Genomic DNA, 57,671 nt, shown 5'->3' with positions numbered 1-57,671 from the left:
ACGAGACGGTAATACTTTAGGTTCCTTTTCTGTTCCATCATAGTTTGGATCGTAATCAATCGTATCTTTATTGATATCTCGCAACATCTCCATAGCAATTTTAGACATGCGAGATTCTGTATAACGCATTGCAGCTGCGCCGTCTCCATCAACGGAACCAAAGTTACCGTGACCATCAACTAATACGTAACGATAACTAAAATCTTGAGCCATACGCACCATTGCATCATAGATGGAAGAGTCACCGTGTGGGTGGTATTTCCCCATGACGTCACCAACGATACGAGCGCTCTTTTTATACGGTTTATCTGAATGATTCCCCAGTTCATGCATGCCATATAAAATACGGCGTTGAACTGGTTTTAAACCATCTCGTACGTCTGGTAACGCGCGAGAAACAATTACGCTCATTGCATAACTTAAAAAAGATGATTGAACTTCTTCACTAATCTTTACTTGTTTGATTTCAGAATGTATATTCTCAGCCAAAGATAATAACCTCCCTTCATAAAAATTAAATGTCTAAGTTTTCAACATAGACGGCATTTTCTTCAATAAATTGTCTACGAGGCTCAACCTCATCGCCCATTAACTGTCTAAAAATTTGGTCTGCTTTAATAGCATCATCCAATTGAATTTGAAGCAACGTACGTCTTTCAGGATCCATCGTAGTTTCCCATAACTGATCTGCATTCATTTCTCCTAAACCTTTATATCGTTGAATTGTAGGTTTTGGATTGTCTGGAAGGCGATTTAATATTTCTTGAAGTTCTTCATCTGAATAACAATATTCAACATGTTTTCCTTGTTTCACTTGATATAGAGGTGGTTGAGCAGCATATACATATCCTGCTTCAATAAGCGGACGCATGAAGCGGAAGAAGAACGTTAGCAATAAAATACGAATATGCGCTCCATCGACATCGGCATCGGTCATGATAATGATTTTATGATATCGTGCTTTTTCTAAATCAAACTCATCACCAATACCCGTACCAAATGCAGTAATCATCGCACGAATTTCTGCATTGGATAAAATGCGGTTTAAATTGGCTTTTTCAACGTTTAAAATTTTTCCGCGCAAAGGAAGAATCGCTTGGAAATATCGATCTCGGCCAGATTTCGCAGATCCGCCTGCTGAATCCCCCTCGACGATGAAAATTTCTGATTCTGCTGGGTTTGTTGAAGTACAGTCTGCAAGTTTACCCGGTAAGTTTGAAATTTCCAACGCTGATTTTCTTCTCGTGAATTCACGTGCCTTTTTGGCTGCAATTCGAGCTCGAGCAGCCATAATTCCCTTTTCAACAATTTTTCTAGCTACCGATGGATTTTCTAATAAGTAACGTTCAAAAGTTTCCGAGAAGATTTGATTTGTAATTGTGCTTACTTCAGAATTTCCTAATTTTGTTTTTGTCTGACCCTCAAATTGAGGATTAGGGTGTTTAACAGATATAATCGCAGTTAATCCTTCTCGGACATCTTCTCCTGTTAAGTTTGCATCATTATCTTTTAACAAGCCGTTTTTTCGTGCATATTCATTTATGACACGAGTCAAGGCTGTTTTAAATCCTGATTCGTGGGTACCACCTTCATATGTGTTGATATTATTAGCAAATGAATATATATCAGTTGAATATCCCGAATTATATTGCAGTGCAATTTCTAATGAAATTCCATCTTTTTCACCCGCAATATCAATCGTTTCATGAATCGGTTCCTTGGATTCATTTAAATGTTCAACATATTCTCTAATTCCGCCTTCATAATGATAAAAATCAGAACGGACCTCATCTCCACGCTCATCCGTTAAAGTAAGGATGATGCCTCGATTTAGATACGCCAATTCACGAATGCGGGTTGCTAGCGTTTCATAATCATACACAGTAGTTTCTCGGAAAATTTCTGGATCCGCTTTAAAGCGAGTAGTTGTTCCAGTTTCGTCAGTATCCCCAATAATTTTTAACGGCTCTACAGTTTTTCCACGGGAAAACTTAATGTAATAAATATGACCATCACGTTTCACATAAACTTCTGTTTCTAAAGACAACGCGTTTACAACAGAAGCTCCAACACCATGTAAACCACCTGAAACTTTATATCCTCCGCTACCAAACTTTCCGCCGGCATGGAGCACAGTCATAATGACTTCAACTGCAGGTATACCCATTTTTTCATGTGTGCTTACTGGTATTCCGCGACCATTATCTTCTACTCGAATCCAATTATCTTTTTCAATCGTTACATGAATTTTATTACAATAGCCAGCTAACGCTTCATCAATACTATTGTCTACAATTTCCCATACTAAATGGTGCAAACCTTTTGAAGTTGTTGTTCCAATATACATTCCTGGACGTTTGCGGACAGCTTCTAATCCTTCTAAAACTTGTATTTGGTCAGCATCATAGTTTCCCTGAACTTTACTTTCCTCTAAAGCCACCACGTTCACCTACTCTTTCATACCCTTGTATGCATTATTTGAAATTCTTATTTTAAAATGCGAAAAAATAAACGCTAATCAAATCTCCACTTTCCCTTGTTTCACGTGAAACAATTTCGCATGTTGTATCGTCTCGTGGTGAATTCCATCAACACTCGTAGTTGTTACAAATGTCTGTACCTCTTCTTGAATCGTATTCAGCAAATGCGATTGACGGAAATCATCCAATTCAGACAACACATCATCTAATAGAAGAATAGGGGCTTCTCCCGTTTCTTGTTTTATTAATTCAATTTCTGCTAACTTCAATGAAAGGGCTGTTGTCCTTTGTTGTCCTTGCGAACCATATGTTTGAACATCGTAATCGTTTACGAAAAATTGCAAGTCATCACGATGAGGTCCAATTAAAGTAAGGCCCCTTTCCATTTCTTTCTCTTTCACTTGAGTAAATTTTTCTGCTAAGTATGTAGCCATTTCATTAGCAGTCCAATCTTTTTCAATCCCTTTTGTTGTGAGATATTTAATCTTTAACTTTTCAATTCCTTGGGATATGCCGGAATGGATTTTTTCTGCCCATTCTTGTAATAAATCAACAAATTCAAATCGTTTACGAATAATTTGTACTGCGGATTGAATATATTGTTCAGTGTAAATGTCAAACAGTACTTCATCGATTTTCGGTTTCCCCTGATAATTTTTCAACAACTGATTTCGTTGTTTTAAAAGCTTTTGAAAATTCAATAATTCATGTAAATAAACGGGAGAGATTTGCCCAATTTCCATATCAATAAAACGTCTGCGCACTTGAGGATTTCCTTTCACTATGTTTAAGTCCTCTGGCGCAAACATCACAACGTTAATTTGCCCTATATAATTACTCAGTTTCAATTGTTCAATATGGTTAACTTTCCCTTTTTTACCTTTCTTAGTAACTAACAATTCTAAGGGGATTTTACCGTATCGGTTTTTGATTTCACCTTTTATTTTACCATAGTCTGTTTCCCAACGTATTAATTCTTTATCATTACTCGTTCTATGGGACTTAGCCATCGCTAAAACATAAATAGATTCTAATATATTTGTTTTTCCTTGAGCATTTTCTCCAATCAAGACATTAATTTGTGGAGAAAATTCTAAGTTGAGAGATTCATAATTACGGTAATTGGTAAGTTGTAAACGCTCAATAATCATTCCTTTTCTCCGTTCTTGTTTACAATTACATATCTTCCAATACCAGGTATATTAACAACGTCACCATTCCTTAATTTTTTGCCTCGGCGTTTCTCTATTTCGCCGTTCACATAAACATCCGTTTCTTCTAGAAACCATTTTGCCATACCACCAGAACTAATAGCATTCGTAACTTTCAGTACTTGTCCTAGGGTGATGAATTCAGTATCAATTACTATTTCATTCAAACAAATTCAGCCTCCGTTTAGCGAACATCTATCATTTAATCTTACCTTAATTATCGCTAATAAGCTAGAAAAGCAATAGAAGCCTAACATAATTTTTGACGAAAAACATATAATTCAAACCCTTTTTAGCATTTTCTAGCGTCTTTATAATTTGATTAAAAAACGAATGTTATTAAAAATTCAACACGAAATTATTCACATTTTTTATCATAAAAAAAAATAAAAAACATATCATTTTCTCAAGAATCTATAAACCTAGTGCCCCCTTTTCTAAATTAGTTAGTCCAGTTTTTATAATGGAATCCATCTTTTTAAGCAAAAAAGTGTAGACAAGCCTACATTTCGACTTAATCTACACTTTTTCAATCTATTTAGTATGTTCTTACAGGTAAAATCAATTGAAGGATGGAATCATCATGCACTGATCGTAAGATAAATGGACGCATTGCACCAGTAAATTGAATAATTACATCTTGTCCATGGATTGCTTTTAACGCTTCCATCATGTATTTTGCACTGAAGGAAATAACCAATTCCTCTCCTTCAATCGATTCAACTGGAATTTGTTCCTCTACTTTTCCGATTTCTGGGGAATTGGACGATATTTTCACAGCGTCATCTTCTAATGTTTCAAATCGTACAACATTATTTCGGTCTTCTCTAGCAACTAATGATGCACGATCAATTGCTTGTAAAAATGTTTTTCCATCCAGCTTAATGTTTGTTTTAAACTCATTAGGAATTAAGCGAGATGTATCCGGATAGTTCCCTTCTAGCAAACGTGAGAAAAATAAAACATGATCTGTTTTGAATAAAATTTGTTGATTGGACATCGTTATTTCAACAGGATTGCTTGTTTCACCCAAAATTTTATTTAGTTCGTTCAGGCTTTTTCCAGGAATAACAATGGATTCAATGCCATTTGGTAGATTTTCTAATTTTACTTTTCTTCTTGCTAATCGGTGGCTATCAGTTGCAACGCAAATTAGTTCATCATTTTCTATATTCCAGTTAACCCCTGTTAGTACAGGTCTGCTTTCACTAGCAGCAACAGCAAACACCGTTTCGCGAATAACCGATTTTAATAAATCAGCAGGGATTTCAAATCGATTTTCAGTAGAGATTTCTGGCAATAACGGATATTCAGATGCGTCTGAACCGATTAAATGGAATTCTGTTTTACCAGAACGAATATGAGTTTGTAATTCATTTTTCACTTCAATTTCAACATCATTTGTAGGCAGTTTTCTTACAATTTCATTAAACATTCGAGCTTGTAAAACGATGGACCCTGTTTCAACAATATTAATAATTTGATTGCCATCTTCTTCAGCAGGAATGAACGTTTGAATTGTTATATCCGCATCAGATCCTGTAAGTAATACTCCATTATCTGTTACGTCAATTTTGATCCCTGTTAAGATTGGGATTGTTGTTTTCGAACTAATCGCTTTTGTTACATCATTTAGTCCATCCAACAACCGATCTCTCATTATTTCAAATTTCATCGTCATACCTCACTTATTAAATTATTATTTTTTTTAATAATTAATAGAAATAGTATTAGAGGTTGTGGATTTGTGGATAAGTATAGTTTTATCTATAAAAAACAACATATCCACATGTTGATACTTTGTGTATATCCCTGTTAAAGAAAAAGTAAGTTATCCACAATCTTATTTTCCAAGCAAGCTTCGAATTTGTTTCATTTCTTCCTGTAATTGTTGGTCTTCCTTCAACATTTTTTCAATCTTTTCATGGGCATGAATTACCGTTGTATGGTCTCTCCCACCAAATTCTTCCCCGATTTTTGGCAAAGAAAAATCCGTAAGTTCTCTCGATAAATACATCGCTACTTGCCGAGGAAAGGCTATAGATTTTGTTCGCTTTTTTGAACTGAAGTCTTCCAATCGAATGTTGTAATGTTCTCCTACTACTTTTTGAATATCTTGGATTGTCACGGATTTCGGTTTCGAATTAGGCATAATATCTTTTAAAGCTTCTTGTGCTAGTTCTACAGTAATGTCTTGATTCACTAATGATGAATACGCGACAACGCGAATTAGCGCTCCCTCTAATTCACGAATGTTTGTGTCAATTTGATTAGCAATATAGTGCATTACTTCATTAGGTATATCTAGTCCATCAGCTTTTGCTTTTTTACGTAAAATAGCGATTCGCGTTTCTAAATCAGGTGGGGTAATATCTGTAATTAACCCCCATTCAAATCGAGATCGTAATCGATCTTCTAATGTTGGAATTTCTTTTGGCGGACGGTCACTTGAAATAACAATTTGCTTTGATTCAGTGTGTAAAGTATTAAAAGTGTGGAAAAATTCTTCTTGCGTTGATTCTTTTCCAGCTAAAAATTGAATATCATCAATTAACAAAACGTCCACGTTACGATATTTATTTCTGAATTCTTCCGCCTTATTATCTCGGATAGAATTAATAAATTCATTCGTGAATTTTTCAGAAGACAAGTAAACTACTTTTGCATTTGGATTATGTTCAAGTACGTAGTGTCCAATTGCATGCATTAAATGGGTTTTCCCTAATCCTACTCCCCCATAAATAAAGAAAGGGTTATAAGCTTTTGCCGGTGCTTCCGCAACTGCGAGGGAAGCAGCATGAGCAAAACGGTTTCCCGAGCCAATAACAAACGTATCAAAAGTGTATTTTGGATTAAGCATGCTATGAGGGCCTTCAGAAGGCTCAGCTGTTTTTGTTTGAATAACCGGCGCCGGAATATCAAAATCTTCGTTGTCCTGGTCCTTTTGTACAACAAATTTAATATACAAATCTTCTCCAGTTAATTCAGATAAGATTCCTGCAATTAGATGTACATAGTGGTTTTCCAGCCATTCTCGCGCAAACGAGTTTGGCGCAGCAATGGTTACGTTTGTTCCTTTGTATGAGAGCAATTTTGTAGACTTTAACCACGTCTCAAAGCTTGGTTTTGAAATTTGTTGTTCTACTCGGGCCAGGACTTTGTTCCATAACTCATCTAAATGTTCCAAGCCTGTGACTCCTTTACTTCATATTTTAATTTGAATAATTCCATTCAAAAACAATTCTCCAATTTTATTAAAACACAAAATCACAACCTGTGGATAACTTTTTTCCATAGGTTGTGGTTTATTTTATCCACAAGTTATTAACAACTGTGGATAAAATATTTCCCGAAATTGTTTTCCACAAATTAAAGCACAATTATCCTATCAAAAAAACATCGTTGTTTCAATAGCTTGATAAACTTATCCACAATGTTCATTTTCATTCACAATATGTTTTTCCACAGGGGTTGGGTTTGTGAAAAAGATGTCGATAACAGTTGTGGATAAAAAAATTACAAAAAATATTATCCACAATATTTGTGAATATCTACAATTTCACTGTGGATATTTTTTAAAAAATTTTGAATAATAAGAGCAGCATTCCTAAACTTGTAATCGAATAGTCATTTGACAATAAGAAGGGTCTTTTTATATAATATTCAGGTCTATATGTATGATTAGATACTGAATAATCACTTTGGAGGTGTAAATATAGATGAAACGCACATATCAACCATCAAAAAGAAAACACAGCAAAGTACACGGATTCCGCAAACGTATGAGCACAAAAAATGGACGTAAAGTATTAGCTGCACGTCGTCGTAAAGGAAGAAAAGTGTTATCAGCATAAGTCCACTGAATTTTCAGTGGTCTTTTTTTTCTCGTTGCAATTTAAGGAAAAAGCGGGTGATTGATCGAGTGAGGAAGCGCCAAAGAATTAAAAAAAATAAAGAATTTCAACAGGTGTTTAATGAAGGAAAATCTTACGCTAATCGCCAGTTTGTCGTTTATTGTTTGCCTAAAGAGGGACAAAAGGAATTTCGAATTGGGCTATCCATAGGGAAAAAAATAGGAAATGCTGTGATTAGGAACCAAGTGAAACGTTATATCCGACAAGTATTTTTTGAAATAAAAGAAGAGCTTAGACAAGATATGGATTATGTTATTATCGCCAGAGTATCGGCGGCCAACTTAAATTATCATGAAACGAAAAAAAGTTTAGAGCATGTGCTGAAAATTGCAAAAGTTATTAAACGAAAAAAGAACTCTTGATTGTTTGAATGTAAGCGTCATCAATTTTAAAAAATAAAAGTAAATTGAAATTAAACTCGAGGTAGAGTATCTATATCAAAACATGGTAAAATAGCTAAAAAATGAATTCGAAGAACTGTAGAACTTTAGGAGGAGCAGAGTTGAAAAAAAAATTTTGGATTATACTGACCTTAGCTTCAGCAGTTATTCTTCTTAGCGGATGTACTGAATATAATCAACCGATTTCTGCTGAAAGTGAAGGGTTTTGGAATCAATTTATTGTTTGGCCAATCGTTTCCATTACAAAATTCTTTGCTGATTTATTAGGATCGTATGGATTAGGCATAATCGCGGTAACAATTATCATAAGATTGGCAATACTTCCACTAACAATTAAACAAGTACAAAGCTCAAAGAAAATGCAAGAAATACAGCCAAAAATAAAGGAACTTCAACAAAAATATAGTTCTAAAGATGCAGTAACACAGCAAAAATATCAACAAGAATTAATGGCTTTAATGCAATCTACTGGTGTTAACCCGATGATGGGATGTTTACCTGCTTTAATTCAAATGCCAATTATCATTGGACTATATCATGCGATTAGTCGCATGAATGTTACGCCAGAATTTGAGCTTGGAACATTTCTAATCTTCCCATTGGCGGAACCTAGTATAATTCTTGCAATTGCAGCTGGTTTAATTCAATATATTGTATTAATGACAGGCCCAGCGATGGACAACCCTCAAATGAAAATGATGATGTATATTATGCCTCTTATGATCATAGGATTTGGGATGGTTTTACCGGCAGCCTTATCATTATATTGGGTAGTCGGAAATATTATTTCGGTAATCCAAAATCTATTTATATATAAGAAACCTTGGCAAAAGAATGAAACTGAAAAACCTGCGACAACTGGAGGAGCGAAAAAGTGAAGCAAATTACGCAAACAGGCGCAACGAAGGAAGAAGCAATTGCTTTAGCGTTACAAAAGCTTGGCGTATCACGCAAACAAGTGGAAATTGAAGTTCTGCAAGAAGCAAAAAAAGGTTTTTTAGGATTTGGTGCTCGCCCTGCGGAAGTTCGAGTAACGATTATTGAAGAAGTAACAGAAGAAAAGGAAAAAGGGCAAGAAAAGTTAGCAGAAGATGGGACACCTGAAGAGGTAAAGGCAAGTATAGAACCACAATCAGAACAATCAAACGATGAAGAAGTTCAAGAAGAAGAACAACCAGATCCAATTGAAAGTGCTGTACAATACTTAACAAACATTGCAAAAGCGATGGATATTCATGACTTAAAAATTGAAACGGAAAAAGAAGGAAAAACGATTCTTTTCAAATTAGAGAGCGAAAAAGCAGCATTGATTATTGGAAAACGTGGTGCAAATTTAAATGCGTTGCAACAATTAACTCAACTAGTTGTAAATAAAACTGCAAAATCGTATGTCACAGTTAGGCTGGATGTTGAAAATTATCGTGAGCGTCGCCAACTAGCGTTGGAACAATTGGCAGAGAGAATGGCAGATAAAGCGATACGGACAGGAAAAAAAGTTGCATTGGAACCAATGCCATCATATGAAAGAAAAATTATTCATAATGCATTAGCAAATCGATTGGATGTTGAAACATATTCAGAAGGTGTAGAACCTAATCGTCATTTAGTAATTGAACCGGTTAAGTAAAATGAAAAACGATCTATCGAAAAGATAGATCGTTTTTTTTAGTGCGCCTGGCATGGGTGTAATCTATAGGGTGTAAGTCCCGAACTGTGAAGGCAGAAGTAACAGTTAGCTTAACGCAAGGGTGTCCGTGGTGACGCGGAATCTGAAGGAAGCTGGAGGCAAAACACCGGTCTGAGGAACACGAACTTCATATAAGGCTAGGTATCATTGGATGAGTTTGCTAAACAAAACAAAGTCCTTTCTGCCAAAGGTGGTACAGAGTAAATGAAGCAGATAGATGGAAGGAAAGATTACATTCTTACCCGGGGAGGTCTGGCGGATATGTGAAGTACGCTTCATAACCTACTTAGTGATAAGTAGCTGAACCGTCAGAAGTCAGCAGAGGTCATAGTATTAGTTGGTTTAGAACTACTAAGAAGGACCGAACAATTAAGAGAGAATAGCCCTTGGCATTCAGTGAGTCATGATGAACACAGAAAACGTAGTATCTCACTTGAGGAAGGAAGCGGTGAATCCCGTGGGAGACCTCTTGGAGGGTGGAGTGACCACTGGCATAAAGAGAACAGCTATTCACGGAAGTTATAAAGACTTGCGTCAATCATCTTAATTGAACCGCCGTATACGGAACCGTACGTACGGTGGTGTGAGAGGACGGGAGTTAATCGCTCCCTCCTACTCGATTTAGCATTCTGAGATGAATTCAGAAATATCCACATGTGGAAAAGTTCCTATACTTTCGATTTGTAATAATTTGTGTTAATCTATTTTGTTAGTGAGAATGTTCGGTAAGTTATCCACATGTGGATAATAAAAGGAGTGAAATGAATGGAAACAGATACAATTGCTGCGATATCCACACCGATGGGAGAAGGAGCAATCGCCATCGTTCGTTTAAGTGGAGATCATGCAATACAAGTAGCGGATAAAATATTTAAATCACCAAATAATAAAAAATTACAAGACCAACCAACTCATACAATTCATTACGGCCATTTAATTGATCCTAAAACCGAAAAGATAGTGGAAGAGGTAATGGTGTCGGTGATGAAGGCACCAAAAACATTTACTCGTGAGGATGTAGTGGAAATCAACTGTCACGGGGGACTAGTATCTGTAAATCGAGTATTAAATCTTGTTTTAAGAAATGGTGCACGGCTTGCAGAACCAGGTGAATTTACAAAACGTGCTTTCTTAAATGGGCGAATTGATTTATCTCAAGCGGAAGCGGTAATGGATTTAATTCGGGCGAAAACGGATCGAGCTATGAATGTTGCCCTAAATCAAATGGACGGGAAATTGTCTAAGTTAATTAAAGACTTGCGTCAAGCTTTAATTGAAACTTTAGCTCATGTGGAAGTAAATATTGATTATCCAGAATATGATGACGTTGAAGAAATGACGGTTCCAGTCTTATTAGAAAAATGTACTTGGGTTCGTGAGGAAATAAAAAAATTGCTTCAAACATCGAGCCAAGGGAAAATTTTGCGTGAAGGTTTATCAACGGTGATATTAGGAAGACCAAATGTCGGGAAATCATCGTTATTAAATAGTTTAGTGCAAGAAAATAAAGCAATTGTTACAGACATAGCAGGTACAACACGTGATATTATAGAAGAGTATGTCAACATTCGGGGTGTTCCTTTACGTTTAGTGGACACAGCAGGTATTCGGGAAACGGAAGATATCGTTGAACGGATAGGGGTAGAAAGATCTCGCCAAGTATTAAAAGAGGCTGATTTAATATTGCTCGTGTTAAATGCAGCAGAACCATTATCAGAAGAAGATGTAAGATTATTTGAAACGATACAAAACATGAATTTTATTGTAGTTGTCAATAAAACGGATTTACCGCAACAAATCGATTTAGAAAAAGTGAAGTCTCTAGCAAATGGTAGACGGATTGTGACCACTTCTTTATTAAAAGAAGAAGGTGTTGATGCATTAGAAGAGGCAATTGCAGATTTATTCTTTGAGGGCCAAATTGAATCAGATGATTTAACATATGTTTCGAATGCCCGCCATATTTCCGTATTGCAACAAGCTTTAGAAGCGATTGAAGAAGCGATTGAATCTGCAAAAGCTGGAGTGCCAGTAGATATTGTTCAGATCGATGTAACTAGAACATGGGAATTACTAGGCGAAATCATAGGTGATACGGTACATGAGAGTCTCATTGATCAGTTATTCTCACAATTCTGTTTAGGAAAATAAATGAAACTTACTATAGAAGGGAAGATTTTTTCGGCATGACAAATTATGAAGCAGGAATGTATGATGTCATTGTAGTCGGTGCAGGTCATGCTGGCGTTGAAGCAGCACATGCCGCTGCAAAAATGGGGGCAAAAACCCTCATGTTGACAATTAGTTTGGAAAATATTGCATTTATGCCATGTAATCCATCCATTGGAGGTCCTGCAAAGGGGATTGTTGTTCGTGAAATTGATGCACTTGGGGGATTAATGGCAAAAGTTATTGATAAAACCCACATTCAAATGAGGATGTTAAATACAGGGAAAGGCCCAGCTGTTCGTGCATTACGTGCACAAGCTGATAAAGTGTTATATCAACGGGAAATGAAACGAATTTTGGAGCAACAAGAAAATCTCCATATTCAGCAAGCGTTGGTAGAAGAATTAATAATTGAAGATGGAGAAGTAAAAGGTGTCATCACAAAAACCGGTGGAGTTTTCCGCGGAAAAGCAGTAATTTTAACAACTGGAACGTATTTGCGCGGTGAAATTATCATTGGTGATATCAAATATTCGAGCGGCCCTAACAACTCACAGCCGTCCATTACATTAGCGGACCAACTAAAAGATTTAGGTTTTGAAATTGTTCGTTTTAAAACTGGAACACCTCCTCGTTTGAATGGAAAAACTGTTGATTACAGCAAAATGGAAATTCAACCAGGGGATGATGTACCTCGAGCATTCAGTTATGAAACGACAGAATTTATTATGGATCAAATTCCTTGCTGGTTAACTTATACTTCCTTAGAAACCCATGAAATTATCAATGGAAATTTAGATAAGGCTCCAATGTTTACAGGATTAATTACAGGTCCTGGCCCAAGATATTGTCCTTCCATTGAGACAAAGGTTGTTCGTTTCAATGATAAACCTCGCCATCAAATATTTATTGAACCAGAAGGACGAGAAACGGATGAGGTGTACGTGCAAGGGTTATCAACGAGCATGCCAGAAGATATTCAGCTAAAAATGATTGCTTCAATCCCTGGCTTAGAAAATGCTCAAATGATGCGACCTGGTTATGCAATTGAGTATGATGCCATTGTTCCGACTCAATTATGGCCAACCCTTGAAACAAAACGTATTAGAAATCTATACACTGCTGGACAAATCAATGGCACAAGCGGGTATGAAGAAGCGGCAGCACAAGGAATCATGGCAGGAATCAATGCGGCTGCTAAAATTTTTGGAAAAGAAGAACTCATATTAAAACGTTCTGAAGCATATATTGGCGTCTTAATTGATGATTTAGTAACGAAGGGAACTAATGAACCTTATCGTCTACTTACATCCCGTGCCGAATATCGCCTACTACTTCGCCATGATAACGCAGATTTACGTTTGACAGATATCGGATATAAAGTAGGTTTAATTTCAGAAGAACGTTATAATAAATTCTTGAAAAAGAAAGAACAAGTTGAAAATGAAATAGCGAGACTTCGCGAAGTAATCATTAAACCAAACGAAAAAACGCAAGAAGTAGTTCGTTCAGTTGGTGGAGCAGAACTTAAAGATGGGATACGTGCAATCGACTTACTGAAACGACCTGAAATGCGTTATGACTTAGTTGCATCCTTAACACCACCAGAAGAAAACTTAAGTGAAGAAGTAAAAGAACAAGTGGAAATTCAAGTTAAATATGAAGGTTACATTCAAAAAGCATTGCAACAAGTAGAGCGACTTCATAAGTTAGAAAGCAAAAAGATACCAGAAAATATCGATTATGATGATGTACCAAACCTAGCTTCCGAAGCACGTGAAAAGTTAAAAGAAGTACGTCCATTAACAATTGCTCAAGCTTCGCGAATTTCCGGGGTAAACCCTGCGGATATATCAATCTTGCTTGTATACATTGAACAAGGAAAAATTGCGAAAATCAGTAGCAATTCTTAAAAAAAGGAGCGTTCGAGCAACATTGATCTCGAACGCTTATTTCTTATATCAAACTATATATAAACTCTATGTAAAGGAGTAGAAAATGAACGAACAACTTTTTATTCAAAGCTTAAAAGATAAAGGGATTGAACTGAACGAGACGCAAATAGAACAATTTCGGAATTATTTTGAAATTCTTGTTGAATGGAATGAAAAAATGAATTTAACAGCCATTACCGATTTAGAAGGCGTATATTTAAAACATTTTTACGATTCAATCTGTGCAGCCTTTTACTTTGATTTTTCAAAAGTTGAAACTCTTTGTGATGTTGGCGCAGGTGCAGGGTTTCCAAGCATTCCGTTAAAAATTTGTTTTCCACACTTAAAAATTACAATTGTTGATTCGTTAAATAAACGTATTACATTTTTAAATCATTTAAGTGAACAATTAAATTTGACCCACTGCCATTTTGTTCACTCAAGAGCAGAAGACTTTGGTCAAAATTCAGCATATCGTGAACAATTTGATGTCGTTATGGCAAGGGCTGTTGCACGATTAAATGTGTTAGCGGAACTATGCATTCCTTTAGTTAAAATAGAGGGTAATTTTATTGCATTAAAAGCCGCAGCTGCCCATGAAGAATATAAAGAAGCAAAAAAGGCCATTCAGGTTTTAGGTGGAGCTTTAAAAGAACAATTTGATTACCATTTGCCTATAGAAAATAGTGAACGAACAATTTTTGTCATTGAAAAAACAAAAAAGACGTCCAAAAAATATCCTAGAAAACCTGGGGTACCAAATAAAACACCAATTAAATAATCAATATGCGCTCAATCAAATTTGAGCGCATTATTCTTTACTATTTGCAAAACAATTCCGTTGTTACAACTTTTTCATGTATAATAAAAAATTGTAACAATCCATTTATTAAGATTATCAGTATACGATTCATTCAAAATGAAATCACTTCTATCTAAAAACAGTCAGGAGTTCCACGTGAAACTCAAATAGAAATATGCTTTAGATAATAGAATTATATTATAATTATGACAATTTCATAGATTTTACTTCTATAAGACTCTGTACATTTCATATAGAATATTAAATAATAAAATATAGTGCAGATAGTTTCCAAAAGGTGGTGCCATTGAATGAAAAGTCCTTTTTCACGATTTTTTGGGGGCGGGGAAAAACTTGTTTCTGAAAAAAAAAGTGAAATAGAAACGGAAGAAAAAGAGAGAAAACACTCAGAAGAAGTGATAAAAATTCCAATTGATCAAATCGTACCGAACCGATATCAGCCACGCACAATTTTCGATGAAGAAAAAATTGAAGAATTATCTAGAACGATTCATACTCATGGTGTCATACAACCGATTGTTGTTCGTCGTTTAGAAGATAACCGTTATGAAATTATTGCAGGGGAAAGACGTTATCGGGCGATTAAAAAATTAAATTGGACGGAAGTACCTGCAATTGTACGGAATTTAAATGATAAAGAGACAGCTTCAATTGCGTTAATAGAGAACTTGCAGCGTGAAGAGTTGACAGCCATCGAAGAAGCATTAGCTTACCAACAACTAATTGAGCTGCATCATTTAACACAAGAAGCACTCGCTCAGCGCCTTGGAAAAGGTCAGTCCACCGTTGCTAATAAATTAAGATTGTTAAAACTTCCAAAATATGTGCAAGATGCAATTTTAAAACGTGAAATTACTGAGCGTCATGCACGAGCGTTAATCAGTGTAAAAGACGAAGAATTACAAATAAAATTAGTCGAATTGATAAAAGAAAATGACTGGAACGTCCGTCAGCTTGAAGAATATATTCAACAACTAACAAAACCTGTTGAAACGGAAGAAGAGAAAAAAACAAAACCAAAACGCAAGGCTATTAGTAAAGATATTCGCATCGCTTTAAATACAATTAAGCAATCCTTATCGATGGTATCAAAAAGCGGAATTAATATAAAAACGGAAGAAGAAGATACGGAAGATTACTATCAAATCACAGTAAAAATACCAAAGAAAAAGTCTTAAATTGTTTCACGTGAAACTAGTGGTCGTCTCTGCCACGTACAGAGACGACCGCTTTTTCTATATTATTTTTTCAAGAAATTTGGTTTATGGAATACAACTATATTATAAATTTGATAGAATGAAAGAAGTAAATATAAATTCTATTTGACTAAAAAATTACGCTTTTAACTATTCGAAAAGATGAAAGCAGGTGCACAAAATTGGGAAGAATTTTAGCAATCGCCAACCAAAAGGGCGGTGTCGGAAAAACTACTACATCTGTAAATTTGAGCGCTTGCCTTGCTTATTTAGGAAAAAAAGTATTGCTAATTGACATCGATCCCCAAGGAAATGCCACTAGTGGAGTTGGCATAAATAAAGGAGAAACATCTAGCTGTATTTACGACGTGATTATTGATGATGAAGATGTAAAAAACGTTATTCAACAAACAAAAGTAGAAAATTTGTATGTCATACCAGCTACTATTTCATTAGCAGGTGCTGAAATTGAATTAGTTTCTACAATCTCACGGGAAGTGCGTTTAAAGCATGCATTGGAAGAGGTTAAAGATGATTATGACTTCATCATTATTGACTGCCCACCATCATTAGGACTGTTAACAATCAATGCTTTAACTGCATCGGATGCAGTCATTATTCCTGTTCAATGTGAATATTACGCGTTAGAGGGGCTTAGTCAGCTATTATCAACAGTGAGATTGGTACAAAAACATTTAAATCCAACTTTATCAATTGATGGTGTACTTTTAACGATGTTAGATGCTCGTACAAATCTGGGGATTCAAGTGATTGAGGAAGTAAAAAAATATTTTCAAGATAAAGTCTACAAAACAATTATTCCTCGAAATGTACGTTTAAGTGAAGCACCCAGCTTTGGAGAACCAATTATCATCTATGATCCGAAATCACGAGGCGCTGAAGTGTATTTAGAGTTAGCAAGGGAAGTGGTAAAAAATGGCTAGAGGTTTAGGGAAAGGGATTGGTGCTCTATTTCCTACAGAAACATTAGAGTCCATTCAAGAAACTATTCAGAATGAAGAACATGTAGAAAAAATTCCGTTGCAAAAACTTGTCGCAAATCCTTTTCAACCACGGAAGAAGTTTGATGATGAAACAATTGAGGAATTAGCTCAATCCATTCGAGAACATGGTATTATTCAACCAATCGTTGTCAGAAAGAAAGGAAAAAAATACGAAATAGTCGTGGGAGAACGTCGTTATCGCGCGGCTAAATTGGCGAAGTTAGAGGAAATTCCGGCAATAATTAAAGAAATGACAGAAGAACAAATGATGGAACTTGCTATCCTAGAAAATTTACAAAGAGAAGATTTAACTCCAATTGAAGAAGCTGAAGCATATCAAAATTTAATTGAAAAATTAAATTTCACTCAAGATGATTTAGCAAAACGATTGGGGAAAAGCCGTCCGCATATCACGAATATGATTCGATTACTTCAATTACCAGAAGAAGTTCGGCAAATGGTAAATGATGGAGCCCTTTCAATGGGTCATGGAAGAGCATTACTTGGATTAAAAAATAAAAGAAAAATAATAGAAGTAGCAAAAAAAGTAGTGAATCAATCATTAAATGTACGTCAATTAGAAGCATTAATTAAACAACTAAACGAAAATGTTTCACGTGAAACGAAAAAGTCAACAAATAAGGATATTTTTGTTCAAGCAACTGAATCACAATTAAGGGAATTCTTTGGTACAAATGTTCAAATAAAGAAAACAAAAAATAAAGGGAAAATTGAAATTGAATTTTATTCTGAAGATGATTTGGAGCGTATATTAGAAATATTAAATTTAGAACATGATGAGGTATAAAAAGGGCGCCAATTAAGGCGCTCTATTTTTGAAAACAAAGAAAGAGGATAACAACTTATGGTATTATTCGGAACAATTATCAATGCATTATTGATTATCATCGGTTCAATCATTGGACGCTTCTTGAAGAATTTACCAGAAAAAATGAAAAATACCGTACTTTCAATTATTGGACTTGCAGTTGCATTGTTAGGTATTCAAATGGGATTAAAAACGAATAATTTTGTTATTTTGATTGTTAGCTTAGTAGTTGGGGCGATTATAGGTGAGTGGATTGATTTAGATTCATTATTTAATCGTTTTGGAAAATGGGTCGAATCAAAAATAAAAAGCAAAGATTCAAATAGTAATATTGCTGAAGGTTTTATTACAGCGTCCCTTATTTTTGTTATTGGTTCAATGGGAATTATCGGTGCGTTAGACAGCGGGTTAAGAAATGATCATGCTGTTCTTATTACAAAAGGAATTATAGACGGCTTTACCTCCATTATTTTGACATCTACGTTAGGTATAGGTGTATTATTATCAGCATTTCCCGTATTGATTTATCAAGGTATGATTGCTATATTTTCAGGACTGATTAGCAAATATATACCTGAAGAAGCAATGAATCTCTTTATCCAAGAAATGACAGCAACTGGCGGCGTTATGATATTAGCAATTGGTTTAAATATTGCAGGATTAACTAAAATTCGTGTAGCCAATTTGCTGCCAGGAATTGTTGTTGTGCTTGGAATAATTGTAATCATGTTTCCTTTTCAATAAATGACGTTGATATGCAAGCAAAAGTGCACGGGCAATTTTATTGCTCATCGAATAAGTTACATGAAGTCGAGTGTTTTGCAAAACAAGCATTTCCATAAATCCTCCTACATTGACAACTCCTTTGATGGAAATATCGCCGATGGGTGGCAGCTCTTTATTCACTGCTTTTCCAGGCAGTAAAGGTCCGTTTTGAACAATAATTTGACCAATACTTTTTTCTCTTCCAAGACATGCATCAATAGCTACAACGAAAGGGAAATTGGACATTTGTTGTAATTCTTCAACAGTAAGTGCTAAATTGATAGCATGAAGAGGATCTTCTAGCGTTCCAATGATTCGAAAAGGAAACTGATAGTTGGATAATAAACTTCCGGTTAAAGGACCTAAAGCATCTCCCGTAGAACGGTCTGTACCGATGCAACAAAAAACAAGATTGTTATGTTCAAAGGGAATATATTGTAAAAATAATTCGCTTAAACGCCATATTGCACCTGTTTCTTCATGATGAACGGACATTTTAAATGGTTCTTGAGAAATATTTTGCATGTGATTCCCACTTTCTTTTATGATTTTAGAATAGAATGTCTATAATTATTTTTTAGAATTATATCCATTTCTTTACTTTTCTATACTAGAGGTGGAAAAATGGCGATTCATGTTGTGGAAAAAGAAACGAAAGAGATTATCAATATATCGGAGAAGATATGGGAGTATTTTTCAAGTGAGGATCTTTGGAATTTTATTGTTGGAGCTTCCATTAAAATCATTGCAATTTTCTTACTTTCTTATCTTATTGTATTTATTGGGAAGCGAATTATTGCTCGTATCTTTAAACTAAGAATGCAATCTCCGTTAAAATATTCAGAAAGAAGGCAACAAACACTATTAAAATTGTCGCAAAGTGTATTATCATACGTCGTATACTTTTCGGCGATTATTGGAGCACTTTCTTCCTTAAATATTAATGTTGCAGGGTTACTTGCTGGAGCAGGTATTGCAGGCCTTGCAATTGGATTTGGTGCACAAAATTTAGTGAAAGACGTCATTACGGGTTTTTTCATCATTTTCGAAGATCAGTTTGGTGTTGGAGATTATGTTCGAATTAATACATCAAGTGCAGCAGAAGGTACAGTAACTGAAATAGGATTAAGAACGACCAAAATTGTTGGGACAACTGGAGAAGTATATATTGTTCCGAATGGGCAAATTACCGAAGTAGTAAACTTTTCACTAAATAACTCAAAAGCAGTCATAGATATGCAAGTTGGAATTGAAGCGGATATTGAAAAAATTGAAAATGTAATGACGGAATATTTAAAAACATTGCCGAAACAATATGAGGAGCTTGTCGATGTACCTAAGTTTGTCGGAGTTCAAAATGTTACTGGTACTGAAATAACAATTCGAATTGTTGCAGAAACAAAACCTCAACAGCATTATGGAATTGCAAGAATCATTCGAAGGGATGTCAAAAAGATTTTAGAGAAAAATGGTATACCAATGGCTTATCCAAAAATGATGATATATGATTCTAGTAAAGCAATGTCTAGGGGAGATGAGAATTGATGGAGACAAAAACATTTAAATTGAATGACATTGTGGAAATGAAAAAGCAACATCCATGTGGTACGAATGCTTGGAAAATTATTCGAATGGGCGCTGATATTCGAATTAAGTGTCAAGGATGTGGACATAGTGTCATGCTACCTCGCAGGGAATTTACGAAAAAAATGAAAAAAGTTATACAAGAAGCGGAAGAATAAAGGTTATGTAATCCCCACACAGTACTTTGCAATGTGGGGATTTTTTGTTGTTCATATAAAAATAAATGGAAAATAGACTTTTTATGTGGAAATCCATATAATTAACACTAGTGCAAAAACTAATTGTTATGTTTCACATAAGAAAGGTAGTGAGTCAATGTCACTAACAGCTGGAATCGTAGGTCTTCCAAACGTAGGAAAGTCGACACTATTTAATGCAATCACAAAAGCAGGTGCCCTTGCTGCTAACTATCCATTTGCAACGATTGATCCAAACGTAGGCGTTGTAGACGTTCCAGATCCTCGATTAGAAAAATTAACAGAGCTTGTAAAACCTCAAAAGAAAGTTCCAACATCATTTGAATTCACGGATATCGCTGGAATCGTAAAAGGCGCATCAAAAGGAGAAGGTTTAGGGAATAAGTTCCTCTCTCATATTCGAGAAGTCGATGCGATTTGCCAAGTGGTTCGTTGCTTTGATGATGAAAACATCACACACGTTGCAGGTAAAGTTGATCCAATAGCAGATATTGAGGTCATCAATTTAGAGTTGATTTTAGCTGATTTAGAATCAGTAGATAAACGTCTTCAAAGAGTAAGCAAAATAGCAAAGCAAAAAGATAAAGATGCAATGATTGAAGAGCCAATTTTAATCAAAATTAAAGAAGCTCTTGAAAATGAGAAACCTGCTCGTTCTGTTGAATTAACGGAAGATGAGAAAAAAGTAATCAAAGGATTAAATTTATTAACATTAAAGCCGATGCTTTATGTTGCAAACGTTTCGGAAGATGAAGTGGCAAATGCAGATGAAAATGAGTATGTAAAACAAGTTCGTGCATATGCAGAAAAAGAAGGCTCAAAGGTTATTACAGTATGTGCGAAAATTGAAGAAGAAATTGCGCAGCTTGATGAAGAGGAAAAGAAAATGTTCCTTGAAGAATTGGGCATTAAAGAGTCCGGATTGGACCAACTAATTCGTGCTGCATATGATTTGCTTGGCCTTGCTACTTACTTTACAGCAGGAGAAAAAGAAGTGCGTGCTTGGACATTCAAAAAAGGGATGAAAGCTCCAGAATGTGCAGGTATTATTCACTCTGACTTTGAAAGAGGCTTCATTCGAGCTGAAACAGTTTCCTTTGAAGATTTATTAGCGGCTGGCTCTATGCAACAAGCAAAAGAACAAGGGAAAGTTCGTTTAGAAGGTAAAGACTATGTCGTACAAGACGGCGACATTATGTTATTCCGATTCAACGTATAATCAGGCATAATAAAAAGAGTGGAATTTACGCCAAGATGTTTTATATATCTTTACGTAAATTCCACTTTTTCTTTTTATTGATATACATACAATTTTGGTAATTGGGGGTCATCTTTTACAAGCGTATGATTAGGAAATTTGCGGAGTTCTTTATACATATAAAAATCCCCGACAGCCCCTGCAATTAAAAAAGCACCTAATAAAACTATTAATTGATTATCGAAAATAAATCCAATTATTGTTGGCAGGACTCCTGTTGTCCAAAAGGGGAGCATTAGCGCTTTTTTCATTGCATGATTTGGTAATGGTTTTGACGTTGTTGCATAAGCAACTCCTAGCTTCACATTTATACCGTAATTCAGCTGACTCCACTTCACTTTTCCAAAAATCATAAACCCAATTAAATGAAACAATTCATGCAAAATAATCAGTGCACAATAGCCTACAATAAATAATAGAAAATTCCATAGCGTAATGGCCATTTCAAATTGAAACTGTCGATGGATGATCGTATTGAATGCTAAAAAAAGAATGCACAAAAGAAGGGTCATCCAAAAATTCAACTTTGCAATTTTTTTCATATCTAATTCAATAATCAGTGGATCTTTCTCTTCCAACAAAATTATTCAACCCCTTTTTCCCATTATATCGAAATAACAGATTTTAGAAAATCTTATACTCCCCATTGAATGCTAGTTGCGATTGATAAAAGTATATGTTACAATTCAAAGATGTGAGTAATAGAAATTTACTCCTTGCTCCCTTGAAATAAAGGAGAGCCAAAGTCCATAAGGAGGTGCAAAAAGCGATGAGAAAATATGAATTAATGTATATTATTCGTCCAAACATTGAAGAAGAAGAGAAAAAAGCTTTAGTTCAACGCTTTGATGACATTCTTTCTTCAAATGGTGCGGAAATCATCGAGTCAAAAGAATGGGGCAAACGCCGTCTTGCTTATGAAATCAAAGACTATCGCGAAGGTATTTACCACATCGTGAAAGTTAATGCTCCAGCTAAAGCAATCGATGAATACAATCGTTTAGCAAACATTAACGAAGACATTATTCGTCATATCGCTGTTCGTGAAGAAGAATAATCTTATTGAACATTAATGCTGAAGAGGAGGTTGTCAAATTGATCAATCGTGTCGTATTAGTAGGTAGGCTAACAAAAGACCCTGAACTACGATACACGCCAAATGGAGTACCGGTAACTCGATTTACAGTTGCTGTAAATCGAACGTTTACGAACCAACAAGGTGAAAGAGAAGCGGATTTCATTAGCTGTGTAGCATGGAGAAAACAAGCTGAAAACCTCGCAAATTACATGAGAAAAGGAAGTCTCGTCGGTATTGATGGACGCATCCAAACTAGTAGTTTCGAGGGTCAAGATGGCAAACGTGTTTACATGACAGAAGTCGTAGCAGATTCCGTGCAATTTTTAGAACCAAGAAGTGCACAGGGTCAACAGCCATATGGGGGACAACCTTCGTACGGTGCAAGTCAACCTCCATACGGTGGCACGCAAGATCCATTTGGTGTACCATTCCCAAGTCAACCTCCTCAAAATCAGCCGAATTATACACGTGTAGATGAAGACCCATTTGCATCAAGCAAAGGTCCAATTGAAGTTTCGGAAGACGATTTACCGTTCTAAGGTATTCGGATAACGGAGAAATAATAAAAAAAGGAGGGAAAATCGATGGCACAACGTCGCGGAGGTCGCAAACGTCGCAAAGTTTGCTACTTTACTTCAAATAACATTACACACATCGACTACAAAGATGTAGATTTACTAAAAAAATTCATTTCTGAACGCGGAAAAATTCTTCCACGTCGCGTAACTGGAACAAGTGCAAAATATCAACGCAAATTAACTACAGCAATCAAACGCGCTCGTATTATGGCACTTCTTCCATTCGTAGCGGAAGATAAATAATGAATGTTATAAAAAGCAGCAAAGGCAAAATTTAGCCTTTGTTGCTTTTTTTACATTTAGCAATAATTTAAAATGTACTCTGGAAAGAGAGAATAAGCGATATTCTTCCCTAATTTGAAATAGTAAACAAAATGTACAGCAAAACATCATTGCATGGGAAATAAGCCATCAAATTATATAAAGAGTCTCAACAAGATTAAGGCGTTAAAAAAGCTTGATAACGATGAAGCTGAACAAAGTAATTCTACTTGTTACCAACGATGAATTTATGCACGATAAAAACCATTCAGGAAGACTTTACTACTAGTTTTGCGGTGAATTTATTTATTTTTTAACTTTTAATAAAAGTAAAAATTCATCACATCAAACATAATTATCTAATCTTTTAGGTTAGATGATTATGTTTTTTCTTTAGACATTCTTTTATCGTTTTGCTTTATCGTATTTTTGTCCTACTTTATAAAAAATGGTACAATATACGAATGTAAAGAATTATTGAATTGTAATAAAGGAAGGTTTCTCATGCCGAACAATCAAACACAAAGGCTTACACATGGCGCAATGATGATTGCAATATTTGCTATTCTCATTGCAATTGCATATTATGTACCAATAATCAGCTTAGTGGCGACATTATTTGCCCCACTACCTATTGCTTGGTTTAGCGCAAAGTATGACCGATCATCTTCCATTATTTTAGGAGTTATTGGGTGTATTATTACCTTTTTCTTTGGAGGATTGTTAATTTTACCATTTTCCATGATTTTTGCGGTATGCGGTGTCGTGATGGGAGATGCACTGCGCACGAATAAAAGTAAAGCTTACTTATTCATGGCAACTGGTATTTCAGTGTTAATTACTTTTGCAATTCAATATTTAATTTCTATTAAACTGTTTGAAACAGATTTTATTAAGGAATCTTTCCAACTGATGCGGGAAAGTTATATGGCTTCTTTTGAATTCGCTGAAAGTTTAACTGGCGAACAGCCAATGACTGAAGAAGCGTTCAATCTAATGTTTCAACATATAGAGATAGCCATTCCTGCATCCGTTACATTAGCTGCATTCTTCCTATCGTTTCTTTTAATTACAGTAAATCTGCCAATCCTAAAACGATTAGGTATTACTGTTCCAAAATTTCAAGCTTTTAAAGATTTACGCTTACCTCGTACCATTTTATGGATTTATTTAATCGTCTTAACGATTCAATTGTTTGTACGCCCTGAATTAGGAACATCACTATATGTAATCACATTTAATTTTTCATTAGTCTTATGGGTGTTGTTAACAATTCAAGGAATTTCTTTCCTGCACTTTGTGTTGGATGCTTATCGAGCGCCTAAATTTTTAAAGGGATTAGCGACAATTTTTGCAATTCCTTTGTATAACTTTGTGATGCTCTTAGGAATTTTAGATTTAGGTTTCGATATTCGCTCATTTGTGACAGGAAAGATTCGAAAGTAAGGGGCTGATCTCATGGATACTTACAGGAAGCGGAGGATACTTTACCCGCTTTTACATTTGGCGGTTTTCGGATTAGTGGGGATTGTTGGATTGTTTTTATTGAATATATGGGTTGGAGCAGCTTTCGCGTTACTTGTTACATTAATTATATTTTATGATTGGAAAACAGAAAGAATTGCTTATTTTGCAATAGAAAAATATATAGAATCTTTGGCGTTTCGAATGAAAAAAGTTGGGCAGGAAGTTCTTTTAGAAATGCCGATTGGTATTGTATTAATCAATGATAAATTTGAAATTGAATGGGCTAATCCCTACATGACGAGGCTTTTGGATATCCCAACTTTAACAGGTCAGGATTTGTTCCTTTTATCGGATGAATTACAAAAAATAAGAAAATCTGATGAAAAAAATGATAGCATCGTAACCATTCGAGATAGGAAATTTAAAGTCATTTATAAACAAGAAGAAAAACTATTATATTTTCTCGATGTAACTGAACAAGTAAAAATTGAAAAGCAATATTATGATGATCGAACAGTCATTGCTATTCTTTTCATCGATAATTATGATGATATTACGCAAGGGATGGATGACCAAACAAAAAGCATGACGAATTCAACCGTTACATCCATCATCAATGATTGGGCAGAGGAATATGACATTTATATTAAAAGAATTGATACGGATCGATTTTTAGCGATATTAAATGAATCAACTTTAAATGAATTGGAAAAGAAGAAATTCTCTATTCTAGACGATATTCGAGAAAAGACGGCCAAGAAAAATTTATCACTTACATTGAGTATCGGAATAGGTACTGGTTCGCCATCCTTAATTGAACTAGGTGAATTAGCTCAATCAAGTTTAGATTTAGTATTAGGGCGCGGCGGAGACCAGGTGGCTATTAAACAATCGAATGGAAAAATTAAATTTTATGGTGGAAAAACAAATCCAGTCGAAAAACGTACGAGAGTCCGAGCACGCGTGATTTCCCATGCTTTAAAAGATTTAATTCAAGATAGCAATCTCGTTTTTATTATGGGGCATAAAAATCCCGATATGGATTCAATTGGAGCAGGGATTGGCGTTCGGAAAATGGCTCATATGAATAAAGTGGATAGCTACATCGTATTAGATTTTGATGAATTAAACGGCAGTGTTGAACGACTAATAGATGAAATTAAACAACATTCCGATTTAAAGGAATATTTTATTTCACCAGAAGAAGCTTTAAGCATCATGTCTGAAAAATCATTATTAGTCGTTGTGGATACTCATCGCCCGAGCCTCGTAGTAGATGAAACATTGTTAAAACGTTTCGAGAAAATTGTTGTAATTGATCATCATCGACGAGGGGAAGAGTTTATTAACAATTCAACACTTGTTTATATGGAACCGTACGCTTCCTCGACTTCAGAACTCGTAACGGAACTTTTAGAATATCAGCCCGATAATGAAAAACTTTCGAAACTTGAAGCAACAGCTTTGCTCGCTGGAATCATTGTCGATACAAAAAGCTTTACGCTAAGAACAGGTGCTAGAACCTTTGAAGCAGCATCCTATTTAAGAACTTACGGGGCGGATACGGTGCTTGTGCAACGATTATTAAAAGAAGATATTCATACGTTTATTGAGCGTTCAAAAATCATACAAAATGTTCGATTTACCTATCCAGGAATTGCGGTTGCGCATGCAGAAGAAGAAAAAGAGTACGATTCTGTTTTAATTGCCCAAACGGCAGATATTTTGCTTTCAATGAAAGACGTAAATGCTTCTTTTGTCATCGCCCGCAGACAAGATGGCTTAATGGGTATCAGTGCCCGTTCATTAGGAGAAATCAATGTACAATTGATAATGGAGAAACTGGGAGGCGGTGGCCACTTAACAAATGCGGCTTGCCAACTTGAAGTCGATACAATAGAAGAAGCTTTAGAATTATTACAAAATGCTATTATTGAAACGTTAGAAGGGAGCATGGAAGAATGAAAGTTGTATTTTTAAAAGATGTAAAAGGTCAAGGGAAAAAAGGCGAAGTGAAAAATGTTGCTGATGGTTATGCACAAAATTTCTTAATTAAAAAAGGCTTAGCTGTAGAAGCTACAAAAGAAGCATTAAGTCGTCTTGAAGGACAAAAGAAACATGAAGCGAAACTTGCAGCACAGGAACTTCAAGCTGCAAAAGAGTTAAAAGAAAAATTAGAAAATATTACGTTAGAAATTAAAGCAAAAGCAGGAGAAGGCGGACGTCTATTCGGTTCTGTATCAACAAAACAAATTTCAGAAAGCTTACAAAAAAATTATGGAATTAAAGTGGATAAAAGAAAAATGGAATGCAATGAAGGTATTCGTTCATTAGGTGTCACAAACGTTCCAGTGAAATTACATCCGGAAGTAAAAGCGACTTTAAAAGTCCATGTAAAGGAAGAATAAGGAGCGAAATAAAATGAGTGATCTAATCGATCGCGTTCCACCGCATAACCATGAAGCTGAGCAATCAGTTCTTGGTGCGATATTTCTTGATCCGCAAGCATTAATTACTGCATCGGAAATTTTAGTTCCGGAAGATTTTTATCGCATTGCCCATCAAAAAATATTCCAAACGATGCTTGATTTGAGTGACAAAGGGAATGCGATTGATGTTGTTACTGTTACAGAAGAGTTATCTGTAAGAAAAGAACTCGAAGATGTAGGCGGTCTATCCTACTTGATGGAATTAGCAAATGCCGTACCTACAGCAGCTAATGTTAGTTACTATGCAAAAATAGTAGAAGAAAAGTCCATTTTAAGAAGATTAATACGCACGGCAACAAAAATCGTTGAAGACAGCTATATACGGGAAGATGAAGTAGAGGAATTATTATCCGAAGCTGAAAGAAAGATGATGGAAGTAGCCAATCGAAAAAACGCTGGCGACTTCAAACATGTGAAAGACGTTCTTGTTCAAACTTACGATAATATTGAGCAACTTCAAAATCGAACAGGAGACGTTACCGGAATTCCGACGGGCTTTACGGATTTAGACCGCATGACAGCGGGTTTTCAACGAAATGATTTAATCATTGTAGCCGCCCGTCCATCTGTAGGGAAAACAGCTTTTGCGTTAAACATTGCGCAAAATGTGGCGGTCAAAGCTCGGGAAAATGTTGCGATCTTCTCGCTCGAAATGGGTGCTGAACAATTAGTCATGCGTATGCTCTGTGCAGAAGGAAATATTGACGCTCAAGTTTTAAGAACAGGGGCGCTTACTGCTGAAGATTGGAGCAAGTTAACAATCGCAATGGGTACCCTTTCTAATGCGGGGATCTATATTGATGATACGCCGGGCTTGCGCGTTAATGAAATTCGAGCGAAGTGCCGTCGACTTGCCCAAGAAAAGGGATTAGGGATGATTTTAATTGACTACCTACAATTAATCCAAGGAAGCGGCAGACGCGGGGAGAACCGTCAACAAGAAGTTTCTGAAATATCTCGCTCATTAAAAGCATTAGCTCGTGAATTACACGTGCCGGTTATTGCGTTATCTCAGCTATCCCGCGGGGTAGAGCAACGTCAAGATAAGCGTCCGATGATGAGTGATATTCGTGAATCTGGAAGTATTGAGCAAGATGCGGATATCGTAGCTTTCCTATATCGTGACGATTATTATGATAAAGAAACAGAGAACAAAAACATGATTGAAATTATTATTGCAAAGCAACGGAACGGTCCAACGGGAACTGTGACCCTTGCGTTTAAAAAAGAGTTTAATAAATTTTTGAATATTGATTGGTCTCAACGACAAGAACCAATGCATGCATAACACGAAGAGAAAAGTAACATAATAAAATAAACTTTGAAGAACACGAACAATTGTACATAAAAAATATTTATTTGTTCGTGTTTTTTTGTTTGATGCATTGACGAATGCTCTATTTCACTGTACAATTAATCTGTTTGATAAAGGACGCATAGTGCGCGGAGGTGCAGAAATGACTTCAGTTGTTGTTGTTGGAACTCAATGGGGAGACGAAGGAAAAGGGAAAATTACGGATTTCCTTTCTAAAAAAGCGGATGTGATCGCTCGTTTTTCAGGCGGTGACAATGCTGGACATACAATTAAAATTGGTGAAGAAACATACAAATTACATTTAATTCCATCTGGGATTTTCTATAAAGAGAAAACATCTGTGATGGGAAATGGTATGGTAATCAACCCAAAATCATTAGTAAATGAGCTAAAAGGTTTACAAGCTCGTGGCATTGATACATCTAATTTACGTATTTCAAATCGTGCTCATGTCATTCTCCCATATCACATTTATCAAGATAAAGTAGAAGAAGAAGCTCGTGGCGACAAAAAAATCGGAACAACATGCAAGGGAATTGGCCCATGCTACCAAGATAAAATTGCTCGTATGGGAATCCGCATTGCAGATTTACTAGATCGAGAAATATTTGAACAAAAATTGCGCGAGAACTTAGAAAAGAAAAACCGTTTATTTGAGAAATATTATGAAGTAGAAGGTTTAAAATTCGAGGATATCTTTGAAGAGTATTATGGCTACGGTCAAGAAATTGCTCAATATGTAACAGATACTTCAAAGGTATTAAATGATATTTTAGATGAGGGCGGACGTGTATTATTTGAAGGTGCTCAAGGCGTTATGTTAGATGTTGACCACGGAACATATCCGTTTGTTACATCTTCCAACCCTGTGGCTGGTGGTGTGACGACAGGTACAGGAATTGGTCCTTCTCACGTTACGAGAGTAGTGGGCGTTTCAAAAGCATATACTTCTCGTGTAGGCGACGGTCCATTCCCAACGGAATTGTTTGATGAAGTTGGCCATCAAATTCGTGAAGTAGGTCGAGAATACGGTACAACGACTGGTCGTCCTCGCCGTGTAGGTTGGTTTGACGCAGTAGTGGTACGCCATTCTCGTCGCGTTTCTGGTATTACAGATTTAGCTTTAAACTCAATCGATGTATTAACTGGCTTAGAAACAGTAAAAATTTGTACGGCTTATAAATATAAAGATCAAATTATTACGGAGTATCCTGCAAGTTTACATGTATTAGAAGAATGTGAACCTGTATATGAAGAACTTCCTGGTTGGACAGAAGATATTACAGGTGTACGTTCCTTCGATGAACTGCCAAAAAATGCTCAAAATTACGTCAATCGTATTGTTGAATTAACAGGTATTCCTTTAATGACATTCTCCGTAGGCCCAGCCCGGGAACAAACAAACATAGTGAATGATATATGGGAGTAAATAATACTATCTCATCAGTAAAACCTCAATCAAAGAAGTTAATATTTTAACTATGTTTGTTCTGTGCGAAAGCGAAGCGACAGCAACAAACAAATGTAGTAAATGATGTTTGGGAATAAGGATATTGAACAATAAAAACATAGTTTATTTAGAAACGATACTCTAACTACATTTGTTCTGTGCGAAAGCGAAGCGACAGCAACAAACAAACATAGTGAATGACATATGGGAGTAAATAATACTAACTCATCAGTAAAACCTCAATCAAAGAAGTTAATATTTTAACTATGTTTGTTCTGTGCGAAAGCGAAGCGACAGCAACAAACAAATGTAGTAAATGATGTTTGGGAATAAGGATATTCAACAATAAAAACATAGATTGTTTAGAAACGATATTCTAACTACATTTGTTCTGTGCGAAAGCGAAGCGACAGCAACAAACAAACATAGTGAATGATATATGGGAGTAAATAATACTATCTCATCAGTAAAATCTCAATCAAAGAAGTTAATATTTTAACTATGTTTGTTCTGTGCGAAAGCGAAAAATAAAAGTCACCATTTTTCATCAAAAGGAAAATGGTGACTTTTTAATATTTCTCTAAGTGCCTTCCTCTTTCAATAAGAATTCCAGTAGAGTATGTGAGACTATCATATAAGATTAACTATTCATTTCTTATTTTATAGTTGCACAAAATAAGAGAATGATGAATAAATTCGTCAAAATTTGATCATAATATATAAAAATTTTCATCATTCTCCATCATTATATATTTTGTAACAAAAATTGCTTAAATAATACATTTTCATTACAAAAATTTTAAAATGTTCATTCAAAATACACATTATGATACAGTAAGTAGGTGTGAGTATGAAAAAGCATCCTATTTGCGGACGATTTTGGAAGGGGCTTGTTTATGAATACGAAATGGAATACTGGTCGAGACGGTAGTCATAATCTAAGTCTTCTAAATCAAAATAATAAATATGGCATTCTAAAAAAAGTTTTGTTTGCTGCAGTGTTGCTTTTGACTGTTTCCTTTAACTTAGCTTTTGCTAATGAAGGGAATATAGAATCTATCGACAAAATTTACCATGTTTATTTAGAAGACGAATATATCGGTTCAGTTTCAGATGAGAACAAAGTGAGAAAAATTATTGAAGATAAAGAAAAAGAAGTAAGTTTGCTATATAAGGATTATGAAATAGATGCAGATTCTTTAGTAACGATTGTTCCAGAACAAGTATTTTCTTATAAAACCAATGATTCAGAAACTTTAAAAACATTAAGTGAACAATTAGAACCACAAACAGATGCATTTGCTTTACAAGTTGATGGAGAACCAATCCTTTATTTAAAAAATAAAAAAGACTACGAAGAAACTATTAAAAAACTAAAGCTTCAATATGTTCCGGAAGAAAAACTAAAAGAGCTTGAACAATCAAAAAGCTCAAATAAACAATTGCCGAAATTAGAGGCAAATCAATCAAGAATCATCGATGTTTTTCTTTCAGAAGATGTTTCAGGTGAAGAAACAAAAGTAAGCCCTGCTAAAATTCTTACACCTGATGAAGCGGTACAATATATTAAAACAGGATTGATTGAAAAGCAAGTATATGTTGTGAAAAAAGGCGATGTCCTTGGAAAAATCGCTAAAAATCATGGTTTAACAACGAAAGAGTTATTGGAACTTAATCCTGATATAACGATTGATACATTATTACAAATTGGACAAGAAATAAACGTTACAGTAGAAAAGCCTTTAATTAACGTACAAGTGATATACGAAAAAGTGAATAAAGAAAAAATTGATTATGAAAAAGTTATTGAAGAAGACGCTTCAATGTATAAAGGGGAAAAACAAATTATACAAGAAGGTAGTCCAGGAGAAAAAGAAGTATCTTACTTAATTACAGAAGTAAACGGGAATATCGTGAAGAAAACGATTACCGAAGAAAAAGTGTTAGTAGAACCTACGAAACATATTGAAAAAGTGGGAACAAAGGTAATTTCATCACGTGGTACGGGTGAATTTATTTGGCCGACAAGCGGTGGATATATATCAAGTAATATGGGGTCTCGTTGGGGCAGCTACCATCGAGGAATTGATATTGCTCGTCCATCGAATTACAGCATTAAAGCAAGTGACAATGGCGTTGTAACTTTTGCTGGATGGGATGGGTCTTACGGAAATAAAATAGTCATCAATCACAATAATGGATATACTACTCTATATGCCCATTTGTCAGAAATATATGTTTCCGTTGGACAAGTAGTGCCTCAAGGTTCTGTTATTGGAAAAATGGGGACGACTGGAAATTCAACAGGAATACACTTGCATTTTGAAGTAAGCAAAAATGGATCACTGATTAATCCATTAGCAGTATTAGATTAATTTCGATTGAGGTAGTGGCATCATTACATGTCATTACCTCTTTTCTTTTATTACATCTTGGGAAATTTCCATCAATGAGAAATTTGTCGAAATATTTCCCGGAAAATAATGACCATAAAATCCCCTAATAGTATATGCTCAAAAATAACAACAATAGGACATTGGATTTTTTGTTATAATGGTTTTGAAATGCATGAAAGCAAAAACCGTGATAGATTTAATTATAGCTATACATCAATAGAAGAATAGATGCATTGAGATAGATTTATTTCATATTAAGGAGGAATATGAACATGGACGGTAAAACAATTTTAGTAGTCGATGATGAAAAGCCGATTGCAGATATTTTGCAATTTAACTTAGTAAAAGAAGGATATAAAGTTATTTGCGCTTACGATGGAGAAGAAGCGTTGAAAATAATAGAAGAACAACAACCGGATTTAATGTTGCTTGATATCATGCTTCCTAAAAGAGATGGTATGGAAGTTTGTCGTGAAGTTAGAAAAAAATATGATTTCCCTATTATTATGCTAACAGCAAAAGGCTCCGAAATTGATAAAGTATTGGGTCTGGAAATGGGAGCCGATGATTATGTGACGAAACCTTTTAGTACAAGGGAATTAATTGCTCGTGTAAAAGCGAATATGAGACGATTAAAAGCTTCTACACAATCTGAAGAAACGAAAGAGGAATCGAATCACATTACGGTTGGTTCCTTAATTATTCAGCCAGATGCTTATATCGTTCAAAAACGTGGGGAAACGATAGAATTGACTCATCGAGAATTTGAATTGCTACATTACTTAGCAAAACATATTGGACAAGTGATGACGCGGGAGCATTTATTGCAAACCGTTTGGGGATATGATTATTTCGGAGATGTACGAACAGTGGATGTAACCATTCGTCGTCTTCGTGAAAAGATTGAAGATAACCCAAGCCACCCATCTTGGATTGTTACTCGCCGAGGGGTCGGATATTATTTGCGAAATCCTGAACAGGAGTAGAATGAATGCAGAAAGTTAGCTTTTTTCGTTCAATCCATGTAAAACTCGTATTAATTTACCTGCTGCTTATTATTATTGCATTACAAATCATTGGGATTTACTTTTCTAATAAGTTGGAAGATAGTTTAAAATCCAACTTCGAAGATTCCATTCTTCAAAGAATCGATTTGATTCAATACAGTATTCGTGAAGAATTGATGAAAGAACGAGATGAAACTACACCGACTTTAGAGCAAAGTTTGGTCATTGCATTACGGGAGTTTGCTACAGGTGATATAAATGAGATTCGGGTTATTGATAACCGTAATAGAGTATTAGCAACTTCCGACTCAGAAAATCAATCCATTATTGGACAGCGTTCGAATGATGATATTGTAAAAAAAGTAATTTCTTCTGAAACGTATCAAGAAGAAATTGCACTTGATGCGGAAACGAATACGAGAGTTTGGGTCATTGCAACGCCAATTTTAAGTATGGTTGGTCCAAATAGTGAAGTAATCGGAGCAATTTATATAGAGTCCAATATTGAAAAAGTATACGATCAAATGGACGATATTAATCGTATTTTTGCTGTTGGTACAGCAATTTCCTTAGTCATCACAGTCGTATTAGGAATACTTATAGCTCGAACAATCACTAGACCTATTATGGATATGCGCAAGCAGGCTCAAGCAATGTCAAGAGGAAACTTTTCAAGAAAAGTAAGAGTGTACGGTAACGATGAAATTGGTCAATTAGCAATTGCTTTTAACCATTTAACGAATCGATTGCAAGAAGCGCAATCTTCAACAGAAGCAGAGCGTAGAAAATTAGCATCAGTTTTAGCAAATATGACAGACGGTGTTATTGCAACAGATCGCAAAGGGAAAATCATCTTAATTAACGATCCTGCATTAAGTTTGTTAAATGTGACAAGGGAAGAAACGTTAAACCGACCAATTGCTTCTGTCCTAGGAATTGAAGAAAACTACAGCTTTGAAGATTTAATTCATATGAAAGAGCCGCTAAATTTGAATTTTAGTACAGAAGAAGCTCCTTTCATTTTGCGTGCAAATTTTTCTGTCATCCAAAAGGAAACGGGATTTGTCAACGGTTTAATCACTGTATTACACGACATTACGGAACAAGAAAAAATTGAAATGGAACGCCGTGAATTCGTAGCGAATGTATCTCACGAATTACGGACGCCTTTAACAACGATGAGAAGCTATTTAGAGGCTCTTGCAGATGGTGCGTGGAGAGATGAAAATATCGCTCCGCATTTTCTCAATGTAGCACAAACGGAAACAGAGCGAATGATTCGCCTTGTGAATGATTTATTGAATTTATCCAAAATGGATAGTAGGGATTATAAATTGAATAAAGAAGTTGTTGAATTTAATAGTTTCTTCCATCGAATTATTGATCGGTTTGAAATGTCAAAATCACAAAACGTTAAATTCATTCGCTATATTCCGGAGACACCATATTTTGTGGAAATTGATACAGATAAATTGACTCAAGTAATCGATAACATTATTTCTAACGCAATAAAATATTCCCCTGATGGAGGCAACATTCGATTTGGTTTTACCGTTCAAGGAAATATGTTAAAAGTAATGATTTCCGACGATGGAATGGGTATACCAAAAGAGAATCTTGGAAAGATCTTTGATCGGTTTTATCGCGTAGACAAAGCACGTTCTCGCGCCATGGGGGGAACTGGTTTAGGTCTTGCCATTGCGAAGGAAATGATTAAAGCTCACAATGGTACAATTTGGGCAGAAAGTGAAGAAGGTGTAGGAACGACAATCTTCTTTACGTTACCGTACGAAATAGATGGGGCTGGTGATTGGGAATGAAGTATATCGAACATATCAAATCCATAATTCTTCTTTTCCTAGTCCTTTTAAGTATCGTCCTAACCTTTTCAATTTGGACATATACACCAAATCTTCAAGTGATTGAAGAAACACAAGTTGATCAATTAGTTGTGGGTAAACAAAAAAAATTCCAGGAAATCATAAAACCTTATCGCATTTTAGTAAGAGAGCAAGATGAATGGAAAGGTACGATCGGTTCTGGAGCAATTAACGATTTGATGGAAATCATGGTGAATTGGAAAGGTTCGGCTCTTACTTATGTTCAAAGTAATTTTTCGAATGATAAAATGAATGATTTTTTACGAGCAAACAATCGGATGACGTTGTTTTTTTCTGGAGAAGTGCCAATCAGGGTATTTCACTCGATTGTTCCATTAACACAAGATGACTTGCCAGAAATCAGCTTCAATCGCCTTGTAATTGATTGGAGCAAGGTTACCACGAATAATGCGGTAACTCTTTATTTTTTAAGTGAATCCCATCGCAATATTTATAGTACTGAAGTAAAAATGAGTGAAGATTATTTTCAGTCAACGGTTTTACAAGCATTGGAAGGATTGGCCTTTTATAAAGAAATAGAGCGTCCAAATGCCCTGTCTTTATACGTACCAGCTGAAGAAGTCAAATTAGTTCAATACACTTACTATATTGATGAAATTCATCCAGATACATTTAGAGATATATTGTTTTATGATTCAACTATTGTCCGTAAAAATGTTGAAAATCAAGATTCCTTAAAGTATACAGACGGTATGACGTTAATGACAGTAGATGTAAAATATCGTTATTTGAATTATGTAAATCCGTCTACAGAAAGTATCGTTGAATTACCTCCATCCCGTTTACTTTTAGATAGCTTTGAATTTGTGAATGAACATGGGGGCTTTACTGGGGATTATCGTTTGATCTCTGTAAATGAGCAAAAGCACATTATCGAATACCAATTGTATAAACAAGGATTGCCTGTTGTTAGTACAGATACGACAACAAGAATTACTACGACTTGGGGAGAAAATCAAATATTCCGCTATAAGAGACCTTATTTTTTACTGGATTTAGATATAAACTCTGAAAAATTTGAAAGAAAACTATCTTCAGGTCTTGAGGTTATTGAATTCATTGAGAAGAGAAAGCAACTTGAGTTAAATGAAGTGGATGATATCATTCTTGGATATTATTTAAAACAAAATGACAATAATCTTTTATTTACACTAGAACCGAGTTGGTTTGCAGTCAGTCAAGGAAGCTGGATTCGCATTACACCGGATGTACTAGGAGGGGGAAATAGTGGACTGGAGTAGATCAAAAACCATATTCATTATTGTGTTTTTAATTTTAGATGTCTTCCTTTTCTCTCTCTATTTAAATCGCCATATTGAAGCTCAACAAGTGAAAGTGTCCGGTGGAAAAACGATTGAGTCCAGGTTAAAAGACGATCAAATTACCTTTAATCTACTGCCAAATATAGAATCTGCTCCATATATTTCGGCAAAAGTCCAGGATTTTAGCGCAGAAAATTTGCAACTGAAAAACTATCAACAAATGACAATCGAAAATAACAATAAACTCATCGTTACACTAGATGAACCAGTGAAACTTCGAAATGTAAAAGAAAAATCATCATTTAACGAGTTTGTTCGAAATAACGTATACAATGGCTCATCATATGTAGTATGGAAAATTAATGAAGATGAACGAACAGCTATTTTCTTTCAAAAATTTGAAGATAAAACAATTTACTATAACATTCATGGTATCGTTACAATTTATTGGAATGAAGATTTAGAAGTAACGAGATATGAGCAAACAATGCTGAATGATTTTGAAAAATTTGAAGAAGAAGAAAGCCTTCTCCCACCATATCAAATTATTCAAATATTATATTCCAGAGACTTATTGAAACCAAGATCTCATATTACAGAAATAAAACTAGGGTATTCAACTCTTGTTCAGCTAACGCAAACGCAAGTATTCGTTCCTACTTGGAAAGTAAGCGTTAAGGATGCAGATGGAACAGAAGAAGAATTTTTCGTGAATGCTGTAGAAGGTAAAATCATTGATGTTCAGTCAGATTTAACAGTTGATGAAGATGAAACAGATGAATTAGAACTGTTAAGAGAATTAGAAGAAGAATAGGGTGTACGAAATGCGATTTAGTGTTTTAGCTAGCGGCAGTACAGGCAATGCCATTTATGTCGAAACGGATGAACATGCCTTTTTAGTGGATGTAGGCTTGAGCGGAAAAAAGATGGAGCAGCTCTTTGCAAAAATTGGTCGCGACATGAAAAATTTATCAGGGATTTTAGTGACACATGAACATAGTGACCATATTAAAGGCCTTGGTGTAGTCGCAAGAAAATATAAGCTGCCGATTTATGCAAACGAGAAAACTTGGAGAGCGATGGAAGAGCATGTTAGCAATATTCCACTTGAGCAGCGCTTTTTGTTTAACATGGAGTCGGTACAATCCTTTGGTTCTTTAGATATTGAATCCTTTGCTGTATCGCATGATGCGGTTGATCCGATGTTTTACGTATTTCATGAGAATGGACGGAAATTAGTAATCATCACGGACACAGGGTATGTGAGTGATCGAATGAAAGGAATTATACGCGGTGCAGATGCATTCGTATTTGAAAGCAATCATGATATTAATATGCTTCAAATGGGGAAATATCCTTGGTCTATTAAACGTCGCATATTAAGCGATGTTGGACATGTCTCCAATGAAGATGCTGCTGTAGCCATCAGCGAAGTGGTTGAAGCAAAACCTACCCATGTTTATTTATCTCATTTAAGCAAGGAAAACAACATGAAAGAACTTGCTCGCATGACAGTAAAGCAAATATTAGAGTCCTATGGCATTAAAGAAGGGGAATTTTTGCATTTACATGATACCGATGCAGAAGAACCAACAGTACTTGTGACGGTGTAAAATTGGATTTAATGAGAACTTTGTATGTTATACAGAGTTCTTTTTTAATTAAATAAAATGCAAATATTGTTAAAAATTGAATACGACGTTCATACTGGAATTATGAATTTTTAATTTGGTTTTATTGCATTTTAATGTAATTTTAATGTTTGGCTTGTATCATAAATGACGATGAAAGAAAGAAAGGAGAAGGGTCATGAGTTTTTATCAAAATGATGATCATCGGAATGAATCAGATAAGGATTTTTCATACTCTCCTTTACAAGAACAATTAAGACGAGAAGAAGAGGAATATAAGAAACGGCAAAATAAAAAAAGACAAGGGGTTTTAGGCTATTTTTTTAGCGGATTTGTGGGAGTCATTGTAGGAGCATTATTAGTTTGGTTATTGCTCCCCTCTATGGTAGACCAATTGCCAAGTAGTACAATTAATACTCATCACACTCCAACAATTACGCAAACGGCTACAGAAGTGACAACAGATGTTACAAAGGCAGTGGAAAAAGTATCAAAAGCGGTCGTAGGGATTACAAACATTCAAGAAGTGTCGGACTTCTGGACGCGTCAATCTAGAGAGACTGAAGCTGGTAGCGGTTCAGGGGTGATCTATAAGGTTGATGGAAATAAAGCCTATATTGTCACGAATTATCACGTTGTCGAAAATGCCAAACAATTAGAAGTAACTTTGGCTGATGGAACGAAAGAAAATGCAGAACTGATTGGTAGCGATATTTGGACAGACTTAGCGGTTGTCTCCATTCCAAGCAAAAATGTTGAAGCCGTTGCAGAGTTTGGCGATTCCGATGTGTTAAAACAAGGAGAGACAGTCATTGCCATTGGTAACCCTCTAGGATTAGACTTTTACGGTTCGGTTACAACAGGAGTCATTTCAGGAAAAGAGCGTTCCGTACCTGTCGATTTGAATGGTGATGGTTATGTCGACTGGGAAACAGAAGTATTGCAAACAGATGCAGCCATCAACCCGGGAAATAGTGGAGGCGCATTAGTGAACATTGCTGGTGAATTAGTTGGAATTAACTCAATGAAAATTGCAGAGTCAACGGTGGAAGGATTAGGTTTCTCAATCCCGATTAATACAGTCATTCCAATCATTGAAGAACTTGAGCAACATGGCGAAGTAAAAAGACCGACGATGGGAATTGGTTTATTAGATTTAACGGACGTACCAGCATTCTATCAAAAACAAACATTAAAATTACCTGAAGAAGTCACAACGGGTGTTGTGGTGACAGAAGTGGTGCCAGGTTCTCCTGCTGACCGTGCAGGTGTAGAGCAATATGATGTCATTGTAGAAATGGATGGGCAAAAAATTGAAAACTCCATCGACTTACGTCAACATTTATATAACGAAACGGAAATTGGTGACACATTGAAGATGAAAGTATATCGCGCAGGAAAAATGATAGAGTTGCAATTAAAATTAACTGAGGGCAGTCAGTTATAATATTGTGGATAAATGAAAGTTATCAACATGATTTTTCCACAAAAGAGTAGGGAAAAGAAAGTCTTTTATTTCCTACTCTTTTTTTGTTTGTTAAAATGTTTTGTGGATAAAATAAGAAAAATGTGAATATCTTGTGGAAAATATAGTTCAGAAGGAGAGAGTTGGGCATGAAAAAATTTTGCTGTGAAATGCACGTAAATCATGCTTTAGATGTCATTGTCGCTGAAACAAAAGAATATCCGGTTTTAGAGAAAGTGGACGAGGATAAAGATCTATCCACAAAGTGCGAGTACTGCGAAAAAGAAGCAGAATATATTGTATCAAGAAAATAGCTTTACACAAAATATTGATTGTGATTGTGGATATGTGTAAAACTTTTGTGGATAACTTGTTTATAAATAGTTTATAGATGTGGATTGCTTGTGAATTTCTAAAATTTATGATTAGTTGAATAAATTTATGCAGGACTGACGATTAGTGTGGACAAATTTAAGACAGAGTTAGGTGGAAAATATGAATATCTCGATTATTTCAGTTGGTAAGTTAAAAGAAAAGTATTTAAAAATGGGCATTGATGAATATGTAAAGCGCCTTTCGAGTTACACGAAAGTCGATTTAATTGAGGTAGCGGATGAAAAAGCGCCTGAACAGTTGAGCGAAGCAGAAATGGAGATTGTGAAAAAGAAGGAAGGCGAGCGGATTTTAGCAAAAATTCCGGATGGAACGTTCGTTTATGCGCTCGCCATTGATGGCAAAATGAAATCATCGGAAGAGTTAGCAGAGGGATTAGAGAAACAGATGACTTATGGCTCAAGCAAAATCGCGTTTGTAATAGGCGGATCCCTCGGTTTACATAAAGAGGTATTAAATCGTGCAAATGAAAAACTTAGTTTCGGCCGCATGACTTTTCCCCATCAACTAATGCGGCTTGTCTTATTGGAACAAATCTACCGAAGTTTCCGGATCATGAAGGGAGAACCGTATCATAAATAGTTAGGTGTATACTAGAAATCATGATGAACTGAATAAAAGGTAATTAAAAAATATGTGAAAAGACGAAGTGAAAGATATTATTTACCATTTAAGATTACTTAATATAAAGATAAAAAAAGTGCAAATCGAATAGCGATTTGCACTTTTCTTTGGCTCATCAACTGCTATTTACTAACGCAGTTTCGGCCTTTTTTCTTAGCTCTATAAAGAGCCTTATCGGCACCTTTAATAACCTCTTGGGGATCTTTGAACTTACTATTTTTTTCACAGACACCAATACTGATCGTAACGAATAATTGGCTCGTAGTATTCCCACGCTTTGATTTGGAAGTTTGAGATTTTGACGGCTTTCTAGTGTAAGTGTAACCTGTTTTCGACACCTGTTCACGTAAGTTTTCTAAATGTGGAATTACATCCTCTATCGTTTTACCTGGGAATAGAATTGTGAATTCTTCCCCACCATAACGAAAGGCTTTTCCTCCACCTGTCACCTTTATTAACTGAGATGCTACTAATTTTAGAACATCGTCTCCAACGTCATGGCCGTATTTATCATTGAACTTTTTGAAAAAATCAATATCAATCATTGCAATAACATATCTATTGCCCAGTTTCATTAAGTTTTCCCTAAGGGCGCGGCGAGAAGGAATGCCCGTAAGTTCATCAAGATATGCCATAGAGTAGGAGTCTTGAATAATACCTACAATTAGCATGAAGCCTGCCGCACTTAAAAATATAGAAAAAGATAATTGATCATTAATGAAAAAGAGAGCTGCAAAAATAGAAATCATCACACCGGCTAACCGTACCTCAAAAGCATTTTTTTTCACATAGGCTTTTATGATGAAAAATAACAGTGTGATTAAGTATATTAACAATGCTGTCTGATTCATAAATGCCTTCTCTATTGGAAGTTTCACGAATTGGTAATTCAATAATTTATGTATTGTCGGATGATTAGAAATGACTATTTTATAAATAACAAACAGCTCGATAAGTATAAATAAGATACGAATTTTCCCCCATAAAGAGAATATGCCTCTTTCCTTGAAGTGCGAAATAATAACAATATTAAGAGGGATTAGCAAGCACATCAATGGATAAAGTATTTGCGAATAGGTTTGTACAGTTATAGATAACTCCGAATAATAGCGTAAAATTAAGTCAAAAAGAATAAGCAGTAAAATAATCAGAAATACTCTACCTTGATTAAAACGAATACATAAGATGATTCCTAAGCCAAAAATAACATATGGAGAATATTCAATAACAAATAGTATAGGAGGAGTAAACGAAGGGATGTTTTTAATTAAAAAGTAACATCCTAAAAGAATTAAAATATAAATAATAGATGAATAAATAGACTTAAAAGTAATTTTCACTTATGTTGAACCACCTTTAATTATGCACTACAAATATTTAAAGTTGTTTAATCTCATAGACTATACAATTATTAGTTTCGGTTATTTAAACGGAAACTTTAACTTTGGAGGATTGTTATCAAAGAATAAGAAATTAGATGCTAAAGTGTATGTAAAAAAGAAAAGCATGAGAGTTAAAGTTCTCATGCTTTATATTTGAGAGGGGTTAAGCATTTATTGAAGTTGTTATTAGTTGCACTATTCTTTACCCGTTACGAGCGGACAACTTGGGTCAGCTGCCCATTCGTTCATCGAGCCGTCATAGATTGCGACGTTTTCTTGTCCAAGCTTGTTTAAAATTAAAGCAGTCCATGTAGCAGCTATTCCACCACCACAATAAGTAATAACAGATTTATCTGAATCTAGTGCACCAGTCTTTGAAAAGATTTCAGTAAGCTTCTCATCGTCCCAAAGTAGGCGTGTTTCGGGGTTTGAAAGGCTACCGAAAAAGACGTTTTTGCTTGTTGGAATATGACCTTTACGTGGGTAGGTGTTTGTTTCGCCATAAAAATCTGCTGGAGAAAGACTATTAATTAATACGACAGAATCATTGTCAATTGCTTCACGTACTTGTTCTTTATTTACAACTAGCTTAGGGCGACGTGAAAAGTTGAACTTGCCTCTTGGATAACTCGTTTTTTCTGTAGTTGTTGGATAGCCGTCAAGCTTCCATTTTACAAGCCCACCATCTAAAATTGCCACATTATCAAAGCCTTCGTATTTTAGTTGCCAACGTAAACGTGATGCCCAATAGGAAGCAATTACATCCGCATTAGCAAGTGCTCCACGATCATAAATTACAACGTATGTGTCTTCACCAACACCAAGCTTTTCGATTTCCTCTACAAATTGCTCACGGCTTGGAATTGTCATTGGAAATGGGGCATTACGATCTGAAAAGTTATTTAACATATCTGCAAACACAGCACCAGGAATATGTTCTTCATTAAATGCGTCCTGTCCAGACCATAAGCTAGGTGTTTCACCATCTTTGTTTGGGATACTTAAAAATGTTGTAGCATCTAGCAGTCTTAAATTTGGATCATCAAGACGTTCATATAGCCAAGCACTATCAACAATAAGTGGTACAGTTGTCATAATACCCATCATCCACCTTTCCTATTAATTTACTTGGTTTTAATGTATCAAAAAAAGACTGGAAAAACAATATAAGATTTTGATTATTCAAATAAAACCGAAAAATGTTGAGAAAGCTTATCGATATCAATCCTAAAAAACCACCTAAAACGCTGGTAGGACAACGTTCTAGGTGGTTTTAAGTTTAATCGTCATTTTTAAGAAAAGATACTCAGCTTCTCTTATTAATAGACTTTTTTAGTTAGTTCCCTATTTGATTAATCCTCTCTCTCTACAAAAAACGTCACTAAAACAAACAGTAAAAATGCTAGTAATAGAAGCGTTCCACCAATGATAAATACTACCATGACAAAAGTGTCGTTTAGGTTAAATGGATTTAAGTTGTACATCCACATACCAAACGTTAAGCCAAAAGCACCGAGCATGGATAAAATCGCATGTACTGATACTAACTTTTTATATTTTACACGGTATACTTTATAGAAGATTCCCCATGCAAAAACTGATAGCCAGCAAACAAGTAACATGTGTGCGTGAATAGGGCGCAATGAATAATCCATGCTGCCTGACATTTTTGATCCTAAAAATACACCCAATAAACCGAAAATCGCCGCAAAGCGAATTAAACGAATACTCCATTTTTGTTCCATTATTCAAATCCTCCTATGATTGTGTATGAATCTGTTCTACAGGTTGGAACAGATAACCCCCTATCAATGAAATTTTATTGTAAACGTAGTTCCCGTATTAGCTTTACTATCAATAGAAATAGCGCTGCCAAGTACAAATTGATCGAGGTATATTTTATTTACGCTGTGGGATAGCATGCATATCACCACCTTATGTTGATTATAAACATATATTGAAAAAAAACGCAGTTAAAAAGCCCAGGTAAACCGTATCCATAAGTAAATGAGGTTGTTGATTCATATCCTAAAATTTTATGAAGCCACACAAGTCAGCTCCATTTTTATATTCCAGAAATACTGAAATTAGATCTAAAGAAATTCTTTCAGCTCAAAAGCTGCTTTCACATAGTTGACCAAATCCATGATGGTCAAACCGCATAAAAAATAACCTTCTTAAAAATAAAAAAGAGACATTAAATAAATTGCTTTCATCAAATTATTTATGATATGATGAATGAAAATAAAAATATTCATTCGAAGGTGAATTAGTATTATGAAGGATAAAAAAATGGAAATATTTCATTGTGGTAAAGAAATTTTTAAAGAGAAAGGGTTTAAGGAAACGAACATTTCGGATATTACAAAAAAGGCTGGAATAGGAGTGGGTACTTTTTATAACTACTATTCTTCAAAAGAGGAACTGTTTCTAGATATCTATATTAACGAAAATAAAATAGAAAAAAATAAAATTTTAGAATCCCTTGATATAAATAAAGACCCTGTTACATTTGTTAAGGAATTTATGACCAAAACGTTTGAAGCCATGCATTCCAATAAAATACTAAAAGAATGGTATAACAGGGATGTATTTAATAAATTAGAAAAGGCATTTGAGAAAAATCCACAAGCAGATAATGAATCTATGCGTAATTTTTTCGTAGATTTATTAAAACAGTGGAAAGCAGATGGAAAAATAAGAGATGATATAAGTGATGAACTGTTAGCTGCATTTTTCGATTCTTTAGCCTATATTGATTCTCATAAAGAAGATATTGGAATTCAGCATTTTCCAGATATCATGCTGTATCTTGTGGAATTTATCATGAAAGGCTTAACTGATAAGGGGGGAAACGAATGAAATTTTCTTCCATCCCCTAAAATGAACGAATTTATAAATATTCATTCACAAAAACCAATAAAGCTGTTTTAAATATTAAGGAGGCTACTATTATGAGACGTAAAATTGAAATTGGGATAAACATATTGGGGGTTTTGTTGAGCATTGTTATGGTAGGGACTGGAGTAGTATTCTTATACCTCACGAAAAGTGATCGGTTTCTACAATATTTAGAAGCTGGTTGGAGTGAAAGCGAAAATGCATATACACTAGAACAATTAAGTCAAGCGGGTACGATGTTTATTTTGCCAGGTATAATTGGTATTTTAATTGGACTTTTAGCTATTTTTCTAGTTAAGAGAAACTATAGTCCAAAAGTTATTGGATGGAGCTTAATTATCGTAACGGTTATTATTACCGTTATTTCCTTATTCAGTGCTATTCCGGGTATGTTTTACATCCTTGCAGGTGCTTTAGCATTAAGCAGAAAGCCTATTAAAAATGTGACAAGTTAAAATGCTATATGAAAGGTTGGAATCTAAAAATGTACAGCAATGAATGGATGGTTACATTCGAAACGTACATGGTAATGAAAGAGGCTTCCCTACAGAGTCATTGAACTTGATGGTTTTAGTAGACCTAATTCATAATAACACGCTTTAGGTCAAAGTTCTTGGCTCTCAAGCAAATCTAACACCCATTAAAGAAGATTATATTTTTAATAAAAGGAACCTTTGATTTGATTGAATTTGAAAGAAGTAATGAGAATGAAATAGTTGAAGTAAATATAAAGGGCATACATTAAAAAAGTGAAGGAGTGAAATCATTGAGCCATTTATATACTTTCATGGTAGGAATTCATATTTTAGGTGCAATTGTGGGTATTGGGCCAACGCTATTTGTTTACCGAATGTTAAAGGCATGTGAAAATAGCGATGAGTTAGTAGTAACTCATAAAATGATTGCAAAACTTAATGCTCTATCTAGTATCGGTTTCGGATTATTATTTATTTCTGGTCTAGTAATGGGCTTTTTAAATAGGGCATTATTTCAATCAGCTTGGTATCTGTTAGCAATTGCTTTAATGGTCATTTTAGCGGTATATAGTTCAATTTTTATCGAACCTAAAATGAAATCGATGTTGAAAATATCAATGGAAAATAAAGGTAAACATATACCGGTAGAATATACAGAATTGTTAAGAAAAATATCTGTAAGTAATATAGTTGAAAAATCTTTAATCGTAATGATTCTTGTTTTAATGGTATTTAAACCTTTTTAATGGATTTTGCATTTAAATCACTAAACCACAATTTTATTGTGGTTTTTTGTTTTGATTATAACAGGACTTGTATGTTCAACTAAACGACCTTATGGTGGAGTAGGAATTGTAAAGTATACACGAAGCCCCTTTTCCAAAGTTCCCAAACTCGTCGATTTTAGCTATATTCGGAAATCTTCCTTAAATCTCCAAATTTTCGCCTCAAAAAATTTAGGATAGACATGCTTATGAAATGTACTATTTCAAAACTTAAACATTTGAAGAATAATTGGAGCTCCTTTTGGTGGCAGGTCTTTCGTTTTTAACTTAATCATACCGCATTGGACTTCGTAATTTTCTTTAGGTTGTAGCACACCATTAATAAATAAATTCATATAGGAGACGGTACTTGGGTCAATGATTTTCTGATTTTTTCCTTTTGTAATGCCATCTTGATCTCTATAAATTCTTGATTTTCCGTTTGAATTTGTATAGTACTCAAAAACTTCAACCTTTTTTGGAAGGTGAAAGGAAAACTCTGTGGGTGGTAAATGAGGGATTTTTAAAAATGGCTTAGGTAAGTTATTAGCACACTTTTTATTTTCCATCATTCCGCTCCTTCCAATTAATTACTAATAGTTTCTACTATAATATGCCCAAGTACACAAAAAATTTCTCCATACAATAAAATGAAATTAGCTTCAAGGAGGAAAATGGATGGCATTAGAAATTTTAAAGCTTGCAATTAATGCCGCTACAACTGTACTTACTAATCCAGATGTACAAAAATTTTTTTATGTAGTAGATACTCCTGTAACTGGGCCATCTACTTTAACAATTAACGCAGAAGATTTCATGGATGATACTGGAGCAACAGGTGTTACACTTCCAGCATTATCAGATGAGAATAGTTATTTAATTGTTTATGTAAACGGTGTACAAGTAATGCAAGATTTAGTGACATATAATCCAGGTGGAACTGGTACAGGATCACTTGTCATTACTGTTCCTGAAGATTCAGATATTATTGCAAATTCACCAGTAGTTCTTGTGGTAACTAACTTCGCTCCAACAGCTCAAACTACTATTAATACTTAAGAAGTTGTATAATGAAGATTATCTGAAAATAAAGCACCTCTTTAGATTAGAAGTGGTGCTTTGTTAGTTAGAATAAAAGCCCCTTTTCTCGCATCATTCATTTTAAGAGAAAAGGGGCTTTTATTAATGAGCGAGAATTTTGTGAGTCTTCGGAACGAAAATGTTTTTTTACGAAAAAATTAGGTAATAACTATTAAGTATCGGATAGGAGGTTTTTTGTAGGGAGGGGCTTATTTTGAAAGAGCATTTTAGTAATGTCGTATTTATTATTTCTAGTGTATTTATTTTGTTATGCGTCTTGGTGGGAATTATTGTGCCCAATGCATTTGAAAACATATCAAGTTCCATTTTTTCATTAACTACCGAATTTTTCGGATGGTTTTATTTAGTATCTGTTTTGATTATTGCAATATTTTTAATTGGATTAGCTTTTTCAAAATATGGAAGAATTCGAATTGGTGGAAAGAATGCACGGCCAGAGTTTAAATTTTTCACATGGATTGCTATGTTATTTTCAGCTGGTTTGGGTATTGGGTTAGTATTTTGGGGTGTGGCAGAACCAATGAGTCATTTCTTTACAACACCCTTTAAAGATGTGGAACCATTAACGCCAGAAGCGGCAAGACTTGCGATGGGATATTCATTTTTCCATTGGGGCATCAGTCAATGGTCAGTGTTTGCCATGATGGGGCTTGTGATGGCTTTTATGCAATTTAATCGTAAAAAAAATCTTTTAATGTCTACGGCATTAGAACCAATTACAGGAACCAATCCTGCTGTTAAAAACACGATTGATATTTTAGCGGTTATCGCTACAGTGATGGGAGTTGCTACTTCCATTGGCTTAGGAGCACTCCAAGCAAATGGTGGATTGAATGCGGCTTTTGGTGTACCAGTGAGTATTTGGGTTCAAGTTATTATTATTGGAATTATGTTTATTGGTTATATGGCTTCAAGTACAACGGGTCTTCACAAAGGAATCAAAATTTTGAGTAATATAAATATGGGATTAGCACTTTTGTTACTCGCTTTTGTTTTTGTAACAGGGCCTACTGTATTTATCTTAGAAACATTTGTATTAGCAATTAGCGATTATATTACCCATTTTATTGAATATAGTTTAAGACTGCAGCCATATGTGGGCGGTACGTGGGTAAAAGATTGGACCATTTTCTATTGGGCATGGGCCATCGCATGGTCCCCATTTGTTGGATCGTTTGTTGCACGTGTATCAAAAGGACGAACAATTCGTGAATTTATTGTTGGCGTATTAATTATGCCACCGCTTGTATCATGTTTTTGGATTGCCACTTTTGGAGGCACGGCGATATATTTTGATTTAAATAAAGGAACCGATATTGCGGGGGCAGTTAATACGGATTTAACCGTTGCGTTGTTTCAAATGTTGGATCAATTGCCCTTAACGTTTATTGCTTCGTTAATTGGTATTGCACTCATCTTTATCTTTTTAATTACGTCTGCAGACTCGGCTACCTTCATAATGGCGAGTATGACGTCAAGCGGGACACCAAATCCGAGCATGTTTTCAAAAATTGTTTGGGGTATATTAATGGCAGCCATTGCAAGCGTACTTCTCTTTACAGATGGTTTAAATACTCTTCAAACCGCTTCACTTATTTCCGCGTTGCCATTTACGGTCGTCGTGCTGATGCTGATTGCATCGTTAGTTAAAATGTTACGAACAGAGCGAATTCCGATTACACAAAAGGAGGTTCGCAGAATGAAATATATCCAAGCACAAATCGAAAAGGAAGAGCAAGAGAAATAGAGATGTATGACTTAAATATATTTTGAAAAAATCTTTATCCGATTAGATGAAGATGTTCATAGTTGTATAAAACAGAAAAAAACTACACCATCTAATAGTGGTGTAGTTAAATGTTTTTTAAAAATCAAAGTTGTCCGGATCTGGTCCTACTCTCAGATTTTGATTGAGTTCGTTAATTCTTTCCATCTCTTCTCTAGTTAATTCAAAGTCAAATACATTTGAATTTTCAATAATTCGATGTTCTCTAATTGATTTTGGAATGGTTACTACTCCGTTTTGTAAGTCCCATCGAATGATTACTTGGGCAATTGATTTGTTATGTTTATTCGCAATTTCTTGTAAGATTGGATTATCTAATAATTGCCCTTGCATTAAAGGGGACCATGCTTCTAATTGAATTCCGTTTTGTTGACAAAAGGCTTTTAAATCGATTTGTGTTAATCGAGGATGATATTCAACTTGATTAACCATAGGTTTTATTTCAGCATCTTTCATTAAATCTTCAAGGTGGTGAATTTGGAAATTACTTACTCCAATTGCTCGAACTCTACCTTCTTTATAAAGGGTCTCCAATGCTTTCCAAGCTTCTTTATATTTACCTTTCACTGGCCAGTGGATTAGATATAGATCTAAATATTCAAGACCAAGTTTCTTTAAGCTTTTTTCATATGCGGCAATAGTTGATTCGTAGCCTAAGTCAGAATTCCACACTTTTGATGTAATGAATAGATCTTCTCTTGGAATGTTTAATTCTTCTATCCCTTCACGAATGGCTTGCCCAACGCCTTCTTCATTATTATAAATAGAGGCTGTATCAATACTGCGGTAACCATTTTTTATTGCCGATTTAACAGCATTTACTAATTCGGGACCTTCTTCTACTTTAAATACACCAATTCCAAGCCAAGGCATTTTTACACCATTATACAAAGTAGTTGTATCTTGTAAATTAGTAATCAACGTTATGACCTCCAATGTTCTATATTCAGGATTTATCAATCGGTTTATGACTTGAGAAAAATTTTAAGAGACCACCCCCTTTACTCCGATTTTATTTCGATCTTTACTCTCAAAAGATAGGCAGTAACCAGAAAGAATGGCTGCTATCATCACCATAAGCGCTCCCATCCAAGAGGTGTGAATAAGACCTATAGTGTCTGTAATAATACCCCCTAAATAGGCACCTATTGCAATTCCAGCGTTAAATGAAGCAATATTGATTGCTGAGGCTACATCCACCCCAGTTGGTACGAATCTTTCGGCTAAAATTACTACATACACTTGTAGACCAGGTACATTCATAAAAGCTAGAAGCCCCATTAAGAAAATGGTAATTAATCCTAATGATTTATATGGCGCGGTAAATAAAAGACTAAATAAAATGACTGCCTGTACAATAAACATATAAAATAATGCCTTAATTGGATTGCGATTAGATAATTTTCCGCCAATCATGTTGCCAATAGCGATAGCAATACCATATCCAAGAAGAATCAAGGCAACTGTTCCTTCTTGAAAACCTGTTATAATCTGGAGAATTGGAGACAAATAAGTAAACACTACAAAGGTACCTCCATAACCTAAGGCTGTAATGATAAACAATAATAGTAAGCGACCATTCGTTAATAATTTGAATTGATCATGAAACGTTGTACGAGTTCCTTTTGGTAAAGAGGATGGAATTAACAAACTGTTTGCAATAAGGGCTATTACTCCAATGACCACAATAATAAAAAAGGCAATTCTCCAGCCGAATTGTTGTCCTATAAACGTTCCGATTGGTACTCCTGTAATAGTGGCAACAGTGAGTCCAGAAAACATAATGGATATGGCGCTAGCCCTTCTTTCTTCTGATACTAAATTTGCTGCTATTGTAGAACCAATGGACATAAAGACTCCATGTGAGAAGGCAGAAAGGACACGGGCAATAAGTAAAACACTAATATTTGTTGCAAATGAAGCAATACTGTTCCCAATGATGAATATGAACATAATCAAAAGTAATAATAGCTTTCGTGACATACTAGTAGTTAGGGATGTTAGAATTGGAGCTCCAAATGTCACTCCTAAAGCATATAAAGAAACGGTTAATCCTGCTGTTGTAACCGATATTTCCAAATCTTCCGCTATTAGCGGTAAGAGACCTACACTAATAAATTCTGTTGTTCCTATTGCAAATGCACTAATAGCTAAAGCTAATAATGCTAATATACTTTGATGATTACTTAAAGCCATTTAATTTCCTCCCAAAAATTGACTTTCTAATAAATAGACACTTTTGGCTTAAATGATTGACCAAAAATCTACGTAGATTATTTGGATAATGCTATTATGAATAATAGAAAACAAAAGGGAAATTACGTACTTTAAAGTGCCATAGATACTTATTAGTGATATAGTTACTTTTTGGTACCTATTGAATAGGGGGAAGGATCATTGAAGAATAAAAAATATAATATATCAGTGGAAGCAACGTTAGAAGTGATAGGCGGAAAGTGGAAATGTGTCATCTTATGCCATTTAATTCGCGGTAAGAAACGTCCAAGCGAATTAAAGCGTCTAATGCCAGATATAACACAGAAAATGTTAACTCAACAATTACGCGAATTGGAGCAAGATGGAGTTATTAAACGAATTGTTTATCATCAAGTTCCTCCGAAGGTTGAGTATGAATTAAGTGAATATGGTTGGAGTTTGAAAGGGATTCTAGATGCTCTATGTACTTGGGGGAAAAAACATATCGTCAAAGTGTATGGTAGTACAGATGGAGTTTTGGAAGAGAACATTTTAAATGAACACTTAAAATAAATTGAATTAGAGTGTAAGTATTATTTTCTGTCTTCAATTAAGCTAAACAAAGGAAAAGTTTATTCTTAACAAAATTTAGCATCAGAATATCAATAAATTCAAATATTAGTAACAAACTCCAAATTCGGAAACCATTCATTATAAAAAATCCCAACTTTAAACGTATGAAAACCTCCTTTGAAACAAATGATAAAAATACAATTCAAATACCAATGAATTGTAAATGGAGAATAAAGGAGGTATGTTGCATGAGAACGTTGCAAAGAATAGCTTTAGTATTAGCAATTATCGGAGCTATTAATTGGGGACTTATTGGATTTTTTAATTTTGATTTAGTCGCGACATTATTTGGAGGACAAGATACAGCCTTATCACGTATTATCTACAGTCTAGTTGGTTTAAGCGGACTATTTTGTTTAACACTCTTGTTTCAACCATGGGAAGATATGGAGCGACAAGAAACGGTTCGTCCTAGAAGCCAACAAAACAATATTAATTACGGAACGGAATTTGGAGAAGAAGCTGATTTCACTTCTGTAGAAGAAAAAAACAAGCGAAATGAATAAAATACTTTTAAGAAAGTGCAGCACTTTACGTAATCATCTCAAGAGTGCAGCACTTTTTTTGTTGCTTTTACATTAAGAAGAAAATTTTGGATTATTATAAAATTTGAAACTCCGTAGACAATAGCACATTTTCGTCAAATATTGCATATATTGCAATGGATTCGTAAAAAGGGGTGTTGAAATATGAGTGGAAACTGGAAACTCAGTGATCCGTATGTATTTGAGTCGTTAAAAGGCCTTCTAAATCGATCCATTGCTGTTCAAACAGTTCGCGGCAGTGTACGTGGGGAATTGAAAACCGTGATGCCAGATCATATTGTTATTCATATGGGTGGATCGCCATTTTTTGTTCGAACTGAACAAATTATTTGGATTCAACCATTATGAATGCATAGGTCAAGCTCCGTCCATCATAAGATAGAAACGGTTAAAAATTATGGATGGAGGCTTAATCGCTTATGATGAAACGAGTGAATAAAATTCTGATAGACTTACCAATTCCGGAACATGGTGATATGAATGCCGCTGCAGCTGTTCAAGAATTACTTGGTGGTAAGTTCGGTGAAATGTCTACGCTAAACAATTACATGTTCCAATCCTTTAATTTCCGCGGCAAAAAAAAGCTTAAACCTTTTTATGACTTAGTGGCAAGTATTACAGCAGAAGAATTTGGTCATGTGGAGTTAGTGGCGAATACTATCAACCTGCTCTCCATTGGCAACACAGTTCCAACTGGTCCTGATACCGCTCCACTCCAAAACGGAAAAGACGCACGTTATTCCCTCCACTTTACGACGACTGCTCAAACTGCTTATCCAGGAGATTCAATGGGTAGACCATGGAATGGTGAATACGTTACAAATTCCGGTAACCTCGTAGCTGATTTACTTTTCAATTATTTATTAGAGATTGGTGCCAGAACTCATAAAATGAGGGTTTACGAGATGACAACTCACCCGACTGCCTTAACGATGATTGGATACTTACTCGTTAGAGGTGGCACACACATTATTGCTTATGCAAAAGCAATCGAAATGGCAACAGGAGTAGATGTTGGAAAAATGCTCCCAGTACCAAGTCTTGATAATAACAAATTTGATTATGCAAGACCATTTATGGAACAGGGATTATATAATGTATTGTATACATGGGGAGAAGAAGATTATCGCGATATTAATCAAATTTGGAAAGGGAAGAATCCTGAAACGGGCGAACAGTTGAGAGTGATTCACGGAATGCCAGAAGGAGCACCGGTACCAGATTTTCCTGAACTTCCAGAAGAATTTGCTCCTGGAATTGACCGGGATGATTATTTACGGATTTTAAAAAGACTGCAAAGCAACTTGTAATAAGTTTGGGAAAAAATTTGCCGTCCCACATTTAACAAGATGTGGAACGGCATTTTTATTTTAATTTTGCTTCTTTGTTGTAAAATCAGGAATAAGCCAATAAATAAGCAATCCAGCAATTGTTGCATAAGCGATCCCGTTTGCATATCCAATACCGATAATAAAGATAACTGCTACAATAATTAAGTTTTTCATGTTCGTCATATCCACTTTTTCTTCGATCATGTGGCGTATTCCCATCCCAGCAATCATACCAAATAACAAGATACAAATACCACCCATAACAGCAACAGGAATAGATTGAATTGCAGCCCCTACTTTTCCGAATAAACCTAATAAGATGGCAATGACACCCGCACCTTGAATAATTCTGCTAGAGAATTGACGAGTAATTGCTAATACGCCAAGGTTTTCTGCATAAGTTGTTTGTGCAGGACCTCCAATTAAACCAGAGATAAATGTAGCGAGACCGTTTCCCCAAAGAATGCTTGAGAATCCTGGATCCTTCGTTACATCCTTACCTGTAATCTCATTTAATACGAACATATGTCCTAAGTCTTCGATGATTGTAACTAATGCAATAGGTGCCATTCCGAAAATGACAATCCATGTGAATTCAGGCATGACAAAATGAGGAAGAGCAAATACTGGAGCATCTACAATTGGGCTATAATCGACGATTCCACGAATTGCGGCATAAATGTATCCTACTCCTAGGCCAATAATAATTGGCAGTAAACGAACCATTTTATTTCCTGCAAGTGTCGCGATAATTGCGGCAAGGAGGCTGACGATTGCTACATCCCAATTTACACTAGCCATATTTGTAACAGCTGTCGTTGCTAATGCTAACCCAATGATACTCACAACAGGGCCAACAACTACTGGAGGAATTGCTTTCCGGACTTTATCAAAACCAATAAAAGTAATAAGAAGTGCAACAATTCCATAAACAATTGAAACACTAATAAGTCCTGCAACTGCCTCGCCCGGCGAATTCAATTCCCCTACATACAATGCTAAAGGCGCAATGAAAGCGAAGGACGATCCTAAATAAGTAGGAACTTTTCCACGCGTAATCAAATGGAATATTAAAGTCCCTAAACCACTAGCAACAAGTGCACTACCTGGATCTAATCCGGTGAGTGCTGGAACTAAAATCGTCGCACCGAACATAGCAAACAAATGCTGCAAAGACAATGGAATCGCTTTCAAAAAGTTTTTCAAACAAGTGTCCCTCCTTAATAAATGGTATTTCTGTCATGAAATTTTTAGAATATGAATTTTAAATTTTCACTATTGAAATAAGACAAATTAATGAAGGATATAGTGATGAAGAATAAAATTGTACATAAGTTGGGAGAGTAATGAACGACCTAAAAGAAAAGGAGGCACCCTTTGCCTTTTGTTAGGTACTCACAAAATCAGTTTGTAGAGAATCGAAAAGGCATGCAAACAAATGAAGTTTGCATGCCTTTATTGATGCGTACTAAATTTTTATAATGATTTCCTACTAATATTAGATTCATTAATATTTTTAAAAGCGTTGATGATAAAAAGGAGATTGCCTAATAAAAATGCACCGCCGCCAAGATATGTGAAAATATGTGCTGTATCGAGCATACCAGGGACTTGAACTAAAAAGGCGCTGAGTAGGAAAACCGGGACCCCTAATTGATGAAGCCAAAAGTGTGTTTTACCTAATGAATTGATTGCAGCTCTTGGATAAAGGCTATAGATAACTCCGAAAATAGCCGTTGTTGCAAAACCAACTAAGTTTACATGTGCATGAGCAGAACCCCATTGAAGTTTAAGCGTCATCGACATAAATAATCCTACACAAATTCCAAAAATCAAGTAAAGAACTGCAAGCTTAATCCAAATGGATCCCCTCATGTATACACTCCTTGTTGTCATTATTCCATGCTCCTACTAACGTCGCCATTTCCTTTTACTTAAAGCTTGTTGTTCCTCCTTTTTCCTTTGCTTATTTCATCATAATACGATTTTTTATGAATTATGAATGGATTGATGAATTTGATTTCATTAAAGTGAAGAAGCCCACTTTTAGCATAAATGTCCAGTTAAAATTCAATTTGCGGCAGACATCACTACTGCTTCAAAAGGATTTAATTACAAGTAATATCAATAGAAATTATAAAATAAGCCATTGCTATTGGAATATCAGTTTTCATCCCATCATTTTACATATTAGGGAAGAATCTAGTAAAATTAATGTTTATAATTATTACATAGGCAAGTCTATGAAGGGGTTTTATAAGAAATGAAACAATACTATGCTTTCTTAAAAGTGATTGAAAGAGGGAGCTTCACAAAAGCAGCGGCAGAACTTGGTTATACTCAGTCTGCTATCAGTCAGATGATTCAAGCTCTTGAAGAAGAAATGGGGACAACGTTGATATACCGTTCAAGAAAAGGCATTACATTAACGCCGGATGGAGAGGAATTTTTGCCTTTTATTACGAGAGTTGCAAATTCTCATGCAGAACTGATTGAAAAAGCGAAGGAAATGCAAGGATTAGCAAACGGGCATATTCGAATTGGAACTTTTACAAGCGTTTCAAGCAATTGGTTGCCAAGTTTAATGCAAGATTTTAAACACCTTTACCCATCCGTGCAATTTCACCTGCAACAAGGAGAATATACAAGTATCGTCAAATATATTAAAGAAGGCAGTGTGGATTTCGGGTTTGTCAATCCTGATGCGGCAGAAGACTTAGAAACAGTTGTTTTAAAGCAGGATAATATGGTCGCAATCTTACCAGAAAATCATCCTCTTGCGAACGATTCAACAGTCACATTAGAAGATTTAGCAAAGGAACCGTTTATATTACTTGAAGAAGGAGAACTAAATGAACCGCTAAATGCTTTTAAGAAAAAAGGATTGCACCCTAATATTCAATATAGAGTAATTGATGATTATACAATAATGTCAATGGTCGAAAGTGGACTCGGCGTTTCAATTCTATCGGAAATGGTGATGAAAAAAGTTCGTTACCGATTTGTCATAAAAGAAGTGGACCCTCCGATAATTCGAACAATTGGCATTGCTTATAAAAATAAAAAAACGTTGCCAATTGCTAGTCGTTATTTTATCGATTTCATCATTCGAAAACTGTCTTAAAAGGTTTGTAACCTTTTTGAAAGGAAGAGTCTGAATGAAACAACTGTATATAAAACAAAAGTTTTTTAGCTTAACTGATAAATTTACGATCAAAGATGAACATGAGAATGATGTGTACTATGAAAAGGGAGCTTCTTAAAAATTCCAAAAACCTTTTCAATTTATAATATGGAGGGGCAACAAGTAGCCCTTATTACAAAAAAGTATTTGGTGTATTGCAAAAATTTACTGTTGAAGTTGGAAGGCAGCACGTCATAACAATCATAAAGGAATTTACCTTTTTTAAATCGCGCTATACGATAGATTCAGCTGGAATAGAAGTACGTGGTAATTGGTGGGATATGGATTTTCAAGTATTCCAACATGGTGAAAAAATAGGTCAAGTAAGCAAAGAATGGTTTTCTTGGGGAGACAGTTATAAAGCACAAATCTTAAAAGAAGAGGTGGAAACCATCATTATTGCTCTTGTAATTGCCATTGATTGTGTGAAGGAAGATCAAAGAATTGCGTCTGCCACAAGTTCAGTTTGATAAAAAAAGAGGTTGGGACATAAGTATTTTTCAACCTCAAAAATAAGGGGTGAGTTGTTTGAAACAGCTCACCCTTTTACAATTTCATCCAATTCATGAGGGTTTTACACCCCTCGTAGTGCATATTTTCTTA

Annotated in this window: 57 protein-coding genes and 1 pseudogene (1 of these 58 running past the window's edge); 42 read left to right on the top strand and 16 right to left on the bottom strand. The window is 35.1% G+C overall.

Annotated features, from left to right (window positions below):
- The 6 genes from gyrA to dnaA form a co-directional block, all read right to left on the bottom strand.
- Nucleotides 1-489, bottom strand: partial view of a DNA gyrase subunit A gene (gene gyrA / locus HF990_RS08745; protein WP_016839598.1) — the 5' portion only. The gene continues 2,043 nt to the left of window position 1, outside the view; 489 of the gene's 2,532 nt are visible here — the first part of the coding sequence; its start codon is at nucleotides 487-489; its stop codon lies beyond the left edge, outside the window.
- Nucleotides 490-514: 25 nt separating this feature from the next.
- Entirely contained in the window at nucleotides 515-2,449 is a 1,935-nt protein-coding gene (gene gyrB / locus HF990_RS08740) for a DNA topoisomerase (ATP-hydrolyzing) subunit B (RefSeq protein WP_408056489.1), read from the bottom strand.
- A 69-nt stretch (nucleotides 2,450-2,518) separates the two neighbouring features.
- Nucleotides 2,519-3,631, bottom strand: coding sequence for a DNA replication/repair protein RecF (gene recF / locus HF990_RS08735; protein WP_016839596.1), 1,113 nt, complete (start codon nucleotides 3,629-3,631; stop codon nucleotides 2,519-2,521).
- Entirely contained in the window at nucleotides 3,628-3,858 is a 231-nt protein-coding gene (gene yaaA / locus HF990_RS08730) for a S4 domain-containing protein YaaA (RefSeq protein ID WP_016839595.1), read from the bottom strand. Before yaaA ends, recF begins: the two co-directional genes overlap by 4 nt.
- A 371-nt stretch (nucleotides 3,859-4,229) precedes the next feature.
- Nucleotides 4,230-5,366 (bottom strand): DNA polymerase III subunit beta, encoded by a 1,137-nt coding sequence (dnaN, locus tag HF990_RS08725; protein WP_168412427.1) that lies wholly within the window; start codon nucleotides 5,364-5,366, stop codon nucleotides 4,230-4,232.
- 168 nt (nucleotides 5,367-5,534) lie between these two features.
- A complete protein-coding gene (dnaA, locus tag HF990_RS08720; RefSeq protein WP_016839593.1) occupies nucleotides 5,535-6,878 on the bottom strand; it encodes a chromosomal replication initiator protein DnaA in 1,344 nt (447 codons plus the stop codon).
- A gap of 532 nt (nucleotides 6,879-7,410) precedes the next feature.
- On the opposite strand from dnaA, the gene rpmH reads away from it, so the two are divergent.
- The 11 genes from rpmH to HF990_RS08665 all read left to right on the top strand — a co-directional run bounded on the left by rpmH (nucleotide 7,411) and on the right by HF990_RS08665 (nucleotide 18,392).
- A complete protein-coding gene (gene rpmH / locus HF990_RS08715) occupies nucleotides 7,411-7,545 on the top strand; it encodes a 50S ribosomal protein L34 (RefSeq protein ID WP_016839592.1) in 135 nt (44 codons plus the stop codon).
- A 68-nt stretch (nucleotides 7,546-7,613) separates the two neighbouring features.
- A complete protein-coding gene (gene rnpA / locus HF990_RS08710) occupies nucleotides 7,614-7,967 on the top strand; it encodes a ribonuclease P protein component (RefSeq protein WP_096552378.1) in 354 nt (117 codons plus the stop codon).
- 140 nt (nucleotides 7,968-8,107) lie between these two features.
- Complete coding sequence (gene yidC / locus HF990_RS08705; RefSeq protein WP_016839590.1) at nucleotides 8,108-8,884, top strand: membrane protein insertase YidC; 777 nt, start codon at nucleotides 8,108-8,110, stop codon at nucleotides 8,882-8,884.
- Nucleotides 8,881-9,633, top strand: coding sequence for an RNA-binding cell elongation regulator Jag/EloR (gene jag, locus HF990_RS08700; RefSeq protein WP_168412426.1), 753 nt, complete (start codon nucleotides 8,881-8,883; stop codon nucleotides 9,631-9,633). The genes yidC and jag overlap by 4 nt, the downstream gene beginning before the upstream one ends.
- A gap of 825 nt (nucleotides 9,634-10,458) precedes the next feature.
- The gene (gene mnmE, locus HF990_RS08695) at nucleotides 10,459-11,844 is read left to right on the top strand and encodes a tRNA uridine-5-carboxymethylaminomethyl(34) synthesis GTPase MnmE (protein ID WP_016838928.1); all 1,386 of its coding nucleotides are present in this window, start codon (nucleotides 10,459-10,461) and stop codon (nucleotides 11,842-11,844) included.
- 35 nt (nucleotides 11,845-11,879) lie between these two features.
- On the top strand, nucleotides 11,880-13,775 hold the full coding sequence (gene mnmG, locus HF990_RS08690; protein WP_016838927.1) for a tRNA uridine-5-carboxymethylaminomethyl(34) synthesis enzyme MnmG: 1,896 nt from the start codon (nucleotides 11,880-11,882) through the stop codon (nucleotides 13,773-13,775).
- An 85-nt stretch (nucleotides 13,776-13,860) separates the two neighbouring features.
- Complete coding sequence (rsmG, locus tag HF990_RS08685) at nucleotides 13,861-14,577, top strand: 16S rRNA (guanine(527)-N(7))-methyltransferase RsmG (protein WP_168412425.1); 717 nt, start codon at nucleotides 13,861-13,863, stop codon at nucleotides 14,575-14,577.
- 332 nt (nucleotides 14,578-14,909) lie between these two features.
- Entirely contained in the window at nucleotides 14,910-15,797 is an 888-nt protein-coding gene (gene noc / locus HF990_RS08680) for a nucleoid occlusion protein (RefSeq protein WP_016838925.1), read from the top strand.
- A 200-nt stretch (nucleotides 15,798-15,997) separates the two neighbouring features.
- A complete protein-coding gene (locus HF990_RS08675; protein ID WP_016838924.1) occupies nucleotides 15,998-16,759 on the top strand; it encodes a ParA family protein in 762 nt (253 codons plus the stop codon).
- Nucleotides 16,752-17,627 carry a ParB/RepB/Spo0J family partition protein gene (locus HF990_RS08670; protein WP_016838923.1) on the top strand — a complete coding sequence of 292 codons (876 nt, stop codon included), beginning with the start codon at nucleotides 16,752-16,754 and terminating at the stop codon, nucleotides 17,625-17,627. The genes HF990_RS08675 and HF990_RS08670 overlap by 8 nt, the downstream gene beginning before the upstream one ends.
- A 57-nt stretch (nucleotides 17,628-17,684) precedes the next feature.
- Nucleotides 17,685-18,392, top strand: coding sequence for a DUF554 domain-containing protein (locus HF990_RS08665; protein ID WP_016838922.1), 708 nt, complete (start codon nucleotides 17,685-17,687; stop codon nucleotides 18,390-18,392).
- On the opposite strand, the gene yyaC is transcribed toward HF990_RS08665, so the two are convergent.
- Nucleotides 18,309-18,938: a spore protease YyaC gene (gene yyaC, locus HF990_RS08660; protein WP_016838921.1), complete on the bottom strand. Its 630-nt coding sequence runs from the start codon at nucleotides 18,936-18,938 to the stop codon at nucleotides 18,309-18,311. The genes HF990_RS08665 and yyaC overlap by 84 nt on opposite strands.
- Nucleotides 18,939-19,037: 99 nt before the next feature.
- On the opposite strand from yyaC, the gene HF990_RS08655 reads away from it, so the two are divergent.
- The 3 genes from HF990_RS08655 to ychF all read left to right on the top strand — a co-directional run bounded on the left by HF990_RS08655 (nucleotide 19,038) and on the right by ychF (nucleotide 21,413).
- A complete protein-coding gene (locus tag HF990_RS08655; RefSeq protein ID WP_016838920.1) occupies nucleotides 19,038-19,958 on the top strand; it encodes a mechanosensitive ion channel family protein in 921 nt (306 codons plus the stop codon).
- Nucleotides 19,958-20,155 carry a DUF951 domain-containing protein gene (locus HF990_RS08650; RefSeq protein WP_016838919.1) on the top strand — a complete coding sequence of 66 codons (198 nt, stop codon included), beginning with the start codon at nucleotides 19,958-19,960 and terminating at the stop codon, nucleotides 20,153-20,155. The genes HF990_RS08655 and HF990_RS08650 overlap by 1 nt, the downstream gene beginning before the upstream one ends.
- Nucleotides 20,156-20,312: 157 nt before the next feature.
- A complete protein-coding gene (ychF, locus tag HF990_RS08645) occupies nucleotides 20,313-21,413 on the top strand; it encodes a redox-regulated ATPase YchF (protein WP_016838918.1) in 1,101 nt (366 codons plus the stop codon).
- Nucleotides 21,414-21,487: 74 nt separating this feature from the next.
- Here ychF and HF990_RS08640 read toward each other — a convergent pair whose 3' ends face one another.
- Nucleotides 21,488-22,033, bottom strand: a complete 546-nt coding sequence (locus HF990_RS08640) for a DUF3267 domain-containing protein (protein WP_016838917.1) — start codon at nucleotides 22,031-22,033, stop codon at nucleotides 21,488-21,490.
- Between the two features lie 188 nt (nucleotides 22,034-22,221).
- On the opposite strand from HF990_RS08640, the gene rpsF reads away from it, so the two are divergent.
- From rpsF to rlmH, 17 genes are all read left to right on the top strand, one after another.
- Nucleotides 22,222-22,509 carry a 30S ribosomal protein S6 gene (rpsF, locus tag HF990_RS08635; protein WP_016838916.1) on the top strand — a complete coding sequence of 96 codons (288 nt, stop codon included), beginning with the start codon at nucleotides 22,222-22,224 and terminating at the stop codon, nucleotides 22,507-22,509.
- 38 nt (nucleotides 22,510-22,547) lie between these two features.
- Nucleotides 22,548-23,069 (top strand): single-stranded DNA-binding protein, encoded by a 522-nt coding sequence (ssb, locus tag HF990_RS08630; RefSeq protein ID WP_016838915.1) that lies wholly within the window; start codon nucleotides 22,548-22,550, stop codon nucleotides 23,067-23,069.
- A 45-nt stretch (nucleotides 23,070-23,114) separates the two neighbouring features.
- The gene (rpsR, locus tag HF990_RS08625; RefSeq protein ID WP_016838914.1) at nucleotides 23,115-23,351 is read left to right on the top strand and encodes a 30S ribosomal protein S18; all 237 of its coding nucleotides are present in this window, start codon (nucleotides 23,115-23,117) and stop codon (nucleotides 23,349-23,351) included.
- Between the two features lie 522 nt (nucleotides 23,352-23,873).
- The gene (locus HF990_RS08620; protein ID WP_016838913.1) at nucleotides 23,874-24,815 is read left to right on the top strand and encodes a YybS family protein; all 942 of its coding nucleotides are present in this window, start codon (nucleotides 23,874-23,876) and stop codon (nucleotides 24,813-24,815) included.
- 12 nt (nucleotides 24,816-24,827) lie between these two features.
- On the top strand, nucleotides 24,828-26,801 hold the full coding sequence (locus HF990_RS08615; RefSeq protein WP_168412424.1) for a DHH family phosphoesterase: 1,974 nt from the start codon (nucleotides 24,828-24,830) through the stop codon (nucleotides 26,799-26,801).
- On the top strand, nucleotides 26,798-27,244 hold the full coding sequence (gene rplI, locus HF990_RS08610) for a 50S ribosomal protein L9 (protein WP_016838911.1): 447 nt from the start codon (nucleotides 26,798-26,800) through the stop codon (nucleotides 27,242-27,244). The genes HF990_RS08615 and rplI overlap by 4 nt, the downstream gene beginning before the upstream one ends.
- A 13-nt stretch (nucleotides 27,245-27,257) precedes the next feature.
- Nucleotides 27,258-28,613: a replicative DNA helicase gene (dnaB, locus tag HF990_RS08605; RefSeq protein ID WP_016838910.1), complete on the top strand. Its 1,356-nt coding sequence runs from the start codon at nucleotides 27,258-27,260 to the stop codon at nucleotides 28,611-28,613.
- A 169-nt stretch (nucleotides 28,614-28,782) separates the two neighbouring features.
- On the top strand, nucleotides 28,783-30,069 hold the full coding sequence (locus HF990_RS08600; protein WP_168412423.1) for an adenylosuccinate synthase: 1,287 nt from the start codon (nucleotides 28,783-28,785) through the stop codon (nucleotides 30,067-30,069).
- 917 nt (nucleotides 30,070-30,986) lie between these two features.
- Complete coding sequence (locus HF990_RS08595) at nucleotides 30,987-32,465, top strand: peptidoglycan DD-metalloendopeptidase family protein (RefSeq protein WP_016838908.1); 1,479 nt, start codon at nucleotides 30,987-30,989, stop codon at nucleotides 32,463-32,465.
- A gap of 293 nt (nucleotides 32,466-32,758) precedes the next feature.
- Nucleotides 32,759-33,472 (top strand): response regulator YycF, encoded by a 714-nt coding sequence (gene yycF / locus HF990_RS08590; RefSeq protein ID WP_016838907.1) that lies wholly within the window; start codon nucleotides 32,759-32,761, stop codon nucleotides 33,470-33,472.
- Nucleotides 33,473-33,477: 5 nt separating this feature from the next.
- On the top strand, nucleotides 33,478-35,313 hold the full coding sequence (gene walK / locus HF990_RS08585) for a cell wall metabolism sensor histidine kinase WalK (protein WP_016838906.1): 1,836 nt from the start codon (nucleotides 33,478-33,480) through the stop codon (nucleotides 35,311-35,313).
- Nucleotides 35,310-36,635, top strand: a complete 1,326-nt coding sequence (locus HF990_RS08580; RefSeq protein ID WP_026019107.1) for a YycH family regulatory protein — start codon at nucleotides 35,310-35,312, stop codon at nucleotides 36,633-36,635. The genes walK and HF990_RS08580 overlap by 4 nt, the downstream gene beginning before the upstream one ends.
- On the top strand, nucleotides 36,622-37,470 hold the full coding sequence (locus HF990_RS08575) for a two-component system regulatory protein YycI (protein ID WP_016838904.1): 849 nt from the start codon (nucleotides 36,622-36,624) through the stop codon (nucleotides 37,468-37,470). Before HF990_RS08580 ends, HF990_RS08575 begins: the two co-directional genes overlap by 14 nt.
- Before the next feature lie 10 nt (nucleotides 37,471-37,480).
- The gene (locus HF990_RS08570; RefSeq protein WP_168412422.1) at nucleotides 37,481-38,269 is read left to right on the top strand and encodes an MBL fold metallo-hydrolase; all 789 of its coding nucleotides are present in this window, start codon (nucleotides 37,481-37,483) and stop codon (nucleotides 38,267-38,269) included.
- Nucleotides 38,270-38,465: 196 nt separating this feature from the next.
- Nucleotides 38,466-39,734 carry a S1C family serine protease gene (locus HF990_RS08565; RefSeq protein ID WP_016838902.1) on the top strand — a complete coding sequence of 423 codons (1,269 nt, stop codon included), beginning with the start codon at nucleotides 38,466-38,468 and terminating at the stop codon, nucleotides 39,732-39,734.
- Nucleotides 39,735-39,901: 167 nt separating this feature from the next.
- Nucleotides 39,902-40,066 carry a CxxH/CxxC protein gene (locus tag HF990_RS08560; protein ID WP_016838901.1) on the top strand — a complete coding sequence of 55 codons (165 nt, stop codon included), beginning with the start codon at nucleotides 39,902-39,904 and terminating at the stop codon, nucleotides 40,064-40,066.
- A gap of 181 nt (nucleotides 40,067-40,247) precedes the next feature.
- Nucleotides 40,248-40,727 (top strand): 23S rRNA (pseudouridine(1915)-N(3))-methyltransferase RlmH, encoded by a 480-nt coding sequence (gene rlmH, locus HF990_RS08555; protein ID WP_168412421.1) that lies wholly within the window; start codon nucleotides 40,248-40,250, stop codon nucleotides 40,725-40,727.
- Between the two features lie 164 nt (nucleotides 40,728-40,891).
- Here the strand turns inward: rlmH and HF990_RS15310 are convergent, their stop codons facing one another.
- The 3 genes from HF990_RS15310 to HF990_RS08540 all read right to left on the bottom strand — a co-directional run bounded on the left by HF990_RS15310 (nucleotide 40,892) and on the right by HF990_RS08540 (nucleotide 43,896).
- Nucleotides 40,892-42,109, bottom strand: a complete 1,218-nt coding sequence (locus HF990_RS15310) for a GGDEF domain-containing protein (protein WP_016838899.1) — start codon at nucleotides 42,107-42,109, stop codon at nucleotides 40,892-40,894.
- Between the two features lie 237 nt (nucleotides 42,110-42,346).
- Nucleotides 42,347-43,246 carry a sulfurtransferase gene (locus HF990_RS08545; RefSeq protein ID WP_168412420.1) on the bottom strand — a complete coding sequence of 300 codons (900 nt, stop codon included), beginning with the start codon at nucleotides 43,244-43,246 and terminating at the stop codon, nucleotides 42,347-42,349.
- 257 nt (nucleotides 43,247-43,503) lie between these two features.
- Nucleotides 43,504-43,896 carry a hypothetical protein gene (locus HF990_RS08540; protein ID WP_016838897.1) on the bottom strand — a complete coding sequence of 131 codons (393 nt, stop codon included), beginning with the start codon at nucleotides 43,894-43,896 and terminating at the stop codon, nucleotides 43,504-43,506.
- 532 nt (nucleotides 43,897-44,428) lie between these two features.
- Here HF990_RS08540 and HF990_RS08535 point away from each other — a divergent pair.
- The 3 genes from HF990_RS08535 to HF990_RS08525 all read left to right on the top strand — a co-directional run bounded on the left by HF990_RS08535 (nucleotide 44,429) and on the right by HF990_RS08525 (nucleotide 46,274).
- Nucleotides 44,429-45,013 (top strand): TetR/AcrR family transcriptional regulator, encoded by a 585-nt coding sequence (locus tag HF990_RS08535; RefSeq protein WP_168412419.1) that lies wholly within the window; start codon nucleotides 44,429-44,431, stop codon nucleotides 45,011-45,013.
- A gap of 92 nt (nucleotides 45,014-45,105) precedes the next feature.
- A complete protein-coding gene (locus HF990_RS08530; RefSeq protein ID WP_168412418.1) occupies nucleotides 45,106-45,507 on the top strand; it encodes a DUF4064 domain-containing protein in 402 nt (133 codons plus the stop codon).
- Between the two features lie 311 nt (nucleotides 45,508-45,818).
- The gene (locus tag HF990_RS08525; protein WP_016838893.1) at nucleotides 45,819-46,274 is read left to right on the top strand and encodes a DUF2269 family protein; all 456 of its coding nucleotides are present in this window, start codon (nucleotides 45,819-45,821) and stop codon (nucleotides 46,272-46,274) included.
- 242 nt (nucleotides 46,275-46,516) lie between these two features.
- Here the strand turns inward: HF990_RS08525 and HF990_RS08520 are convergent, their stop codons facing one another.
- Nucleotides 46,517-46,861: a DUF4183 domain-containing protein gene (locus tag HF990_RS08520; protein ID WP_016838892.1), complete on the bottom strand. Its 345-nt coding sequence runs from the start codon at nucleotides 46,859-46,861 to the stop codon at nucleotides 46,517-46,519.
- A 109-nt stretch (nucleotides 46,862-46,970) separates the two neighbouring features.
- On the opposite strand from HF990_RS08520, the gene HF990_RS08515 reads away from it, so the two are divergent.
- Nucleotides 46,971-47,351, top strand: a complete 381-nt coding sequence (locus HF990_RS08515) for a DUF4183 domain-containing protein (protein WP_016838891.1) — start codon at nucleotides 46,971-46,973, stop codon at nucleotides 47,349-47,351.
- Between the two features lie 235 nt (nucleotides 47,352-47,586).
- Nucleotides 47,587-49,140 carry a BCCT family transporter gene (locus tag HF990_RS08510; protein ID WP_168412417.1) on the top strand — a complete coding sequence of 518 codons (1,554 nt, stop codon included), beginning with the start codon at nucleotides 47,587-47,589 and terminating at the stop codon, nucleotides 49,138-49,140.
- A 117-nt stretch (nucleotides 49,141-49,257) separates the two neighbouring features.
- Here HF990_RS08510 and HF990_RS08505 read toward each other — a convergent pair whose 3' ends face one another.
- Nucleotides 49,258-50,100: an aldo/keto reductase gene (locus tag HF990_RS08505; RefSeq protein ID WP_168412416.1), complete on the bottom strand. Its 843-nt coding sequence runs from the start codon at nucleotides 50,098-50,100 to the stop codon at nucleotides 49,258-49,260.
- 63 nt (nucleotides 50,101-50,163) lie between these two features.
- Entirely contained in the window at nucleotides 50,164-51,375 is a 1,212-nt protein-coding gene (locus HF990_RS08500; RefSeq protein WP_168412415.1) for an MFS transporter, read from the bottom strand.
- A 201-nt stretch (nucleotides 51,376-51,576) separates the two neighbouring features.
- Here HF990_RS08500 and HF990_RS08495 point away from each other — a divergent pair, with 201 nt between their 5' ends.
- The 4 genes from HF990_RS08495 to HF990_RS08480 all read left to right on the top strand — a co-directional run bounded on the left by HF990_RS08495 (nucleotide 51,577) and on the right by HF990_RS08480 (nucleotide 53,863).
- Nucleotides 51,577-51,948 carry a winged helix-turn-helix transcriptional regulator gene (locus HF990_RS08495; protein ID WP_168412414.1) on the top strand — a complete coding sequence of 124 codons (372 nt, stop codon included), beginning with the start codon at nucleotides 51,577-51,579 and terminating at the stop codon, nucleotides 51,946-51,948.
- A 248-nt stretch (nucleotides 51,949-52,196) separates the two neighbouring features.
- Complete coding sequence (locus HF990_RS08490) at nucleotides 52,197-52,514, top strand: DUF378 domain-containing protein (RefSeq protein ID WP_016838886.1); 318 nt, start codon at nucleotides 52,197-52,199, stop codon at nucleotides 52,512-52,514.
- Nucleotides 52,515-52,697: 183 nt separating this feature from the next.
- Nucleotides 52,698-52,901 (top strand): YuzF family protein, encoded by a 204-nt coding sequence (locus tag HF990_RS08485; protein WP_016838885.1) that lies wholly within the window; start codon nucleotides 52,698-52,700, stop codon nucleotides 52,899-52,901.
- Between the two features lie 71 nt (nucleotides 52,902-52,972).
- A complete protein-coding gene (locus HF990_RS08480; protein WP_016838884.1) occupies nucleotides 52,973-53,863 on the top strand; it encodes a manganese catalase family protein in 891 nt (296 codons plus the stop codon).
- 60 nt (nucleotides 53,864-53,923) lie between these two features.
- On the opposite strand, the gene HF990_RS08475 is transcribed toward HF990_RS08480, so the two are convergent.
- Together HF990_RS08475 and HF990_RS08470 are read right to left on the bottom strand one after the other, a co-directional pair.
- On the bottom strand, nucleotides 53,924-55,090 hold the full coding sequence (locus HF990_RS08475) for a uracil-xanthine permease family protein (RefSeq protein ID WP_016838883.1): 1,167 nt from the start codon (nucleotides 55,088-55,090) through the stop codon (nucleotides 53,924-53,926).
- Between the two features lie 270 nt (nucleotides 55,091-55,360).
- Nucleotides 55,361-55,759 (bottom strand): hypothetical protein, encoded by a 399-nt coding sequence (locus tag HF990_RS08470; RefSeq protein ID WP_016838881.1) that lies wholly within the window; start codon nucleotides 55,757-55,759, stop codon nucleotides 55,361-55,363.
- Nucleotides 55,760-56,147: 388 nt separating this feature from the next.
- Between HF990_RS08470 and HF990_RS08465 the strand changes: the two genes are divergently transcribed.
- Both HF990_RS08465 and HF990_RS08460 read left to right on the top strand, forming a co-directional pair.
- Nucleotides 56,148-57,008, top strand: coding sequence for a LysR family transcriptional regulator (locus tag HF990_RS08465; RefSeq protein WP_168412413.1), 861 nt, complete (start codon nucleotides 56,148-56,150; stop codon nucleotides 57,006-57,008).
- Nucleotides 57,009-57,042: 34 nt separating this feature from the next.
- Nucleotides 57,043-57,538: pseudogene (locus HF990_RS08460) on the top strand (LURP-one-related/scramblase family protein).
- Nucleotides 57,539-57,671 lie beyond the last annotated feature (133 nt).

This window comes from Ureibacillus thermosphaericus, from assembly GCF_012396605.1.
In the GTDB taxonomy this organism is placed as follows: domain Bacteria; phylum Bacillota; class Bacilli; order Bacillales_A; family Planococcaceae; genus Ureibacillus; species Ureibacillus thermosphaericus.
Note: the sequence above shows the minus strand (reverse complement) of the source record. Positions and strands in the feature narration are given on the sequence as shown.

Excerpts from the sequence above, each read along its gene's own strand:
- recF (WP_016839596.1), bottom strand. The coding sequence starts at position 3,631 with ATGATTATTGAGCGTTTACAACTTACCAATTACCGTAATTATGAATCT.
- dnaN (WP_168412427.1), bottom strand. The coding sequence starts at position 5,366 with ATGAAATTTGAAATAATGAGAGATCGGTTGTTGGATGGACTAAATGAT.
- rpmH (WP_016839592.1), top strand. The coding sequence starts at position 7,411 with ATGAAACGCACATATCAACCATCAAAAAGAAAACACAGCAAAGTACAC.
- mnmE (WP_016838928.1), top strand. The coding sequence starts at position 10,459 with ATGGAAACAGATACAATTGCTGCGATATCCACACCGATGGGAGAAGGA.
- mnmG (WP_016838927.1), top strand. The coding sequence starts at position 11,880 with ATGACAAATTATGAAGCAGGAATGTATGATGTCATTGTAGTCGGTGCA.
- rsmG (WP_168412425.1), top strand. The coding sequence starts at position 13,861 with ATGAACGAACAACTTTTTATTCAAAGCTTAAAAGATAAAGGGATTGAA.
- noc (WP_016838925.1), top strand. The coding sequence starts at position 14,910 with ATGAAAAGTCCTTTTTCACGATTTTTTGGGGGCGGGGAAAAACTTGTT.
- HF990_RS08670 (WP_016838923.1), top strand. The coding sequence starts at position 16,752 with ATGGCTAGAGGTTTAGGGAAAGGGATTGGTGCTCTATTTCCTACAGAA.
- HF990_RS08665 (WP_016838922.1), top strand. The coding sequence starts at position 17,685 with ATGGTATTATTCGGAACAATTATCAATGCATTATTGATTATCATCGGT.
- yyaC (WP_016838921.1), bottom strand. The coding sequence starts at position 18,938 with ATGCAAAATATTTCTCAAGAACCATTTAAAATGTCCGTTCATCATGAA.
- HF990_RS08655 (WP_016838920.1), top strand. The coding sequence starts at position 19,038 with ATGGCGATTCATGTTGTGGAAAAAGAAACGAAAGAGATTATCAATATA.
- HF990_RS08650 (WP_016838919.1), top strand. The coding sequence starts at position 19,958 with ATGGAGACAAAAACATTTAAATTGAATGACATTGTGGAAATGAAAAAG.
- ychF (WP_016838918.1), top strand. The coding sequence starts at position 20,313 with ATGTCACTAACAGCTGGAATCGTAGGTCTTCCAAACGTAGGAAAGTCG.
- rpsF (WP_016838916.1), top strand. The coding sequence starts at position 22,222 with ATGAGAAAATATGAATTAATGTATATTATTCGTCCAAACATTGAAGAA.
- rpsR (WP_016838914.1), top strand. The coding sequence starts at position 23,115 with ATGGCACAACGTCGCGGAGGTCGCAAACGTCGCAAAGTTTGCTACTTT.
- HF990_RS08620 (WP_016838913.1), top strand. The coding sequence starts at position 23,874 with ATGCCGAACAATCAAACACAAAGGCTTACACATGGCGCAATGATGATT.
- HF990_RS08615 (WP_168412424.1), top strand. The coding sequence starts at position 24,828 with ATGGATACTTACAGGAAGCGGAGGATACTTTACCCGCTTTTACATTTG.
- rplI (WP_016838911.1), top strand. The coding sequence starts at position 26,798 with ATGAAAGTTGTATTTTTAAAAGATGTAAAAGGTCAAGGGAAAAAAGGC.
- dnaB (WP_016838910.1), top strand. The coding sequence starts at position 27,258 with ATGAGTGATCTAATCGATCGCGTTCCACCGCATAACCATGAAGCTGAG.
- HF990_RS08600 (WP_168412423.1), top strand. The coding sequence starts at position 28,783 with ATGACTTCAGTTGTTGTTGTTGGAACTCAATGGGGAGACGAAGGAAAA.
- HF990_RS08595 (WP_016838908.1), top strand. The coding sequence starts at position 30,987 with ATGAATACGAAATGGAATACTGGTCGAGACGGTAGTCATAATCTAAGT.
- yycF (WP_016838907.1), top strand. The coding sequence starts at position 32,759 with ATGGACGGTAAAACAATTTTAGTAGTCGATGATGAAAAGCCGATTGCA.
- walK (WP_016838906.1), top strand. The coding sequence starts at position 33,478 with ATGCAGAAAGTTAGCTTTTTTCGTTCAATCCATGTAAAACTCGTATTA.
- HF990_RS08580 (WP_026019107.1), top strand. The coding sequence starts at position 35,310 with ATGAAGTATATCGAACATATCAAATCCATAATTCTTCTTTTCCTAGTC.
- HF990_RS08570 (WP_168412422.1), top strand. The coding sequence starts at position 37,481 with ATGCGATTTAGTGTTTTAGCTAGCGGCAGTACAGGCAATGCCATTTAT.
- HF990_RS08565 (WP_016838902.1), top strand. The coding sequence starts at position 38,466 with ATGAGTTTTTATCAAAATGATGATCATCGGAATGAATCAGATAAGGAT.
- HF990_RS08560 (WP_016838901.1), top strand. The coding sequence starts at position 39,902 with ATGAAAAAATTTTGCTGTGAAATGCACGTAAATCATGCTTTAGATGTC.
- rlmH (WP_168412421.1), top strand. The coding sequence starts at position 40,248 with ATGAATATCTCGATTATTTCAGTTGGTAAGTTAAAAGAAAAGTATTTA.
- HF990_RS08545 (WP_168412420.1), bottom strand. The coding sequence starts at position 43,246 with ATGACAACTGTACCACTTATTGTTGATAGTGCTTGGCTATATGAACGT.
- HF990_RS08540 (WP_016838897.1), bottom strand. The coding sequence starts at position 43,896 with ATGGAACAAAAATGGAGTATTCGTTTAATTCGCTTTGCGGCGATTTTC.
- HF990_RS08535 (WP_168412419.1), top strand. The coding sequence starts at position 44,429 with ATGAAGGATAAAAAAATGGAAATATTTCATTGTGGTAAAGAAATTTTT.
- HF990_RS08530 (WP_168412418.1), top strand. The coding sequence starts at position 45,106 with ATGAGACGTAAAATTGAAATTGGGATAAACATATTGGGGGTTTTGTTG.
- HF990_RS08520 (WP_016838892.1), bottom strand. The coding sequence starts at position 46,861 with ATGGAAAATAAAAAGTGTGCTAATAACTTACCTAAGCCATTTTTAAAA.
- HF990_RS08515 (WP_016838891.1), top strand. The coding sequence starts at position 46,971 with ATGGCATTAGAAATTTTAAAGCTTGCAATTAATGCCGCTACAACTGTA.
- HF990_RS08500 (WP_168412415.1), bottom strand. The coding sequence starts at position 51,375 with ATGGCTTTAAGTAATCATCAAAGTATATTAGCATTATTAGCTTTAGCT.
- HF990_RS08490 (WP_016838886.1), top strand. The coding sequence starts at position 52,197 with ATGAGAACGTTGCAAAGAATAGCTTTAGTATTAGCAATTATCGGAGCT.
- HF990_RS08485 (WP_016838885.1), top strand. The coding sequence starts at position 52,698 with ATGAGTGGAAACTGGAAACTCAGTGATCCGTATGTATTTGAGTCGTTA.
- HF990_RS08480 (WP_016838884.1), top strand. The coding sequence starts at position 52,973 with ATGATGAAACGAGTGAATAAAATTCTGATAGACTTACCAATTCCGGAA.
- HF990_RS08470 (WP_016838881.1), bottom strand. The coding sequence starts at position 55,759 with ATGAGGGGATCCATTTGGATTAAGCTTGCAGTTCTTTACTTGATTTTT.
- HF990_RS08465 (WP_168412413.1), top strand. The coding sequence starts at position 56,148 with ATGAAACAATACTATGCTTTCTTAAAAGTGATTGAAAGAGGGAGCTTC.